This window comes from Heliomarina sp., from assembly GCF_052826185.1.
The window spans coordinates 514,654-570,966 of the sequence record NZ_JBRBUI010000045.1 but is presented as its reverse complement, the minus strand read 5'-3'; the positions used below and the strand labels follow the sequence as shown (position 1 = coordinate 570,966).

The following is a 56,313-nucleotide window of genomic DNA, read 5'->3' as shown; positions in this document are numbered from 1 at the left end:
CAGAACAGGCGATCGCGTTAACGCTTTGGCAAGGTTAATGCGGTGCACTGCCCCCTAACCAAGGTGCGGCCAGACGATCAACAGGGAAAAAGACCGCGCCAACACGATACAATGGGCCGGAATTGCAAGCTCGTGCTTGACCGTCCCCAACCGCTTGCGTAGTCAATGCGCAGTCGGGCCTGTAGCTCAATTGGTTAGAGCAGAGCGCTCATAACGCTTTGGTTGCGGGTTCAAGTCCTGCCGGGCCTACCAAATCTCCCGAAAAATCGAAAAAAAATGCCGATGTGTCGCGCGCCGACACATTTCGGGCGCGATACGTGTGAACGTGTTCTAGGAAATCTGCCACAGCGTTTCTGGATTCAACGACCTCGCGCCCCTTTCCTCCTAAAAACCGTTGCCTCATGAGAGGCATCGGCGAAATCCTGCCGAAAAGGAGGAATCATGAAAGATTACAGATACTTAGAGCTCGAAGTACGCTCACAAATTAAAAAGAAAACTCGCTTTTGGGATAAAGTTTCAAATTTAATTTTTCCTGCCAATTCCACCTGTCCAAGATGCGGCGATGCTGGTGAACTTGTACATGTGATTGAAGGGGACGGCGCGCATTGCAACACTTGCGATCTGTCTATTCACGCTCCGACGAAAGCCTTGAACGGGTGGAAGGTTCTGCTTGCGGTCATCTCTCTTATGGTTGGTTGCACATTGATGGCAGCTTGGGTGTTGTGATCCAAATAACTCTGGAAAAGCCTCAGAAGCACAACAAGAAAACCGTGCGCGTTGTCCTTGGCGGTACTTGTTCGAAAGATTGGCGACCGTACACGCCGCTAAAACCCAGGATAGAGAGAAACCCTCTAACGTTAAGCATTGTTCATTCTTTTGACTGATAGATAGCAGGCCTAAGCACAGATCCCTCCCTGACCCTCCCCCAAACGCCTCATATTCTTTTGATAGCGCCACACCCCAAAGATGCAAAACTTTGGAATCCGGTTATGATAGGTTGAAATCCTGTGGGTGGGGGAGTGGCGCATATGGCGGCGGCGCGGGCGACGTTTGCTGACGAGGTATTTGGAAGACAGCCCTTTCAACGGTCGTCCGAAACCATCGTTTTTGCAGATGTCGTGGATTCGGTCCGGCTGATCGACAGCGACGAGGAAGGATCGGTTCAGCGCTGGCTCGATTTCGTAGACAAGATCGAGCAGAGCATTGTTCAGACCGGCATGGGACGGATCGTCAAACGGTTGGGGGACGGCGTCATGCTGGAATTCGATGACCCCTCAGAAGCGGTGAAAGTGGCGCTGAAAATGCGAATGGACCTCACCGAGTTCAACAGACATGCGCCTGAAGGTCAGACCTTTGAAATCCGCATCGGCATGCACGCCGGCGAAGTGCTGCGGGGTCCTGATGCCGATCTCTACGGGCGGGAGGTCAACATCGCGGCACGTCTCGCGGCGGCGGCAAACCCGGGCGACGTCATGGCCTCGGCCAGCGTACGTGACGCGCTTGCCAGCGACGTGGACGCCGAATTCGAGGATTTCGGTCCGGTTTACCTTAAAAACGTGCCCCTGCCCGTCCATGCCTTCCGGGTCCTTGCCCCCAACGAATTCTCCCGTGTCGCGCCCTTGATGTCACCAGAAGACCTATTACCGACAATCGCCGTGCTGCCGCTGATGGTGCGCAACAGCGACAAGGCTTCGGTCTGGGGAAAGATGCTGGCCGACGACCTGATCGCGGCGCTGTCGGGATCGCACCAGATGAACGTGATTTCGCACCTGTCGACCATGACCATCTCGATCGAGAATTACACACTGACCCAGCTATCGGAATCGCTGGGCGCGGATTTCCTGCTGTCAGGCTCCTGCGCGGTGGGCGAAAGCCGCCATGTTCTCGACCTTAGCCTGACCCGCGCGCTTTCGAGTTCGGTTGTCTGGTCCAGTCGCATCGAAGTCGAAGAGACGGAGATCCTGCAAAAGAACGCGATATTCGCCGAGGTCGCCAATGAAATTCACGTGGCAATTCTCGATCTGGAAATGAAGCGCGCGATGAGCCTGCCGATCCCGACCCTGAGCAGTTACGAAATATTGATGGCATCCGTCGCCCTGATGTACCGGCTGTCGCCTGCGGATTTCAATCGCGCGGGCGATCTGCTCGACGCCCTGATCGAACGCATTCCACAGCATCCGGTCCCGCTCTCGTGGAAAGCTCGGTGGCATGTTCTCAAGGTCGTGCAGGGCTGGTCGACCGACCGGTCCGAAGAAGCGCGGCGTGCGCTCAACCATACGCACCGCGCGCTTGATCTGGATCCGACAAACAGCGTGGCGCTGATCGCCGAGGGTTTCGTGCAAACAAATCTCCTGCACGATCTGGACGAGGCCGAGGAACTCTACGACAGCGCCCTTGAATACACGCCGAACGAGCCAACCGGTCGTGCCCTGCGCGGAACGCTCTATGCGTTCAGGGGGGACGGCGCGCGGGCGGTCCGGGACGCGGAACGTTCCCTGCATCTCGCGCCGCGCGATCCGCATCGGTTTTTCTTCCAGTCGCTGGCGGGCAGTGCCAGCCTAGTGGCCGAGGATTATCCACGGGCGCTCGAACTCATCAAAAGCTCACTAAGACTCAATCGGCTCCACATGTCTTCGCTGCGCATGCTGGCGGTGACCGAATGGCGGCTTGGCAATCACGACGCCGCCCGGGCCACGCTTGATAAAATCCTGCGACTCGATCCCGGCTTTACGATCAGCAGATGGAGACGCACCACGCCCAGCGCCGACCTGCCCGTTGGTCGGGCCTTTGCCGAAACACTGAAAGACATTGGAGTACCTGACTGAAGTTTATTTGAAACAACTATATTTTGGGAGGAATAGACATGGCCAATTCATCCAACGTGGCCCCCGAAGGCGCATTCGGAGCATTTGGCGCCTTTGGAGCCTTTAACGGCAGCGGAGCCTTCGGCGCATTTGGCGCTTTCGGCGCTTTCGGGGCCTTCGGCGCACCCGGACCGGCAAACCCACCACTCATCTCTCAGGCCCTGATCACCAATCACGATGGGATCGCAGGAAACTGGCAGGCGGTCGGCGCGACCGCCGTCGATCCGAGCGTTCAGGAAAATACGGAATATCTCGGACGCCTTTCGCCCGCGGTCCGTGCCAGCATCTTCACTCTGGAACTGGGCAGCCGTATCGGCTTCGCTTTCGAACCGGACGCCGTGGCAGGTGATCCCGGTCTGGGTCGTGTCTTTCATCTTGAAACCACACCGGCCAGCCCGGTGCCCGACACGGCCTACAAACTCCTGTTTGAAATGCGCAGGCCCACACAGGACATCTTTGCCTCGCAACTGACATTGGTCGCCAATTATGCCGATCTCAGACAGGACCGGATGGCAGAAATCCTCGCGCAGCTTGGCACGCCGACGGAATTCCTGCGGGCCATTGCCTATATCGAACCGGCCCGCACGCCCTTTACGATCGAACTTCTGTCGATGGCCCATTGGCTCGCGAATTTTGTCGAGATGCGACTGAAATACGCCTTGGCCTGCAAACGACCGATAGAATATTCGCCGCAGATCCAGCCAATGATATGGACGCCCTCGCATGGCAGCCTGCCAAGCGGTCACGCGACCGAGTCTTTCACCATGGCGCGGGTGTTGTGGCTGCTGCTGCGGGCCAACAACGTCAAACCCTATTCGCAAGGCATATGGGGTGAAATGATGATGCGCCAGGCCGCGCGGATCGCGATAAACCGCACGGTGGCGGGGGTGCATTTCCCTGTGGACAGCGCCGCTGGCGCGGTTCTGGGCCTTTCGCTGGGCAAGTATTTCGTTGATCGCTGCACCCACACCGCGCCTGCCGAAAGCTGGAGTTTTGACGGCGCAGCCTATCCCGAAGAGCAGGATTTTGACTGGCGCGATTACTTCCGCCCGAACAACCCGGCGGGCGGCACAAATCCTGAACAGATCGAAACCGCATGGGCGACCGAAACCGCTATTGCCAACCCAGCCTCCAACCAGACCGTGTCGCAAGCCTTGAACTGGCTCTGGAAGCGGGCGGCGGATGAATGGATCGACCTCGCCGAAGAGCTCGACACCGACGGCGACGGAACATGAGGAGGATCGAACATGGCACTCAGTTGGACAGAACTTGCGCCGGTGGATCAGCCTCGCGATCCGCTGGCGGATTTCGCGGTCAACGCGATGGCACGCTTTACGGCCGCCGACCTTGACCTGAGCACCGAAAACCCCTCACCCGAGCGTAAATCCGAATATGACGATCAGTGGTGGCTGGCGCTGGTTACCGTCGCAAGGGGGGACGACAAGGTTTCCAGCCTGACGATCAATGAACTGGTCAGAAAGGCAAAGGACCATTACACAAAGCCGCTCGATGACGATCTTCTGATACCGGGGGAATACGACGGGGCCTTCCGCGAAAGCACCGACCTCGATGTCATAACGATCTACGCCAAGCGCGCCTATATCAACGCGGTCAACGCACAGGATGGCGAAGACAGCCTGGGGATCGCGTCCATCGAAGTCAGCTTTCCGCTGGACAGCAGGACAGTTAACCCATCGATCACCGAAATCGCCCCCATCGAACTGGATCTCGCGGTTTCCGATCAGACAGTTGTCACCGCCGTCATCGACCATGGCATCGCGATCGCCCATGACCTGTTCCGGCAAGAGGATACCACAGGCGCATTGGCGCTAAGCCGCGTGGATTTCTTTCTCGACATGGACGGCACCCCCGATCCGAACGCCCAGATACAAAGCACCGTGGGCCGGGTCTGGACCCGCGATGAAATCGAGCAGATCCTGAGTGCAAACCTGCATAGCGGCCTGCTGGACGAGGAGAAGGTCTACCGCGCACTCGGGCTGATCGACTGGCAAAGGCGGTCAATCAACAGCTGCGCGCACCGGGTGTCACACGGCACCCATGTAACAGGACTGGCAGCAGGCTATAACGCTGATGACGCCAAGGGCGTTGAGAGGCATATCATCGCCGTACAACTCCCGACGCGACTGGTTGCAAATACGATGGGCCAATGGCTGCAACAGGCGCTTGAACAGGCGCTTACCTTTATCGCGCGGCAAATGGAGCATTACACGGTCGATGGCGCTGCGCAGGCAACGCCCCTTGTCATGAACTTCAGTTTTGGGAATTTCATGGGCCCGCATGACGGGACCAGCAGGATCGACCGCGCGATAGATGGCAACCTGTCAAAGATGGCGGCAAACTCGAACCGTCCCCGCGTGCTGATGCTGCCCTCGGGGAACGGCAACCTTTCGCGCTGCCATGCAATCGTCAACCTCACGAACGCCGTGCCCGCCAAGGAACTTGCCTGGAACCTGCAACCCGCTGACCGGAGCGCCTCTATCCTGACCGCATGGTTACCGGTCATGACCCCGGTCAAGAATGGCACGGTCGAGATGCAGGTCACCGTGCCGGGTTTCAGCACGCCCCACACCATCATCGCCGGCACTGCGCCGGGCCTGACCCTTCTCAGGGATACAAACTCGTCAGGCGTTAAAGTAATCGTCGGCATGGTTGTCTACAGCCCGCCTCGTTTCCCGACCAACCGGGGCAGGTTCGAAATCTATCTCGTGCCGACAGATCACCCGGTAGACGTCCGCCCAGTGGCCCGCGCGGGCGCATGGAAGCTGCGTTTCACCAAGGCCACCTCGATCAGCGATCTATCCCTGAACATCTGGGTCCAGCGCGATGATACCCTGCCCGGTTTTCCGGAATTCGGCCGACAATCCTACCTGTCGGACGGTCTTTACGACCGTTTCAGCCGCCCGGGTGGCGCCGTGATTTCGGATGACGAAGTGGATCATGACAGTGCCATCTTCCGATCGGGAATGATCAATGGAATCGCCTGCGGCAACCTCCCTGCGGTGATCGCCGGATATGTCAGGTCAGAAAAGAAAATGGCCGATTATTCGGCCGGTGGGCCGACCCTCAATGCCTTCCGGCTACCCGGTCCCGATGCCTCGGCGACCAGCGATGACAGTGTGGTGCTGCAAGGCGTGCTGAGCGCGGGGTCAAGCAGCGGCTCACGCGTGGCGATGAACGGTACCAGCGTTTCTGCCCCGCAGGTGGCCCGCTGGGCGGCAGACCAGATCGCTCTGTCGCCTACAACCCCGTTCACGCGGGCAACCGTAACGGCCAAAGCACTCAACGACGATACAGCCGGAATGGACAAGCCCGCCCTGACCCGAACCGGCGGCGGCCGGATGAAACTGGGCAGCGTGTTCGGCGACTTGCGATGGCCTGACCAATAAAAGCCGCGGAACTGGTTGGTTCACGCCCTTAATACGAGAACGGCGCGACGGTTCTCTCCGACAGCCGCGCCAATAGTTCTGCATAACCCCAGTCGCGTCGGTCTACGCGTCACAGGCAGAGCCAGCTCGCAACAAAGTCACCCGGAAACTGACGAAACGCCGCCACCTCCACGCCGCGCCGAGGAAACGTCCAGCCAATCGCAGGCTACCGACCGATAACGATATCGGCGCGCAAACCACCAAGCCGGTCGCTTTTCCCAAGCCGCAGGACACCGCCATGCGCCCGCGCCACATCGTTCACGATGGCAAGGCCAAGACCCACGCCACCGCCCCGGTTCTGGTTGCGCGACGGATCCAGCCGCGAAAACGGTTTGACCGCATCCACACGCTTGGCTTCCGGAATGCCGGGCCCGTCATCCTCGACCCGGATGCGCATCGACTTCTCGGTCAGCACAACCGAAACCTCGGCCTTGGTGCCATATTGCGTCGCATTGCCCAAAAGATTCTCCACCGCGCGACGCATGGCGAGCGCGTTGACCATCACCCTGCCCTCGCCCTCGGTCTCGACAAGGCTCACGTCCTTGCCCGCGCGTTTCGCATCCTCGACAACCTGCGTGACCATCGCCTTGATATCCACCTTCTCCGGTTCACCCTCCGAAGCCCCCTTGGTGAAATCCAGAAACGCATCGACCAGCCGCTGCATCTCGTCGACATCGCGCAGCAGCGGCGCGGCATCCTCTTCATCCAGCAAAGCCAGCCCCAGCTTCATCCGTGTCAGCGGGGTGCGCAGGTCGTGGCTGACCCCGGAGAGCAGCATGGTCCTCTGCTCGATCTGTCGTTCGATCCGCGCCCGCATATCAAGGAAAGCGCCCCCCGCCGCCCTCACTTCGATCGCCCCGGTCGGCGAATAGGGCACGATCCGCCCGCGCCCAAAGGCTTCGGCCGCATTCGCCAGCCGCGTGATCGGGCGCAGCTGGTTGCGCATGTAAAGAAAAGCAATCGCGGTCATCAATAGCCCGAAGAAGAGCATCGTCAGGATCAACTGGTGGGGCGCGGCGGCGGTCACCCGGCGGCGATTGAAGGTGATCTCGACCGGCCCGTGCCGCGTCGCGACGTAAAGGCGGACCACGCGGTTGTCCGGCATTTCAACCGCCAGCGTCTGCGGCAAGCTATCACGCACGACTTGCCGCACCACATGCGCGGAATAGTCGAATATTCCTACATCGTCGTTGGTCGGAACCGCCGCCTCACTGACCGGGTCGAACCCGACCAGAAGCGCGGCCATCAAAAGATCGGCGCGTTCAAGAACCTCGACCGCGCTCTCCGCCTCATCCACAAGGTCAAGAACCACCGCGATCTCGCGGGTGGTGGTCAGCGTCATCTGGGTTGTGATGTCGCGCAAGTGGTTGCGCAAGAACACGAATGACGCCACCAATTGCACGACGACAACCGGCAGGATGATGATTAGTGCCGCCCTTCCGTAGAGGCTGCGCGGCATGTATCGTTTGAGCCATTTGAAAGACATGCGCCGAACCTAACCGGACGCCCAGACAAGAGGAAGTGCGATGACCGAGGCCCCCGACGATTTCAATCCGCCAGTCGGAGAACCGGTCGAGCTTGAGGCGGGGTTGCGCCGCATCCTTGCCCCGAATCCCTCGCCGATGACCTATCGCGGCACCAACACCTATCTGGTCGGCACGACCGGCCTTGCGGTAATCGACCCCGGCCCGGCGTCCGAGCCGCATCTCGACGCGATTCTCTCCGCCGTCGGTCCGGGCCAGCACGTGTCGCATATCATCGTGACCCACAGTCATCTCGACCATTCTCCGCTGGCCGCGGAACTGGCGAAACGGACCGGAGCAGAAATCTTTGCCTTCGGCGGTCCGCATGACGGGCGCAGCCCGGTAATGACCCAGCTTGCCGCAGACGGGCTTGCCGGGGGCGGCGAAGGTATCGATCTTGACTTTCGCCACGATCACCGTCTGGCCGATGGCGACGTGGTCACCGGAGACGGCTGGCAACTCGACGTGATCCACACGCCCGGTCACCTTGGCAACCATATCGCGCTTGGCTGGAACGATGCCTGTTTCACTGCCGATCACGTGATGGGCTGGGCGACGTCGCTCGTTTCGCCGCCAGACGGCGACCTGACCGATTTCATGGCCTCCTGCGCGCGGCTCGGGCAACAAGACTGGCGGATCTTCTATCCCGGCCACGGCGCTCCGATCACTTCGCCCGCTGACCGGCTCGACTGGCTGGTGAACCACCGCCTGTCCCGCGAACGGGCGATTCTGGATCAACTGGCTGCGGGCCCCGCCACCGCCGCAACCATCGCCCGCAACGTCTATACCGAGACACCGGCGGCGCTCCTCCCTGCGGCAGAGCGCAATGTTTTCGCCCACCTCGTTGATTTAAAACAGAAAGACGTCGTGAAAGCCGAACCAGCCCTGTCGGCCAAGGCCGTATTTCACCGCTTGTGAAAGCGGTTTGGATTTTTTCCGGGAAAACAGCCAAAACCCTCTGGACCTCCGAAATACCTGTTGCTATATCGCGCAAACCGTTCCGGCGTAGCTCAGCGGTAGAGCAGTTGACTGTTAATCAATTGGTCGTAGGTTCGATCCCTACCGCCGGAGCCAAAGAATTCAAGGGGTTAGCGATCAAACGCTAACCCCTTTTCTTTGCATTTCCTCACATCTGTCTCGCTGTTACCTGTTCCTTAAAGATCTGCGATGACGGCACCCTAGTTACCTGTCCCAGCAGTTTCTGGTGGTTCCTGCCCTGTCTGTCAGTGCCATGATGAGGAAAACAGGAGAGCATCATTGAAGAAATGTTATTTTGCTCGCGCTGGCTATTTCGGGGCCGACAAATGCCGCTACTTGGCTTTGCAAAGGTGAAGATGGCGCTGGCTTTCGTTGGACTGAACAAGAAAAAGGTTGGCGACCTCAAACCTTCACTGCCGATGACACGTTTATTATTCGCCCCTTCAAAGACACCGACGTTGCACCCCAGAACTTGTGCCAAGACAGGCCATCGCTCTACCTTGCACTTGAGCTAGGGGATGATGAACCCGTGGCCTACTGGTGGTATGACTTGGAAAAGGCTGAAGGCACTCAATCGCTAGTAGGACGATACGTCCTGCAATTCTTCGAAAACACCAACGAACTCCTCGTCACCTCAATTTGGTACCCGGTGTCTCGGGATGAAAGCGAACGGGCAGAAAATACGCCAAATTTTTGCTATAGGTAATTGTTCACAAATCGATATGTAACCACGCTCGCTGACTGCGACTGCCGCCGTCACTCCTGCACAGGTGGTGCCAGCTATCCCTTCACCTCTGACATCAGCGTGCATCCGCCAAATTTAGAGGTTTGAGCCAGAAAAACTTCTGGTTGTTTAAAGCCCAGAGCGCTGACCACACGCCTCGCTACCCCAGCGCCGGCTGTATTCCCTGACGGACCTGCTGCAAGGCGGGGAGGTATTCCCTCACAATCTCCTCCGCGCTTTTCTGGGCGGCGGATACGCCCACATTCAGCGCCGCCTGCACCCGTCCCTGCGGATTGACCAGCGCCACCGCGAGCGAACGCAACCCGATCTCGATCTCCTGATCCACCAGCGCATACCCGTCCCGCTGTGCCCTCTCGATTGCCTCCATGATAACGTCCGGATCAGTCAGGCTGTTCGGCGTGCGCGGCGACAGGTCCGAGCTTCGGATCAGCGCCATTGCCTGCTCCCGCCCAAGTGCGCCCAGCAGGATGCGCCCCATGGATGTGCAATGCGCAGGCAGGCGTGACCCCGGCATCAGACCGATCGACATCACCCGCCGCTGCGCCGCACGGGCGACATAGATGATCTCGGCCCCGTCAAGGATCGACACCGAAACCGACTCTCCGATCCTCTCCGACAGCTGATTCAGCCAGGGCTGCACGATCTGGGTCAGCGGCATACTGGCCAGCGCATGGCTTCCCATCCGCAGCACCCGGGGGGTGAGCGCAAAGAACTTGCCGTCATACTGCGCATAGCCCAGCTCGGTCAGCGTCAGCAGGCAGCGCCGCGCCGCCGCCCGGTCAAGGCCCGTAGCCTCTGCCGCCTGCGCCACTGACAGCCGGGGATGCCCGCCGTCAAAGGCTTCGAGAACCGCCAGCCCCTTTGCCAGCGACCCGATATAGTCGGTTGGTTTGATCGCCATACGCACAGCCCGTTACAAATATTGAACAAATATCATTATTTGCACGGAATACCTGTGCCCTCAAGCCGTTCCCCCCTATGGCTAAGCGGCCAAGATCCTTTCACGAAAGGCCAAGACCGAATGGACAAGACCCTCCCCTCGCTGGCGGCAGCCGTTGCCAACATCCCGGATGGCGCTCAGATCATGATCGGCGGTTTCGGCGGCTCCGGCGCCCCGATCGAGCTGATCCACGCGCTGATTGACCGTTACCGCGAAACCGGCAGCCCGCGCGACCTCATCGTCATCAACAATAACGCAGGCAATGGCAGCATCGGCATCGCCGCGATGATCAAGGCAGGCATGGTCGCCAAGATGATCTGCTCCTTCCCGCGTTCTTCCAATGCCGAAGCGTTCAACGAAAAATACCTCGCCGGCGAGATCGAGTTGGAACTGGTCCCGCAGGGCACGCTCGCCGAACGCATCCGCGCCGCCGGCGCTGGCATCCCGGCGTTTTACACGCCCACCTCCTACGGCACCGAACTTGCCGAGGGCAAACCGGTCGAGGAATTCGACGGCAAGATGTACGTGCAGGAACGCTGGCTGCGCGCCGATATCGCGCTGCTCAAGGCGGAAACCGGCGACACCATGGGCAACCTGACCTATCGGCTCGCCGCGCGCAATTTCAACCCGCTCATGGCGATGGCCGCCGACCGCACCATCGTGCAGGTCTCGACCCTCGGAAAACCCGGCACAATCGACCCCGAAACCGTGGTCACCCCGGGCATCTTCGTCGATGGCCTCGTCCATGTCCCCGACCCGCAACAGGAAGAAGTGCTCGTCCGCACAGAGGTGGTTTACTGATGGCCTATACCAAGCTTTCCAACGCGCAGATCGCATGGCGCGCCGCGCAGGACATCGAAGACGGCGCCTATGTGAACCTCGGCATCGGCTTTCCCGAGATGATCGCCAAGTTCCAGCCTGAAGGCCGCGATGTGACCTATCACACGGAAAACGGCGTTCTTGGCTTTGGCAAGGCCCCTGCGCCCGGCGAAGAAGACTGGGACCTGATCAATGCAGGGAAAAAGGCGATCACGCTCAACCCCGGCGCCTCCTTTTTTCATCACGCCGACAGTTTCGCGATGGTGCGCGGCGGCCATCTCGACCTTGCCGTGCTCGGGGCCTACCAGATCGCGCAGAACGGCGACCTCGCGAACTGGCGCGTCGGCACAAAGGGCGTGCCCGCCGTCGGCGGCGCGATGGACCTCGTTCACGGGGCGAAACGGGTCGCCGTCATAACGGATCACGTCACCAAGGACGGCAAGCCGAAACTGGTCGAAACCTGCACCTTCCCGCTGACCGGGCTGGGCTGCGTCACGCAGGTCTATACTTCGCTCGCGGTAGTCGATATCGAAGATGGCCATTTCGTTCTGCGCGAAAAGCTCCCCGACATGTCGTTCGACGAATTGCAGGCGCTGACCGGCGCGACCCTGCACGTCAAGGACAGCATCGGCGATCTCGTCGTTCCGGAACTCGGGTGAAAAAAGCACGCAGGGCGGAGCACTCCGCCCTGCCCGCTCTAGCCTTCGCCGCGCCGCGCGCGCGCCACCTGCACCGCCGTCCGGGTCAGGATCACCGCCGTCACGATCACGATCAGCACCACCGACACCGCCGCGATGGCCGGGTCGATATTGTCGCGCAGCCCCATCCACATCAGCCGCGGCAGCGTCGCCACATCGACCGAGGTGATAAAGATCGTCACCCCAATCTCTTCCCATGATAGCACGAAGGTCAGCAGGAACGCGGTCAGGACGCCGAACTTGATGTTGGGCAGGATCACCCGGAAAATCCGCGTGAACAGCCCCGCCCCCATGACCCGCGCGGCCAGATCGATCCGCCGGTCGATCTGCGCCAGCGACACGGTGATCAGCACCACCGCAAAGGGCGAAATCATCACCATATGCGCAAGGATCACGCCCGGCACACTGTCATAGGCGACGAAATCGTTCACCTGCCCCAGCGTGATCAGAAAGAAATAAAGCGTCAGCGCCGAAACCACCGGCGGCGCCACCATCGGCAAAAGCGCCAGCCCCATCAGCGCGCCCGCATAGCGTGGCCGCAGCATCCAGATGCCCAGCGAAAACAGAAAGGCCAGCGCCGTCGCCAGCGCCGCGCTCGCCAGTCCGATCAGCACCGAAAGCCCGGCCGCCCGCGCCCATTCCGGCTCATCAATAAGGCTCTGGTAATGGCGCAGCGACCAGACATCCTCGGGCACCGACAGGAACCGCTTCGGCGTGAAAGACACCGGGATCACCGCCAGCAGCGGCATCAAAAGGAACACCGCAACCAGCGCGGCCAATACCACGGCAACCAGACCGGGACGTGTCGGCTTCATGACTTCTCTCCCGGCCGGACCGCCTTCATCAACGCGCCCATCAGGAACGCGACCCCGATCATCAGGATCACGCTGATCGCGGCGCCCAAGCCCCAGTTCGGGCTCTGGAAAATACGCAAATAGACCAGTTCGGCCACCATCACGCTGCGCCCGCCGCCAAGGATCGCGGGCGTCACAAAGAACCCAAGCGCAAAGACAAAGACGATCAGCGCCGCACCAAGGATGCCCGGCGCGGTCATCGGCAGGAACACGGTCCAGAAAACCCGCTGCCGCCCGGCCCCCATGCCACGCGCCGCCAGCAGCACGCGTTCGTCAAGGTTGCGCATGGCCGATGCCAGCGGAAACACCGCAAAGGGGATCAGGAAATGCGCCATGCCCACCACGACGCCGAATTCGTTGCGCACCATGGTCAGCGGATCGGACGTCAGTCCGATGCCCTGCAACCAGGTATTGATCAGCCCCCGGTTCGAAAGCAACGCCAGCCAGCCAAAGGCCCGCGTCAGCACGGAAATCCAGAACGGGATGAGGATGCAAAGCTCCATCACCAGCCGCTGCACCGGCCCGCCCCGCACCCACAAGAGCGTTATGACATAGGCCGAAGCAACCGAGACCACCGTCACGATCACGCAGACCCGCAGCGTGCGCCCGAACACCGACAGAACCAGCGGATCGGTCAGCGCATCGGCATAATTGCCTAGGCCAAGCTCGGGCAGCGTAAAGCTCCAGCGCAGGATACCGAGGAAAGGAAAGACATAGGCCAGCATCAGAAAGGCCAGCAAAGGCCCCAGCAACACCAGCGCGGATTTCATCGGTTTGGACAAAAGGCTCTCCGCAAACAGGAAATCCGCCCCGGATGCTCACCGGGGCGGACAGGTCGGATGGCTTGGATCAGGCCGAGACGATCTGAAGATACGCGTCGAGCGCGGCGCCGTAATTCTCTTCGTACCATGCCATATCAAGCGGGATCTGCTTGGCGAAATTCTCGGGATCCACCGGGTTGTACCGCTTCTGATCCTCTGGGATCAGCGCATCTGCCTCGGGGTTGGCCGGACCTTGTGCCAGCATCTCGAACATGACGAGCTGCTTTTCCGGATCCTGCGCCGAGGCGATGAAATCCATCGCCGCCTTCGCGCCGCCCGGGTTGCCCTTGATCACCGCCATCGCACCGGGCGAGATCAGTCCCTGATCCCATGTAAAACCGATATCGCCTTCGCTGTCCTCTTCGATCAGCTTGGCGCGGGTCGACCAGATCAGCGCCATGGACGCATCGCCGTTCAACAGCAGCGACTGGCTTTCGGCACCGCCGCCCCAGAAGCCGCTGACATTGTCCTTGAACTCGGCCAGCTTGGCGTGGGCGCGTTCCAGATCAAGCGGATAGAGGTCTTCGGGGGCCACGCCATCGCCCAGCAGCAGCGCTTCCCACATGCCCGCGCCCCATTTGTACATCGCGCGCTTGCCGGGGAATTTTTCCGTGTCAAAGAAATCCGCCATCGAGGTCGGCGGCGTTTCGTACTTCGTGCTGTCATAAGCGATGATGTAGGAAAAGAAATAGCTAGACGCGGCGTATTCCCAGCCAAAGCCTTCGCGCATCTTCGACTTGTCGACCACGTCATAGTCGATCGGCTCCATCATGCCTTTCTTGCCCAGCGATTCAGCCGAAAACGGGTCCGCATCGACGATATCCCAGCTCGGGCTGCCACTCTGGAACTGCGCCGCAATCGCGCCTTCGGTCGGGCCGGACCCGTCCTGTTTCACGGTTATACCGGTCGCCTCGCCAAAGGGCACCCCATAGGCGGTATCATAGGCGTCCATCGCGTCGCCGCCCCAGTTCACGAACACCAGCTGACCGTCGTCGGCCAGCAAGGGCGTGCCCTTGGCCGCCACGGCGGCACCACCCATCAGGGCAATGGCAAGCTGCGTGAAACGGCGGCGCGAAATGTCGCCACGGCGGGCACGGTCGGCCAGGATTTCAACCTGATCCAGTTCAAATTTGTCGTTCATCTTCTTCTCTCCATTGGATATTTTGGTTCTTGGTAAATCCGGGCTGCTTACGTCCCGGTTATGGTTGTCTCACAGGAACACCCCGTGCTCGGGCGCCCAATTCACCCAGAACGGCGCACCGACAGCCGCCGTCGCAGGTACCTCATGGGTTGGCAGCGACATGGTCAGATCATTCCCGCCTGCCGTCTTCAGCCCAAGCCGCGTCTCAGCCCCGAGGTAGACGATATCGGTGATTTTCGCCGGGATCGAATTGGCCTGCGGCATCTCTTCGGCGCTCAGGATCATGCGCTCGGGGCGCACCGCCACCGATGAACCGCCGCCCTGATCGGCCACGGCCCTGATCGCCCGCCCCTCGAATTCAGCCACGGAGCCGGTCTCATCCGTTAATTTAGGATTAACGGGCAAAATGTTGATATCGCCGAGAAACTCCGCAACAAACCGGTTACTGGGCCGGTCGTAAATCTCACGCGGGGTGTCCAGTTGCTGCAACTGGCCATGGTCGAAAATCGCGATTCGGCTGGACAGTGCCAGCGCCTCTTCCTGATCATGTGTCACGAAAACAAAGGTCGTGCCGGTATCCTTGTGAATGCGCCGCATCTCGTCCTGCATCTGTCCCCGCAGGTTCCGGTCGAGCGCTGAAAACGGTTCGTCCAGCAACAGAATGGGCGGCTCATAGGCCAATGCCCGTGCCAGCGCGACCCGCTGCTGCTGCCCACCGGACAGGGCCGAGGGCTTTTTATGCCCATGCCCGCCAAGCCCCACCATCTCGACCATCTCCGCCACGCGGGCCTTGATCTGCCGGGCGCTGCGCTTCTGCACACGCAGCGGAAAGGCGATGTTCTGCTCGACCGTCATATGCGGAAACAGCGCATAGCCCTGAAACACCATGCCAAATCCACGGGTCTCGGCATCGGTTTCAGTCATATCCACACCATTCAGCGACAACCGTCCGGTGGTAGGTGCCTCGAACCCTGCAAGGATCATCAGGAACGTGGTCTTGCCCGATCCCGACGGCCCCAAAAGCGTCAAAAACTCACCGCGACCGACCGTCAGGCTGATGTCTTTCAGGGCAGTGAACCGACCAAAATTCTTGCCGATTCCGGCGGCTTCGATTTCACCCGCGCTGACACTGTCCAGCATTCAAATCCCCACTTCGAAACGGCTCTTTGATCCCATTGTGACGGCTGTTTCAGCCCCCTGCAATTGGCTCAAAGTGATTATCCGGAAACTTGGACCACAAGACGCAAAACTTCTCGAAACGCGCTGAAAAATAAGGCAAAACCCTAAATCCGGAAAAGCGAAATCCGCGGGGATTATCCACCGCGGACTGCAATTTTCAGACATCTCCACCAAGATCGGACCAGATCCCTTCGACGATGGATTTGAGCTTTAGCGCCTCCTCCCACCGGTTCGATAATTCGCGCCCGTCAGGCCCGGTCATGGCGTATTCCGGCGGCCCGAGTTCACAAAGGAAAACCACGTCGCCGCTCTCGTTTCGCGCCCGCCAGTCGGCCAGCCCCTCGGCCCAGAGTTCCTTGAACAGATCGACCCATTTCTGGTGCTGCGGAAAGTCGATCTGCAACTGAACCTGCTGCCGACCGCCCACGCGCCCCTGAAAACTGTCGGACCGTTGCAGACAGCGGGTCAGCCAGCCGCGTTGCTGCGCCGTCAGCGGATGCATGAATTCGCGATCCACGATGTAATGCGACAGATCCGCGCCCAGCCGCATTTCCGGAATCGCATCCAGCAGGCTGAGCGTGGTGAAAAGGTCGTTGGTGATACAGTTGCGATGGGTTTCGAACTGAACCGGCATCCCTTCCTGATCGGCCATTTCGATCCAGCGCCGGATCACCGGGATCGACCCTTCGACGGTCAACGGAAAAACCTGGCCGACCACATCTACAAAGGGCGAACCGCAATCACGCGCAAACTTCAGCGTGTCGCGAAGTTCTTCCACGGATTTCGGGAAGGCCACCGCCAGCGGGGTCAGCCCCTCGCGCTGAATATGCGGCAGCGCCGCCTTGACAGTTTCCACGTCGAACGCCCCGAAATCGAGCGCCAGCCCGTCATAGCCAGCATCACGCACCATGCCTGCCACCCGGTCGAGCGGCAGACGTTCGCCGCTCTGGTCATGCGGCTGCATGGCCCAGAGCGACTGAAATACCTTGAGTTTTCTCACGCGGCTTCGACCTTTACGCTGGCGCCGTTGCCACGAGGGACGATCCAGACCTCGTCATAAGGGTAGTCATCCTCGTTCTTGCGGCGCAGTTTGCGCCAGACTTCGACCTGAAATTCAATCCAGCCCATCCGGTGCGGCTCTGCCCCGTTTTCACGCATGGTCGCATCCAGATCGCGCAGCCGCCAGAACGGCACCGACGGGAAGGTATGGTGCGCCGTATGGTAAGGCATCTGCCAGCAGAGCCAGCGCATCAGCGCGTTGGTCTTGGTCGAGCGGGTGTTTTCGAGGATGTCGTTCTTGTGCGACAAGCCAAGGTGTTCGATGGTGTTCTGCAGCTGATGCACCGGCTTCATCACCAGCATCGGCGCAATCCAAAGGATCACCGCTGCCCAGCTCTGCGCCGCCACCGACACAACGGCGATCAGGACATACAGCGCGGCATGAATGCGGGCCTCACGGATCACCAGCGCATTTTCCTCGGCGCGGATATAGGGCTCGATCACCTCGCCCTTGCAAAAGCGGATGATACGGGTGACGCGCGACTGCCAGTAGCTCACGCCCCAGAACCACAGCTGGTAGGTCTTGAACGTATAGGGCTCGCGCACCAGCTCGCCGTCCTTTTCCCAATCCTGCGTGTGCTGATGGTGCGCCGCATGCTGGATCTTGTCGAAATCGCGCGGGTAAATCAGGAAGAACCCGAAAATGCGCCCGAACAGCACGTTGATCCACTTGGTCTCAAACACGGTGCCGTGGCTCAGCTCGTGCTGACCGGCATACAGGAAATTGATCAGCACACCCTGCACCATGAACAGCGGCACGGCCCACCACGTTCCCCAGAACTGCCAGAGCAGCACAGAGCTGACCGCCAGCGCTCCAAGATGGCTGCCCAGCTGCAAGGCGCCCCGCAGGTCAGAGCGTTGCATCAGCTCGCGCAGGCGCGGCGGGGCAATCAGACGGCGGCGGGAAAAGCTCGCTTCCATGTGGCATCCCTCTCAATGGATAAAAGTTCGGATCGATTTGATACATCCAACTTGCCGCTTAAAATTCCTCGTGTAAAACTCGAATAATTCACAGTTTCGATGAGGGATTTTTGACAAAAAATGCGTATCGGGTCCCGCCATCTGCCCCTCAATGCCCTCCAAGGCTTTGAATCTGCAGGAAGACATCTGAATATGCGCGCCGCAGGCGAAGAGCTGAACGTGACGCAAAGCGCGATCAGCCATCAGGTGCGGTCCATAGAAAAGGCGCTTGGCAAGGCACTATTTGAGCCTAACCGCCGCCGTCTTGTGCTGACCGACGATGGCAAGCGCCTGCTCTCCGCCGTGCGCGAGGCGCTGGACGGAATCACCGCCACCGCCCTGCAACTGGGTGAAGACGCCTACGCGGGCACGCTAACCGTCGCCGCGCCGCCCGCCTTTTCCACCCAATGGCTGATCCCGCGCCTGCCCCGGTTCCTTGCGCACTACCCCGACCTGTCGCTGACGCTCGAGCGGCTTTCCACCCAAGGCATCCCCCTGCCCAAGGTCGACGTGGCCGTCGCCTTCAACGCCATCGACTTCCCCGGCATGCGGGTCAAGACACTGGCCGAGCTTGAAATGTTCCCCGTTTGCGCGCCCTCGCTCCTCCCAACGCGCCAGATGCAGCCGGAACAGCTGCGCGATGCGACGCTGATCCACGAAGACGGCGGCGCGATCTGGTCGCGCTGGTTCGCCGCCACCGGCGCCGACCCGGCCGCCCCGCGCCGCAGCATCCACGTGGCCAGCACGCAGGATGCGCTAGCGCTGGCGCGCGCGGGTGCCGGTTTCGCGATCAACGATCCGTTCATGGGCGGTCATTTCCTCACCGACGGCACGCTGGTGCGCCCCTTTGGCGAGCTGAGCTTCACCTACGGGCAATACAGCCTTGTTACCCAACCCCCGGAACGCCTCGGCGCGGCGGCGGGCGGTTTCGTAGACTGGCTCGTGCGCGAGATCGAGGCGACGCCGGGACACCGGTGATGTCATCGCCAGACCGGTTCGCGAGGCGCAAAGCGGACCCCATTTGACCGGGACGAATCCCTCAATAAACTAGAAATTAAATATAGCGACCCGTTACAAATAATTCATCCGATACAATTTCCTCACACCCGCGGCACATACGAAATTGCAGCATCCCGGCAACATAAGAAATCTAACGAGGCATGACGCACCCTCCGAAGGAATTGACTAATTAAAATTTCAATGCCTGCTTCGTGTACTCAATAATAAAGGTACAGAAATGAAGAAGCTAATATCCAGCATTGCGTGCTGCGCAATTCTTGCTGCTTGCGCGGAACAACCCTCCCAGATCGATGCGCTCTACGTCAGCCCCAACGTCTATCGAGACAAATCCTGCAGCAACCTGATGATTGAACGAAACACCATTATAAACAATGTGAACCGCCTGACAGAACAACAGCAAAAGGCAGCGGACACCGACGCGGCAGCGATGGGAATTGGCATGGTCCTGTTCTGGCCCGCGCTTTTCGCGCTTGGCACGACGGATGACAAGTCCGAAGCTTTGGCAACCGCCAAGGGGAATTACGACGCCATTACGGCGCAAATGCATTCCCGCAGATGCAAAGTGCCTGCAGAAACGATTCAATCGTAAGAAAATCCTCTCATTCCGGAAACAGTCAGGAATTAAGGCACACCGAAATTAAAACGCCGGACAGCGCCATTAGGCGCTCCGGCTATTTCCACTATCAGACCTAATAAATTAGAAGCTAACTGTATTCTGAGTTCGAGAAATTTGCTGCAAAACAATAATGCCAAAAAACCCAATCATTAAGAAAAAATCCTCCATTTTCCTCAGCATGCATTGAATGCTCGAATGATACCCCTCTTCATCCTGAGCGATCTCCGCTCGGCAGACAGGTGCCATACAAAGCAGCCAATCTCACAGGGCAGACAAAACATCCCCCTTCAACTTTCAGCGAAGACAACAAGACGCCCGCGCGACCGCGCACGCAAAACCGGCTAAGGTTCAATCAAAGGCAAGGGAGAATGGTGGGTGATAAGAGATTTGAACTCCTGACATCTTCGATGTGAACGAAGCGCTCTACCACTGAGCTAATCACCCTTGGGGGCGTCTCTTAGCGCCCCTTCGCCCCTACTGCAAGAGGCTGTGCAGACGGTTTCATCGACCTCCACATAAAAAACGGGGCACCGCAGCGCCCCGTTTCCTTGTCATGTCCAACCGGCTTAGTGGGCCAGTGTCTGATCGCGCGGGCCAGCAGCGGCTGCAGCGGCAGCAGCGGCGGCGGCTTCCTCGGCGGCCTCGTCCCATTCGATGGGCTCGGGCTCGCGCACGAGGGCCAGTTTCAGCACTTCCGAGACGTGCTTGACGGGGATAATCTTCAGCCCGTCCTTCACGTTATCGGGGATCTCCGGCAGGTCTTTCTCATTCTCCTGCGGGATAAGTACCGTCTTGATCCCGCCACGTAGCGCGGCGAGCAGTTTCTCTTTCAGACCGCCAATCGGCATCGCATTACCGCGCAGCGAGACCTCGCCGGTCATGGCGATGTCACGCCGTACCGGAATCTGGGTCAGCACGCTGACGATGCTCGTCACCATGGCCAGACCAGCCGAAGGGCCGTCCTTGGGCGTTGCGCCATCGGGCACGTGAACGTGGATGTCCCAATGGTCGAACCGCGGCGGCTTGATGCCGATCTGCGGGCTGATCGAGCGCACATAGCTCGAGGCCGCGTCGATCGATTCCTTCATCACGTCGCCAAGCTTACCGGTGGTCTTCATCCGGCCCTTGCCCGGCAGGCGCAGTGCCTCGATATGCAGCAGCTCGCCCCCGACCGAGGTATAGGCCAGCCCGGTGACAACACCGATCTGATCCTCCTGCTCGGCCAGACCAAAGCGGTACTTGGGCACACCCAGGAACTCATCAAGGTTGTCCGGCGTTACGATGACCGATTCCGCCTCTTTCTTGATGATCTTGGTCACGGCCTTCCGCGCCACTTTCGCGATTTCGCGCTCAAGGTTCCGCACGCCCGCCTCGCGGGTATAGGTGCGGATGATCGCGGTCAGCGCCTCATCGGTCAGCTCGAACTCCTTGCCTTTCAGACCGTGGTTCTTGATCTGCTTGGAAATCAGGTGCTGCTTGGCGATCTCGGACTTTTCGTCCTCGGTGTAGCCAGCCAGCGGAATGATCTCCATCCGGTCAAGAAGCGGCCCGGGCATGTTGTAGCTGTTCGACGTGGTCAGGAACATCACGTTCGACAGGTCATACTCCACCTCAAGATAGTGGTCCATGAAGGTCGAGTTCTGTTCCGGATCAAGCACTTCGAGCATCGCCGACGCCGGATCACCCCGGAAATCCTGACCCATCTTGTCGATTTCATCGAGCAGGATTAAAGGGTTGGTCGTTTTGGCCTTTTTCAGCGCCTGGATGATCTTGCCGGGCATCGAGCCGATATAGGTCCGGCGGTGACCGCGGATCTCGGATTCATCGCGCACGCCGCCAAGGCTGATGCGAATGAACTCGCGCCCCGTGGCTTTGGCCACCGATTTCCCAAGCGAGGTCTTACCGACACCCGGAGGGCCGACAAGGCACATGATCGGGCCTTTCATCTTCTTGGAGCGCTGCTGCACCGCAAGATATTCGACGATCCGTTCCTTGACCTTTTCCAGACCGTAGTGGTCGTTATCAAGGATCTCTTCGGCGCGGCCCAGATCCTTCTTGACGCGCGACTTCACGCCCCACGGGATCGACAGCATCCAGTCGAGATAGTTGCGCACAACGGTCGCCTCGGCGCTCATCGGGCTCATGTTCTTGAGCTTTTTCAGCTCTGCATCGGCCTTTTCGCGCGCTTCCTTGGACAGCTTGGTTTCCTGAATCTTCTGTTCCAGTTCGGCAACCTCGTTGCTGCCATCCTCGCCATCGCCCAGCTCTTTCTGAATGGCCTTCATCTGCTCATTCAGGTAGTATTCGCGCTGGGTTTTCTCCATCTGCGACTTGACGCGCGTCTTGATCTTTTTCTCGACCTGCAGAACGCTCATCTCGCCTTCCATCAGGCCATAGACCTTCTCAAGGCGCTCGCTCACGCTCAGCGTCTCAAGCAGTTCCTGCTTCTGCTCGACCTCAATGCCCAGATGCCCGGCCACAAGGTCGGCCAGCTTGGCAGGCTCGGTCGATTCATCGACAGCGGCCAGCGCTTCTTCGGGGATGTTCTTGCGGACCTTGGCGTAACGGGTGAATTCCTCGCTCACCGTGCGGATCAGCGCCTCGGTGGTCGACGGGTCGCCCGGCATCTCGGTCAGGTACTCGGCCCGCGCTTCAAAGAATTCCTCATTGTCGAGGTATTCGGTGATACGCACCCGCGCCTGCCCCTCGACCAGCACCTTCACGGTGCCATCGGGCAGCTTCAGCAGTTGCAGCACATTTGCCAGCACGCCGGCCTTGTAGATCCCGTCGCTGGTCGGATCGTCGACCGAAGGGTCGATCTGCGACGACAGCAGGATCTGCTTGTCATCGGCCATCACCTCTTCGAGGGCCCGCACCGATTTCTCGCGTCCGACGAAAAGCGGAACGATCATATGCGGAAAAACCACGATATCCCGAAGAGGCAGGACCGGATAGGAGGAATTGAGGGGTTCTTGCATGCTCTTTCCTTATAATTGGCAAGACGACGCTTGTCCCTGACATCAGGCAACGTATCGGCCGTCTCCACGCTCGGATGTTTTAGTTGGGGTCAGGAGGTCATCTTTTCAACCGGCCCAATGGAATGTTGGCCCCGAGGATGACGCCGTGAGCTCATGAGAGCAAGCGCAGAAATGGAGATTTTTGCTGCAAAGGGACGATATCTCCTGCTGTTGGATTTCGGGTTTCTGAACGGCCTGCAAACGGCGCTCCCCGGGCGGGTGGGCCGCAGATTCCGATGCGACGCCCAAGCGAGTGGTTTTGACGAACCTTGGAAAGCCTTGCCGCCCAATTCAAGCTCAGATTGTTTAACCTTGGGTTAAATTAACCCTCTGATCCCCTCAGAGGGAGACACTGACCGGAATTTCGTCACCACGGCGCTCATCCGCCCGTTTCGGGCAGGGCCGCCACCCCGAAAGGCGGCGGCCCACACCTGCCGATCAGGCGTTTTCTTCATCCATGAAGGGATAATCGGTAAACCCTTCGCGACCGCCGCCGTAATAGGTCTTTTGGTTACCTTCATTCAGCGGTGCATCCTTTTCCAGCCGCTTGGCGAGATCCGGGTTCGCGATATAGGGTCGGCCAAAGGCGACCAGCTCGGCCGCGCCGCTTTCCACCGCTTCAATGGCCATCGCCCGGTCATACCCGTTATTGGCCATGTAAACGCCGTCGAACGTCTCGCGCAGCGCCTTCAGGCTTTGGCCCTCGGCCAGCTCACGCGACCCGCCCGTGGCGCCTTCGATCATGTGCAGATAGGCAAGCCCGAACTTGTTCAACTCCTTGACCACATAGTCAAAAGTCTCCTGCGGATTTGCATCTTCGATCCCGTTGGCGGGCGAGAATGGCGAAAGGCGCAGACCGACATGATCGCCGTCCCATGCTTCGGTCACTGCCGCAAGCACTTCCAGCAGCAGCCGGGCGCGGTTTTCGACACTGCCGCCATAGGCATCCTCGCGCTTGTTCGCCCCGGTCTTGAGGAACTGGTCCAGCAGGTAGCCATTCGCGCCATGCACCTCGACCCCGTCAAAGCCCGCCTTGCGCGCCATCTCGGTTGCGTGGGCGTAATCGGCCACCACGCGGGGCAGTTCTTTCAGTTCCAGCGCGCGCGGCTCCGACACCTGTTCAAACCCATTCTCGGTAAAGGTCTTCACATTCGCCGCAATTGCCGAGGGCGCCACCGGCGGCTGCCCATCCTGCTGCAGCGACACATGGCTGATCCGGCCCACGTGCCAAAGCTGAACGACAATCTTGCCGCCCGCCTCATGCACCGCGGCCGTCACCTTTTTCCACGCGGCCACCTGCGCATCGGAATGGATGCCCGGCGTCCCCAGGTACCCCTTGCCTTCCGGGCTGATCTGCGTGGCCTCGGTAATGATGATCCCGGCTCCCGCGCGCTGGCGGTAATAGTCAACGTGCATGTCATTAACTTCGCCGGTGTCGTTGTCAGCCCGGTTGCGGGTCAGCGGCGCCATGACGACGCGATTCTTCGCCTCGATCGCCCCGACCTTCAGCGGGGTGAATAATTTCTCGGTCATCTCGTTTTCCTTCGGATTGTGAGAATATCTTGTGCGATGGATCTATGCGCCATGCAAAGCGAGGCAAGGTGCACAAAGGCACATCCCTGCTATGCAAAAACTAACGGAACAGGCCGCGCGCCGATGTCGTTCTAAAGCGGCTCGATATCACCCTGGGCGCGGCCTGCATGGAAATCCGCTTCCCATGCCGCGAAACGACCCTCGGAAATCGCGCCGCGCATACCCGCCATAAGATCCTGATAGTAATGGAGGTTATGCCACGTCAGCAACATGCCCGAGATCATTTCCTGCGCCCGGAAGACGTGATGCAGATAGGCGCGCGAATAGTTCCGGCAAGCCGGACAACCGCATTCCTCGTCCAGCGGGCGCGGGTCATCCGCATGGCGCGCGTTCTTGATATTGACCACACCACGCCGGGTGAAAACCTGCCCTGTGCGCCCTGAGCGGGACGGCAGAACGCAGTCCATCATGTCGATCCCGCGCTTGACCGCGCCGACGATATCGTCGGGTTTGCCAACCCCCATGAGGTAGCGCGGCGTGTCCTCGGGCAGCATCTCGGGCGCGTAATCCAGCACCTCGAACATGGTCTCCTGCCCCTCGCCCACGGCCAGACCGCCCACCGCGTAACCATCGAACCCGATCTCGCGCAGCTTTTCCGCACTTTCCGCGCGCAGCTCCTGCGTCACGCCACCCTGCTGAATGCCAAAGAGCGCATGCCCCGGCCGGTCGCCAAAGGCATCGCGTGACCGCTCCGCCCAGCGCATCGACAGCCGCATCGACTCGGCCACCCGCTTTTCATCGGCAGGCAAGGCCGGACATTCGTCGAAACACATCACGATGTCCGAGCCCAGCAACCGCTGGATCTCCATCGAGCGTTCCGGGGTCAGCTCATGCTTGGACCCGTCAACGTGGCTTTTGAATGTCACGCCCTGCTCCGTCAGCTTGCGCAGCCCGGCAAGGCTCATCACCTGAAAGCCGCCGGAATCCGTCAGGATCGGCTTTTCCCAATTCATGAACTTGTGCAAGCCGCCAAGCCGGTCGACCCGCTCGGCCCCGGGGCGCAGCATCAGGTGGTAGGTATTGCCCAGCAGGATATCGGCCCCCGTCGCCGCGACGCTTTCGGGCATCATCGCCTTGACGGTAGCCGCCGTGCCGACGGGCATGAAGGCCGGCGTGCGGATTTCGCCGCGCGGCGTGGAAATGACCCCGGTCCGCGCCCGGCCATCCGTTGCATTCAACTGGTAGGAAAATCTGCTCATGCCCGCCGCTATAAGCGCCAAGCAGCCCCTAGGCAACGGCAAGGCAACCAAACCCGCCGTCGTGCGTTATGAGATATCGCAAAGACGCAGGAACCAGCAGGAAAATACAACGCTATTCATGACGAAATCATTTGCCGCCGCCTTTATTACCCCGCTCATTCTTCTCCTTTGCGCCTTCCTTCTCAGCATCGCTCTACCCGGTCGTCTTGCCGCGCAGGAACCCTATTTCGAGACCGACACCCTGAATGAAGGTCTCGGTGACCTGCCTGACGATATCTCGCGCGATACCCCGATGAGCAGCGTCGAAAGCCTGCTTTACGCGACCGGGCGCAGTGAATTCGAAAAAGCCGCGCATTTGCTGGATCTGAGCGGCATTGACCCGGCCGAACAGGCGGCCCGCGGCGCCGAACTCGCGCAAATGTTGTCCATCCTGATCGACCGCAAGGTGATGATCCGCTGGGGGGCGCTGGCCGATCGGCCCGATGGCTGGCTCGAAGGCGGCGCGGACACCACCACCACCGGACGGGTCCGCCGCTCCATCCGCATCGACGTCTTCGAACTCGACGACCATAACGTGCCCCTGCGGCTGAACCGGATCAAACCTGCGAACGGCGATCCCGCTTGGGTGATTTCGCGCCAGTCCGTCGCCAATCTGCCGCAGCTTTACGAGATTTACGGGCCTACCCCCATCGAAAAATCGCTGCCCTCCTGGGCGCGCGAAAAGGCGCTCTGGGGTATGTACCTGTGGGAAATCATCTTTGTTCCGGTCATGCTGATCATCGCCCTGCTGCTGGGACGGCTCACCTATCGCGGCGTGACTCTCTTGGGACGGCGGGCCAACACGCCGCTTGGCCATTCCATCGTACGCGCCCTGCGTTGGCCTGCCACCATCGCCATCACCGCAATGCTTGTCGGCATCTCGACCCGGCACGTCCTTGTGGTTTCCGGCGTCGTCGATACCTTCATCAGCCCTGCGGTGCTCTTTGGCTATATTGTCGCTATTACACTGGCCGCGGTGCTTATCATCGACGAGCTCTTCGATTGGTTTACGCTGCAGAACGCGGCCGAGCTCGCCGACCCCGACAATGCCCATCTGCGCAACATCGCGACGACCATCTCTGCCGCGCGCAAATTCATCGTGGTGATCGCGGTGCTGGTGGCCATGGGCGTTCTGCTCAGCTCCGCCACCACCTTCCAGTCGCTTGGACTCTCGCTTCTGGCGTCTGCTGGTGCCTTGACCATCGTCCTTGGTTTTGCCGCCCGCGAAGTGCTCGGCAATATCCTCGCCTCGGTCCAGATCGCCCTGAACCGCTCTGCCCGCATCGGCGACCAGCTCATCTTCGAAGGCCGGTACTGCACGGTCGAACGCATCGCTTTCACCTATGTCCAGTTGCTGATCTGGAACGGCAACCGCTATATCGTACCGGTCAGCCATTTCGTGAAAGACGCCTTCGAGAACTGGTCGATCGAGGATGTGGCGATGATCCGCCCGATCATCCTCACGCTCACGCAAGAGGCCGACGTGGATCGGCTTCGCCAGTTCTTCCTCGATTCCGTCCGCAATGATGATGGCGAAGACACCGGCCCCATCGAAGAGGCGGGTGTCAGCGTGATCGAGCAGGACGTATTCGGCAAAAAGGTCCGCTTCGAACTGCCCACTCCACATCAGAACACCGGCTGGGACATGCAGTGCCGGATGCGCGAACGCCTGCTGGCAGAGGCATGGCGGCTGCAATCCGAAGAGGGCCTGCCAATGCTGCCCTCGGCGCAGTTGCGAGACCTGCCCGACAGCTGACCCGCGACCCGGTCGACACGGCCCCGCCCCCAACGGGATTTAGCGGCTGGATTAATCCGCCGCACTGGCGGACTATTGCCGCAACCGCGCCTGATCCCCATTTAGGTGCTGACATCTAACGGGAAAACGACATGAACGAAGAACAGATCTTTGCGCTTTTGACGGGGAACGTGGTATACCTGCTGGGCGCCCTGCTGCTGATCGTCATCATCTTCAAGGGCGTACGCATCGTGCCGCAGTCGGAAAAGCACGTGGTCGAGCGCTTTGGGCGTCTGCACTCCGTGCTCGGGCCCGGCATCAACTTTGTCATCCCCTTCCTCGACGTGATCGCGCATAAGATATCGATCCTCGAACGTCAGCTTCCCACCGCCAGTCAGGATGCCATCACCCGTGACAACGTGCTGGTCGAGGTCGAAACATCCGTCTTCTACCGCATCGTCCAACCGGAAAAGACCGTTTACCGAATCCGTGACGTGGACGCCGCTATCGCCACCACCGTCGCCGGGATCGTGCGCGCCGAGATCGGCAAGATGGACCTTGACGACGTTCAGTCCAACCGCAACCAGCTGATCGCGACCATAAAGGCCAGTGTCGAAGATGCCGTCGACAACTGGGGGATCGAGGTGACACGTGCCGAGATCCTCGACGTCAATCTCGATCAGGCCACCCGCGACGCGATGCTCCAACAGTTGAACGCGGAACGCGAACGCCGCGCGCAGGTCACCCGCGCCGAGGGTCAGAAACGCGCCGTCGAACTCTCCGCCGATGCCGAACTCTACGCCGCTGAGCAGGTCGCCAAGGCACGCCGTATCCAAGCCGATGCCGAAGCCTATGCCACCGAGGTCGTGGCCGCCGCGATCAAGGAAAACGGGCTTGAGGCGGCGCAATACCAGGTCGCGCTGAAACAGGTCGAAGCGCTCAACGCACTTGGCAACGGCGAAGGCAAACAGACGATCCTCCTCCCCGCGAACGCGCTCGAAGCTTTTGGCGACGCCTTCAAGATGTTGAAAGGAGGCAAGTAATGGCCTTCTGGACGATCTGGTGGGCATGGCTGGCGCTTGCCCTGATCCTGGGGATTGCCGAAATCGTGATCCCCGGTTTCATCTTCCTCGGCTTTGCCATCGGTGCGCTAGCTGTCGCCATGCTGCTGCTGAACACCGGCATCAGCCTGTCGCTGCCTCTGCTCCTGCTGCTCTTTGCAGCCCTGTCCCTGATCGCATGGCTGGCCCTGCGGCATTTCTTTTCCCGCCCACAGGGTCAGGTCAAATATTTCGACAAGGATATCAACGACTAAGACGTCGGCGTACGCCCTCGTGATCGCGCGCTACAACCCTCCCCTCAAAAGCGATAATACCACGTTCTCGGGGCCGCCCGCAGAGGTGCCGATGCTGCTTTGCACAAGATAGCGTCGGCGCAACTCTTCCATCCGGTCGCTTTCGATGAAATCGGCCACCTCCGAGGTGCCGAAATAGCTCTCGGCCCGCGCTTTGAAATCCGCCAATTGACGATCAAGGTCCAGCGCGCCAAAGCTCTCAGGCAGTTGGAAAACCGTCTCGAAAATGGTGCGCAGCGGTTTCGAGGACATCACCCCGAACCATCGCGCGTCGTTGCTCAGCGCATTTTCCACCACATCGTTCAGGTCGCGCTCCATCGCCAGCGCCACCCGCATCGAGGCATCGGACTCTCCGATCCGGATCTCGAACTGGCGATCAAGATAATTTTGCACGATGGCATCAGCAAACCCCGGTGGATAGACACGCCCCTCGGGCGGGGTCTTGAGATTGAAGGCATCCGCAAAGGCGTGGTAGCGCTGATCCAGTTGAAGATTGAGATAGGACAGCGGGTTGTCGCGGTCCGAGGTCAGGATCTTGTTGGCGAATTGCGCGACATCCGGTCGCGACGGCAGATCGAAGAACTCGAACGTATCCAGCATCAGGCCGATATCGCTGAACAGGTCCTGCGGCGTTTCCACCTGCACGCTGCGAGACGACACGCTTTCGACGAATTTCTCCAGCGTGCTCGTGAACGGATCGCCATTCGCCGTGGCCTCGGCGCGGGCGTTGAAATCAAAGGCTTTGGCAAGCGCCAGATAGCGCCGGTCGTATTCGGTATTCGCCACCGAAGCGGGATCGCCAATGTCCGATTCAAGAACCGACCGGAGAAATTCCTTGTTGTCGAGATCGCCCTCCAGCCCGAAAATGCCAAGCGCGGCCCGCAGCAGATCAGGCTCCTGAAACAGGTCATCCACCGTTTCTATCCCGGCGGCCTTCCCTTCAAACGTCGAGGCGAAAGCATAGATGCTTTCCTGATCGCGCGCCTTGTCGGCAAGGTCAAAGACCCGCGCCAGATCCGCGTAGGCCGGGTTGGTCAGGCGTCGCGCAAAGGATGTTGCGTCATCCGGGTTGGATTCCAGTACCTGTTTGAGGAAGAACCGGTTACCCGCATCGCTTTCAAGCCCGAACCGCGCAAGAGTCGATTGCAACAGCCGCGGATTGTTCAGCAGGTCATCGGCGCTGCGGATATTGGCAAGGTCGGCGCGCACCTTATCCGCCGTCTTGCCCGCATCCATCCGCGGCCCGTCCTCCCCCTTGAAATTGAACGCCTTGGCAAAGGCGAGATAGCGCTTGTCGGCCAGCCGGTTCGCCAGCGACTTGTCATCGCTCAGGTCGGAATCGAGGATTTTTTTCAGGAACGCCCGGTTGTTGATGTCCTCATCCAGCCCAAAGGCGCCAAGCGCCACGCGGAGCAGCGCCCGGTCATTCAACAGGTCATCCGAGCTCTGGACGTCCTTCATCCGTTCCATCGTCGCCGAGGTATCGCGCGCGATCTGCGGCGAATTCGCCAGCATCCCCTGCTGCTGATTACGCGTGCGCGTCAGGAAACCATAGCCCGCCAGACCTGACCCGATAACCGTGGGTGTGAACATGACAACCGACTCCTCAAAGGCCCGCCAGACCTTTTGTTAAGACGGCTGTGTTAACAATTGGTGGTTATGCGGATGTCATGCCGGATTCCCGCGCAAAACGGCGATGCTGCGCTGCGGCGGTGTACAGGGGGTGTACAGGTGCTGTACGGGTCGTGCACCGCCTGTGCCGCCCATTTCGGCCGCCCTGCCCGCAGTCGCAAAACCCGCGCGCCCCCTTTACGCTTTGGCGCGGAAATCCTATATAAACTATCAGAAACAGACCGAGGCCTAGATGACCCAGACGCCAGAACCTCTTGAAGGTGCGCCGCTGATCGCGCCCTCCTCGACAGACCACCCTCTGTATGAGCAGATCGTTGATGCGTGCCGAACGGTTTACGACCCCGAGATTCCGGTTAACATTTATGAACTCGGCTTGATCTACACGATTGATATCAATGATCAAAACGAGGTTAACATCGCGATGTCCCTGACCGCGCCCGGCTGCCCCGTGGCCGGTGAGATGCCGGGCTGGGTCGCCGATGCGGTCGAACCGATCCCGGGCGTAAAACAGGTCGATGTGGCGCTGGTCTGGGAACCGCCCTGGGGCATGGACATGATGAGCGACGAGGCACGGCTCGAACTCGGCTTCATGTAATCCGCCCGTTAAGATGGCAACCAGTCCGTTCGGACCCGCCTCTTGAGATCGTGCCGCACCGGGACTACCTTGGGACGGCAAAGGAGTATGAAAGATGTTTTCCATTCCGGGCAAACAGGCGGTCACCCTGACCCCTGCCGCGACCACCCAGATCACCAAGCTGATGGCCAAGGGCGGCCACAGCGGGCTGCGCATTGGCGTCAAAAAGGGCGGCTGCGCAGGCATGGAATACACGATGGACTATGTCTCGGAGGTTGACCCCAACGATGAGGTCATCGACCAGGACGGTGCCCGGGTGATGATTGCCCCGATGGCGCAGATGTTCCTCTTTGGCACTGAAATTGATTACGAAACCAGCCTGCTGGAATCCGGTTTCAAGTTCAACAACCCCAACGTGGCCGAAGCCTGCGGCTGCGGGGAATCGATCAAGTTCAACGAAGTCCCCGGCACGAACTGAACCGATGGCGCTGGGCGATAGCGATATCGCCTTCGCGCTGGAGCTGTTCGAACCGCTAGGAGATCTGACCACCCGCCGCATGTTCGGCGGGATGGCGATCTATCATCATGGCGTGATCTTTGCCCTGTTGCGCAGCGACGCCACGCTGCTGCTCAAGGCCGAGGGCGACTTTCGCGCGCGCCTTGAGGCCGAGGGATGGGACCGCTGGACCCATACCCGCAAGAACGGCACAGAGACCAGCATGCCCTATTATATCGTCCCCGGTGATGTGCTCGACGAGCCGGATACGGCAAGCGACCTCGCCCGCGCTTCGCTTAAGTCGCGTTAGCCCTTACGCAGGTGCAGGTAGGTCTCGTTGAACCGGCGCGACAGATGATCGCCCGCCGAGATAACCTGTCCTGAACCCGGAGGCGCTACGTTCGTGTCATAGCTCGGGTTAAAGAACAGCGGGACCGAAATCCGCTCCTCCGGGCTGCCGATCACCCGGTGTAGCGTCGCCTTGGCTCGCCCGCCGGTCCAGAATTCCAGCATTTCGCCAAAGTTGATGACAAACCGCCCCGGCTCGGCCACGACAGGTTGCCAGCGCCCGTCGGCCAGACGCACCTCCAGCCCCGGCACCCCGTCCGTTGCCAAAAGCGTCAAGCAGCCGTAATCCGTATGGGGGGCGATGCCGAAATCCTTGTCGCCTGCCCAATCGGGCCGTTCGGGATAATAATTGCCGCGCAAAAGCGCCATGGGCGCATCGAACGCCTTATCGAAACTCGTCTCGTCCTCGCCAATCGCCACCGCCATCGCCCGCAGCAGTTCCAGCGCGACGCTATGCGCCTTGTCGTAATAAGCCTCGACCGCGGTGCGGAACCCCTCCTGTCCTTCGGGCCAGAGGTTGGGCGCATAGACCGACAGCCCGACTTCGGCCAAGGGATGACCTTCGGGCAATTCGTGACCGCAATCAAAGACTTCCTTGAAATCCGGGTTGGCCGTCGGGTCGACCTGTTCCGATTTCGGCGCACCCCAGCCCCGGTTCGATCCGGTGCGGCTCATGTCGACGGCGGATTTCTCGGCGGCCGAACACTGGAAGAACCCGCGATAGGCTTCGATCACGCGCGACACCTCATCGGCACTCAGACCGGTGTTGTGCAGGGTCAGAAACCCGACCTCGCTCAGCGCATGGGTCAACCGGGCCATTTCGACGGGATCCCTTGCCCTCAGCAGGGCCATGTCTAGATCAGGTATCAAGGCAGCGCCTCCCTTTGGTTGGACCTGCTTGCATTTGTCCCGCCAAACCGCCGATGGTAGCAGCGAGACTTCAGGAACAGGGTAGAAAAACGATGCGACGGAAATTGGCGGCAGGCAACTGGAAGATGAACGGCACCTCGGAGTCGCTTGCGGAAATCGACACCCTGATCAAGGAACATGCCGAAGCGGGCTGCGACATGCTGATCTGCCCGCCCGCGACGCTGATCCATCGCATGGCCGACGCCGCAAAGGACACCAACCTCGCGGTTGGCGGGCAGGATTGCCATGCCGAAACCAGCGGCGCGCATACCGGCGACATCAGCGCGGTCATGTTGCGCGATGCCGGTGCATCGCATGTCATTACCGGCCATTCCGAACGCCGCGTCGATCATGGTGAGCGGGATGAAACCGTGCGCGCCAAGACCTTGGCCGCCATCGAGGCCGGTCTGACCGCCATCGTCTGCGTTGGCGAAAGCCTCAAGGAACGCGAGGCCTCCAATACGCTCGACATCATCGCAGGTCAGCTTTCGGGCTCGATCCCGGACACGGTGACCGGGCAGAACCTTGTCGTCGCCTATGAACCGATCTGGGCCATCGGCACCGGCAAGGTCCCGACGCTCGACCAGATCGGCGAGGTGCATGACTACATGCGCTCCCGGCTCGAACGCCGCTTTGGCGCAGGTGTCGCCCGCTCGGTCCGCCTGCTTTACGGCGGCTCGGTCAAGGCGGGCAATGCCGCCGAGATTTTTGGCGTCTCCAACGTGGACGGCGCGCTTGTCGGTGGTGCCAGCCTCAAGGCCGCCGACTTCGGCCCCATCGTGGCTGCCCTGTCCGCAAGCAGCTGAAATGAAAACGGATCACCGGATGATCTCCGGTGATCCGCATTACCTACCCGATCAGGGCGACGGGTTTACCACCCGCTAACCCTAGTTCGTAATGATCTCTGGCCCCATCAGGCTTGTCGGCAGGTAGGTCGACAGCCACGGCACATAGGTCACGAGGATCAGGAACACGAAGAGCACGGCGAGGAAGGGCAGCGCGGCCCGCACCACCTTCATCATCGGCATCCCGGCCACGCCCGAGGTTACAAAGAGGTTGAGACCAACAGGCGGCGTGATCATCCCGATTTCCATGTTCACCACCATGATGATGCCAAGGTGGATCGGGTCGATCCCCAGCTCAATGGCAATCGGAAAGACCAGCGGCGCGACGATCACGATAAGCCCCGAGGGCTCCATGAACTGACCGCCGATCAGCAGGATGATGTTCACAACTATCAGGAACATGATCGGCCCGAACCCCGCGCTCAGCATCGCCCCGGCGATCTGCTGCGGGATCTGCTCGTCAGTCAGAACATGCTTTAGGATCAGCGCATTGGCGATGATGAACATCAGCATGATCGTCAGCTTGCCCGCATCAAGCAGCGTGTCGCGGGTGTCGCGGTGAAAGAACGCCGTGACAATGGCCCAGGGCTTGTCCAGCAGGGTGAGCGGACGCGGCGGCGCACCCGTCACGGCAGCGGCCGACAGGCTCTGTGCCTCGCGCGGCTTGAGCGGTCCCATGTCGCGATAGACAAAGAGCGCCACGATGGCCGCATAGACCGAGGCGACGGCGGCGGCTTCGGTCGGCGTGAACAGCGCCGCAGTGACACCGGGGATACCGTAGATCCCGACCATGATGATCACGATCAGCATCAGCCCCCAGAAGGCGTCGCGGAAACTGGCGCCGATTTCGCCCCAGCCCTGCCATTCGCCCTTGGGCATGCCACGGATGACCGCCATGATATAGATAGTCACCATCAGCATGACACCGGCCATGAGGCCCGGAATGACGCCCGCAAGGAACATCCGACCGACCGAGACATCGGTTGCCGAGGCATAGACCACCATCACGATGGACGGCGGGATCAGGATGCCCAGCGTGCCCGCGTTACAGATCACACCGGCGGCGAATTCCTTGGTATAGCCCGCCTGCTTCATCGCCGCGATGACGATTGTCCCGATGGCCACCACAGTTGCCGGGGACGACCCCGACAGCGCGGCAAAGATCATACAGGCGAAAACCCCCGAGATCGCCAGCCCGCCGCGCAGGTGCCCGACGCAGGCGATGGAAAAGCGGATGATCCGTTTCGCCACGCCACCGGTCGACATGAAAGACGACGCGAGGATGAAAAATGGGATCGCCAGCAGCGTATAGTGCCCCGCCATCGCCTGATAGAGCGACTGGGCAATCGAGGCGAGCGAGGTGTCGGAGAACATCAACAGGAAAAGGATCGAGCTGAACCCGAGCGACACCGCGATCGGCACGCCCACCAGCAACAAGCCGACGATCAGAACAAAAAGGAGAACGACTTCCATGTGAGATTACTCCTGACGGGCGGCGGCGACATCGGCGACCGCGTCTTCGGCTTCGTGGCTGACGATCAGGCTGATCCGCTCGCCCTTGATGACGGCGATAAAGGCCTGCACCACGCGCAGCAGGATCAGCGCAGTGGCAAAGGGCAGGATCGCATAAGGCACGACCCGGGGGAGCTTTTCATATTCCTCGCCGTAATTGATCGCTTCTTCGAGCCAGCGAAAGATGCCCAGCATCGGCACCTGGTCGGTGACGTAAAAGGCCCGGTCCCGCACGCCCTCGGTAAAGCCCATGGGGAACCAGCGGCCCTCGGTCGGCTGAAGCGCCGCGAATGGCGCCCAGTAATCCCACGCGCCCTTCACCAAAAGCGCCGCATAGGCCAGACAGATCAGCGCCGAAATAATGGCAAGCACCCGTTTTCCCGGGCTTTCGAACAGGTTGATCACCGCGTCCACACCAAGGTGCGAGCCGATCTTGAACCCGTAGGAGATGCCCAGCAGCACCAGCCAGGCGAACAGGATCAGGACGACTTCGAGCCCCCAGATGAGCGAGGCGTTGAACACGTACCTCAGCAGGACATTGATAAAGGTAACCAGCGTCATGAGGCCAAGGATGACCGCAATGGCTGTCTCTTCGAGTGAATTTATGAAACGTCCAACCGCCGATTGCGGCCGATACGGCGCATGACCAGCCATCGCGCGTCCCCCCGATTGCAAGAGATAAATCCGGCGCGGCAGAGGCGCGCCGGACAGGTGGCGCCAGCCGGTTCCGGCTGGCGCTGTGGCCGATTACATCGACTCGTTGATGGATTGCGCGGCGGCGATATTGTCTTCGCCCACGTCGCCTTCGAACTTCTCCCAGACCGGCTTCATCGCGTTGACCCAGTGGGCGCGCTGCTCGGGGGTCAGCTCACGCACGACGCCGCCCGCTTCGATGATCGCCGCCTTGGCTTCCTCGTTGACCTTGAAGGACTCGCCGTTACGGGTCTCGGTCACTTCGCGCAGGATGGTCTGCATCTGGTCGCGCACATCCGCGTCCAGCGATTCCCACCAGTCGACGCTGGTCACGACCAGATAGTCGAGAACACCGTGATTGGTTTCGGTCACACCGTCCTGAACTTCAAAGAACTTCTGGCCGTAGATGTTCGACCATGTGTTCTCCTGCCCGTCGACAACGCCGGTCTGCAGGGCGCCGTAAACCTCGGAAAAGGCCATCGGCTGCGGGCTGGCATCCAGCGCTTCCATCTGAGCGACCAGCACGTCGCTCGGCTGGACGCGGAACTTGAGCCCGGCTGCATCGCCCGGCTCAAGCAGCGGTTTCTTGGCCGAGAACTGCTTCATGCCGTTGTGCCAGAATTCCAGTCCCAGAAGGCCACGGCGCGCCATGGATTCCTTCATCGCCTGACCGGTTTCAGAGGCCTGGAAGGCATCGACCGCTTCAATGTTCTTGAACATGAAAGGCAGGTCGAAAATGCGGAACTGCTTGGTGAAGGTTTCGAATTTCGAAAGGCTGGGCGCGGCCATCTGTACGTCGCCCTGAAGCATCGCTTCAAGAACCTGGTCATCGTTGTAGAGTGTCGAGTTCGGGTAGACCTCGACACAGGCTTTGCCGTTCATCTCTTCGTTCACGCGTTCCTGGAACAGCGAGGCCGCGATCCCCTTGGGGTGACGGTCGGTGTTTGTGACATGCGCGAACTTGACGACAACTTCGCCGTCGTCACATTGCGCGAAACCGGCGGTTGCCGAAACGCTCAGCGTCAGGGCCGCCACAGCAGCGGTTGCAAACTTCATTGGATACTCCTCCCGAGCTATGTCTTCCGGATTGCTCCGGTGGCATCGTGATTCGATGCGCTGAGGTCAGTGAACAGAATCAGCATCAACCGCTCAAGAACGCAGCGCGGCGATGGCGCGGTTGGAAAAATTATTAATTTTTTCATCGTGTTACGGAACGCTTTGCACGGAAAGCGCCGATTGAGTCAGCTCGCGAGTGCGAAAATCCACACAAGCCCGGCGGCACACTGTGCGGGAATCCGCACATTTCCACTTGCCCTATCGGCGGAAGTCTTCCGGGCGAATCCCGTATTTCGTCAATTTGTCGTAGAAGGTCTTTCGCGGCAGTTTCAGCGCCTTAGCTGCTTCCGAGGCATGGCCGTTCTGCCGCCCGAGCGCCGCGACGAGCAGGGCGCGCTCGACCCGCGCCATCTGCTCGACAAGGCCAAGACCGGCGGCCTCGCTAACCTCCTCGGGCATGCCCAGTACGAAGCGCATCGCGGCACTCATCAGGGAACGCGCATTGCCCGGCCAGTCCTGCGCCATGAGCGAGGCGAGGTGTTCAGGCGAAATTTCGGGCGGACGGACCCCGGATTGCTCGGCCGCCTGTGCCACGTAGCGGCGGAACAGCACCGGGATATCGTCGGGCCGCTCGGCAAGCGACGGAATGCGCACCCGGCTCACGTCCAACCGGTAAAAAAGGTCAGCGTTCAGCGTCTTCTCATTCGGCTCGACAGTGCTGCCTGCCATGACACGGGTGGCGTGGCGTTGCTCCAATGCTTCGATCAGCGCGATCTGCGTGTCCGCCGGGAGGCGTGTGATCTCGTCCAGGAACAGCGCCCCGCCCCGGCTTGCCTCGAGCGCCTCGTGCAGCCCGGAGCGGTCCAGCCCGTCGGCCGCGCGTTTCTCGAACGGCGCCTGAGCCCGTGGCGAGCACATATGGATCACTTCGGCGATCTTCGAAATGCCGCTGCCCGGAGGGCCGCTGACCAGCACCTCGCTGTCAGTCTGTGCCACGCGACGCACCCGCGCCCGCAGCCCTTCGGCCAGCGCCGAGACTCCGAATATCAGCCGCGCCGCAGGGTCGCCCGCCTCGCTCATCGCCTGTTCGGCCCGCGCCTCAAGCACTTTGCGTCGCAGGGCCAGCGCCCGGTTCATCACGTCGACCAGATCGGCGGGCGCGCAGGGCTTTTCAAGGAAATCAAAGGCCCCCTGCTCCATCGCGGCGACCGCCATCGGGATATCCGCCTCGCCGGTCAAAAGCACCACGGGCAGGTCCTCATCCACCGCGCGGGCATGGCCCAAAAGGTGAAACCCGTCGCGCCCGGGCATGCGGATATCCGAAAGGATCACGCCCGGAAAATCGCGGGTGATGTGATCCTTGGCCGCGACGAATGACCCGGCGACGATGGGTGTCAGGGCGGCGAGTTCCAGCGTCTGCGCCAGCGCCTCGCGCACGGCGCTATCGTCTTCGACCAGAAGCACCATATCGCTCATGCGGCCTGTTCCTCTTGCCAGGGTTCAAGATGCACGGTGAATTCCGCGCCGCCAGCCTCGCTGTTGCGGCCACGGATATCGCCGCCGAAACTCTGCACGAGACCGTATGAGATCGAAAGTCCCAGACCCATGCCCTCGGAAAGACCCACGGCTTTCGTGGTGTAAAACGGGTCGAAAATCTTTTCCGGATCGTCGATGCCGGGGCCGGTGTCGCGCAGCAGCACGGTCAACGGCGGCCCCTGATCTATCGCGACAGTGAGGCTCTTGTCGCTCTGGTTCTGCATCGCGTCGATTGCGTTGGTCACGAGGTTGAGGAACACCTGCCCCAGACGCACCTCGCCGCCCCGCGCCCAGACCGGGCCCGAGGGACGGTCGTAGTGTAGTGTGACGCCTTCCTGTTCCAGCCGCGCCGAGACCATTTCCAGCACGCTGTCGAAAGCCGCCACCACGTCGACCCGGCGCGGTGTTTCGCTTTCCTGCCGCGAGAAGGTGCGCAGGTTCTGGATGATCCGGCCCATACGCCGCGCCAGTTCGGAGATCCGGCCAAGGTTGGCGGCGGCCACATCATCACGGCCACGCTCAAGATATTGCGCCCCGTTCTCGGCGAAGGAACGGATTGCCATGAGCGGCTGGTTCAGCTCGTGGCTTATGCCCGCGCTCATCTGGCCCAGTGCCGAGAGTTTGCCCGCCTGCACGAGATCCGCCTGCGCGCGGGTCAGCGCGGCCTCGGCCTCTTGCCGCTCGGCGATTTCGCGGCGCAACCGGGTGTTGGTGGTCGATAGAGCGCGGGTGCGTTGCGCCACCCGGGCCTCGAGCACGGCATTGGCCTCGGCCAGAGTGCGCCGCCGGATCGTTGCCACGAAAAGCGTCGCGCCAAAGGCAAGGCAGATTGCCGCCACCGCCGCGGCCTGCAACCCTGCCAGCCGCCGCGCCGGGGCGATATCGACAAGCACCTCGCCGGTCAGACCCACCGTGGGCATGGACTGCGCCAGATGCAGCGCCCTTGCAGGCAGATACGGACCCCAGCCCATCTCCCATATCTCGTGGCCCGAAAACGTCCATGTCCGAAACGCGCCCGCCGTGCCATCGGGTGCCACAAGTCCGATGCCCCCTTCGGGACGGTCCCATCCCAGCAGTTCCGAGCGGTTGGTGACAAAAACATCGCCGCTGACATCAGTGAAAAGGACCGCCGGGTTGTCGCCGCGCCATGCCTGTTCGATCAGCTCGATATCGGCCACGAAAACCAATGCCCCACGCACCGCGCCGTCCGGTGCGAAAATGGGCGCGGCAAAGAAATAGGCGCGCTCTCCCCCGGCCTGCCCATGCCCGCGCCCAAGGGCACCCTGCGTCGCCCGCCGGAAATAGGGCGTGCCGCTGATGTCTTCGGGGCTGTCCACTTCGGCGCTGGCAATGACCCGGCCATCGCGATCCGCATAGATGATGTCCATCGCACCAGTCTTGTCGGCCACCTCGCGCAAAAGTCCGTTGGCGGCCCCTACCCGTTCCGGCAGATCAAGCCGCTCTAGCTCTGGATGGTCTGCCATCAGCACGGCAAGTTCCTGATATGTCTGCAGTTGCGTCGCCAGACGATCACTCGCCAGCGCCAGATCAGATTCCGCGCGTCGGGCAAGCTGGTCGAGCGCCTGATCGTAGCCATAGCGCCAGACCACACCGGTCAGCGCTGCGACGGCCAGCAGAAAGACCGGCACGACTAGGTTGAAAGGTTTCATCCAGCTTTTCATCGCGCACAGACTATCAGGCGCGGGCTTGCATTGACCAGTGTCGCCTGACAAAGCTCTGCCGCATGAAGCAGTTGCGCCAATCCCCGGGTGATCCCGCGTTCGTCCAGAACCCCTATCCGTTCTACGCGGCAGCGCGCGCAGAGGGGCATCTGCATCATTGGACCGATTATGGGATGGTCGCCGCCTTTTCACACGAAGCGGTCAGTTTACTGCTGCGCGACAAGCGGATGGGTCGCGAGGTGCCGCCCGAAATGGCGCAGCCGCCACGCCCCGAGCTGGCCGCCTTTGACGCGATCGAGGCGCATTCCATGCTGGAAATCGAAGCGCCGCGCCACACAAGGCTGCGCGGGCTGGTGCTGCGCGCCTTTACCTCGCGCGCCATCGCCGCGTTGGCCGGCGATATCGAAACTCTCTGTCATGAGCTGATCGATGGTTTCCCGCCGGAGCCTTTCGATCTGCTCCCCACCTATTGCACCGAGATCCCGCTGCGCACCATCGCGCGGCTGCTTGGTGTGCCCGAGGATATGTGCCCGAACCTGCTCGCGTGGTCGCATGCGATGGTCGCGATGTATCAGGCCGAAACGCCCCCCGGCACCGCGGAGGCCGCCAACCGCGCGAGCGCCGAGTTCACCGCCTATCTGACCGATTTCATCGAACACCGCCGGCAAGCGATGCAGGATTCGCCGCCCGATGACCTGATCACGCGGCTGATCACGGTGCAGCAATCCGATGGCGACCGGCTGAGCATGGAGGAGTTGATCGCGACCTGCGTTCTCTTGCTGAACGCCGGGCACGAAGCAACGGTGCACAGCCTTGGCAACGGCATCAAGGCGCTGGTAGAGCATGGGTTTGTCGTGGAGTGCCTGACCGATGAAACCGTGGCGGGCACGGTAGAAGAGATCCTGCGCTATGACCCGCCGCTGCATATGTTCCAGCGTTATGCCTACGAGGATTTCGAGGCTTTCGGACATGCTTTCAAACGTGGCAATCAGGTCGCGCTCTTGCTGGGGGCGGCCAATCGTGACCCGGCCATCTGGCCCGATCCGGACCGGTTCGACCCGACGCGCAAACCTCTGACCCATTCCGCATTCGGGGGCGGTGCGCATTTCTGCGTTGGCGCGCCGCTGGCGCGGCTGGAAATGCAAATCGCGCTGCAGGTACTGTTCCGGCGCTGCCCGGATCTGTCACTGGCACAGGCTCCTGCATACGCCGACAGCTACCATTTCCACGGGCTGTCGGCGCTGATGATCAGGGCCTGATCAGGCGAAACGCCCGCTGCGCTGAAGCACTTCGATCTGGTAGCCATCGGGATCGGCCACAAAGAAGAACCGTGCAATCAGCACACCGTCGCGCTCGAATTCCACGATTTTGCGCGGGGCGTAACCCGCCGCCTCGAACCTTGCGTGTTCGGCGTCCAGATCATCGACGCTGAATGCCATGTGGCCATAGCCATCGCCAAGGTCGTAAGGCTCGGTGCGGGCCTTGTTGATGGTCAGCTCAAGCTCATGCCCCGCCTCTTCGTTCCAGAGATAGACCAGCGTGAAATCGTCGAAATCCAGACGGTCGCTCTGCGTCAGCCCGAAAGCGTCGCGGTAAAAGGCGACCGAAAGATCTTCGTCCAAGACGCGGATCATCGTGTGAATGGCTTTGGCCATGGGCGGTCCTTTCCTTAAGGTCTGGCCCCGCTATAGGCCTCTCGCTCGCGGCTTTCCACCCCGCCCAGTTATATTGAAATCAGGTGGAAATCTGGTCGATCGGCAGCATCGTGGTCGATTTGATTTCCTCCATCGACAGGAGGGCTGTTACGTTATGCACCCGCACTTCCGATATCAGCGCCTGATAAAACTGGTCATAGGCGCGGGCGTTCTTGACGCGCACCTTCAGGATATAGTCGATGTCGCCCGCCAGCCGGTGGGCCTCTTGTACCTCGGGGCGGTCGCGCAGCGCCTTGAGGAAGGTCGCCTGCCATTCCGCCTCATGCTCGGAGGTGCGGATCAGCACGAAAAAGCAGGCCTCGAAACCCAGCGCCTCGGCATCCAGAACCACGGTCTGCTGACCCATGATCCCAGCCTCGCGCAGCTTGCGGATACGATTCCAGACCGGGGTCTTGGAAGACCCGACAGCCTTAGCGATATCGTCAAGCGACTGGCTGGCGTCGCGCTGCACTTCGGCCAGAATTTTCCGATCCACGTCGTCGATGCGAACTGACATTCCTGTTTCTTTCCTTGTTTGGGTCGATTGTCCCGACTTGGCGCCTGATTGGAACGAACGTCCTTATTTGACAACCCCCGTAGCAGTATGGAGGGAATATTTCCTATATTGCAGGTCAAGTCAAACAAACGGGTGGAGCCTGCGCGATGCAACATTTCCCGATCTTCCTCGCTGTCCAGGGCCAGCGCATCACCCTTTCGGGCGGTGGTGAGGCCGCGCTTGCCAAGCTGCGCCTGCTGACGAAGACAGAGGCGCGGATCGACGTCTATGCCGCCGCTCCTGCCCCGGAGATCGAGACATGGGCAAGCGAGGGCAAGCTAACGCTGACCCGCCGCGCGCTTGCCGAGGGCGATGTGGACGGCTCGGCGCTGTTCTATGCCGCTGACGAGGATGAGGTCGAAGACGCCCGCACCGCAGAGCTTGCCCGCGCTGCCGGTGTGCTGGTCAACGTGGTCGACAACCTGCACGACAGTCAGTTCATTACGCCCGCCATCGTCGATCGTGACCCTGTCACAGTCGCCATCGGCACCGAGGGCGCGGCCCCCGTGCTGGCCCGTGCGATCAAGGCCGATCTCGAGGCGCGTCTGCCGGTGACGCTCGGTCCGCTGGCGCGGATCGGCAAAGGATTTCGCAAACTGGCCGAGGCACTGCCCTTTGGCCGTCCGCGCCGCGATTTCTGGGCCGATTACTATTTCAATGCCGGCCCCCGCGCGATGGATGAGGGCGGCGAAACCGCCGTTCGCCCGGCGCTTCAATCGCTGCTGAACGATCACCTGACGCGTCCGCAGCGCGACGGCCACGTCGCCTTTGTCGGCGCCGGTCCGGGCGATCCGGAACTGCTGACGCTCAAGGCCCGCCGTGCGCTGGACGAGGCCGACGTGGTGATCTACGACCGCCTGATCTCCAAGGAAATCCTTGAACTTGCCCGCCGCGAGGCGCTGATGCTCGATGTTGGCAAGGAAGGCTTTGGCCCCTCGACCCCGCAGGAGGTCATCAACGACCTTTTGGTTGAGCACGCCCGCAAAGGCGCGCAGGTCGTGCGGCTGAAATCCGGCGACAGCACCGTGTTCGGACGGCTGGATGAGGAAATCGATGCCTGCGACACGGCGGGTGTCACCTGGCATATCGTGCCGGGCATCACCGCTGCTTCGGCTGCCGTGGCCGGGATTGGCCAGAGCCTGACGAAACGGGGCCGCAACGCGTCCGTGAGGTTCCTGACCGGCCATGACATGAGAGGTTTTGCCGATCACGACTGGGCCACGCTCGCGCGCCCGGGCGAGGTTGCCGCGATCTACATGGGTAAGAAATCCGCCCGTTTCATCCAGGGCCGCCTGATCATGCACGGGGCCGACCGCGCCACGCCGATCACCGTGATCGAAAACGCCTCGCGCCCCGATCAGCGCATTCTTTCGACAACGCTCGACACCCTGCCGACCGATCTGGCCGAGGCCGAAATGACCGGCCCTGCCCTTACATTTTACGGCCTCGCCCCGCGCGCGGCTGCCCTTGCCCTGCCAGAGATGCAAAAGGAACTCGCCTGATGGCCCGCCCCTTTACCCCCAAAGTCGTCACCGCAAATGCCCTTCTTGAAGGCGACGTGATCTACCAGACCGCCGATGACCGTTGGTCGCGCTCGCTGTCCGAGGCCGAGGTGCTGCGCGACGAGGCACTGGCCAAGCAACGGCTCGATTTCGCCGCGCAACAGGCGGGCGAAGTGGTTGGTGCCTATCTGGCCGAGGTCAAGATCGGTGCGAACGGTCCCGAGCCCACACATTTCCGCGAGGAATTCCGCCTCACCGGCCCGTCGAATTATTTCCACGGCAAACAGGCCGAAACCGCCTCCTGATCCGAACAAGACCCATCCGACGCCCCGCGCGGGGCTGGCGAAAGGAACGACCATGTATCAATACACCGATTTCGACCGTGATTTCCTTGCGGAACGCAACGCCCAATTCCGCGCGCAGGTCGAGCGCCGCATCGACGGCTCGCTGACCGAGGACGAATTCAAGCCGCTGCGCCTGATGAACGGCGTCTACCTGCAATTGCACGCCTATATGCTGCGCGTGGCGATCCCCTATGGCACGCTGAACTCGGCGCAGATGCGCCAGCTCGCGCTGCTGGCGGAGAAGTGGGACAAGGGTTATGGCCACTTCACCACCCGCCAGAACATCCAGTATAACTGGCCGCAGCTGCGCGACATTCCAGATATGCTCGACGCGCTCGCCGAGGTTGGCCTGCACGCGATCCAGACCAGCGGCAACACGATCCGCAACGTGACGGCGGACCATTTCGCCGGGGCCGTGGGCGATGAAATCGCCGACCCGCGCCCGGTGGCCGAGCTGATCCGCCAATGGTCGACCGATCACCCGGAATTCCAGTTCCTGGGCCGCAAGTTCAAGATCGCCGTGACCGGGGCCGAGCATGACCGCGCCGTGACCCGCGCCCATGACATCGGGCTGCGCATGGTGCGCCGAAACGGTCAGCCGGGTTATGAAGTGATCGTCGGTGGCGGTCTGGGCCGGACGCCGATGATCGGCAAGGTGATCCGCGAATTCCTCTCGCAAGAGGATCTGCTGCCCTACCTGGAATCCGTGCTTGCGGTTTATAACCAGCTTGGCCGCCGCGATAACAAGTACAAGGCGCGCATCAAGATCACCGTGCATGAAAACGGGATCGAAAAGATCCGCGAACTGGTCGAGGCCGAATTCCCCGCCCGTCGCGCGCGCTTCAGCGGTATCGATCAGGTGTTGCTTGCCAAGTTCGAGGCGGCCTTTGCCAATCCGGATTTCCGCACCGCCTCGACCGATGTCTACGACGTCGCGCACGGTTCCGACCCCGTGTTTCGTGCCTGGGCCGATACCAACCTTTTCGCGCACAAGGCGCCGGGCTATGCGATTGTTTCGATCAGCCTCAAGGCGCACGGCAAGACCCCCGGCGACGCGACGGCCGAGCAGATGCGCGTGATGGCGGATCTGGCCGAGCAATACGGCCATGACGAGCTGCGCATCAGCCATGAGCAGAACGTGATCCTGCCGCATGTCCACAAATCGGATCTGCCCGCTCTGCACGCGACGCTGAAAAAGCACGGGCTGGCGACTGCGAATATCGGGCTGATCTCGGATATCATCGCCTGCCCCGGCATGGACTACTGCGCGCTGGCCACGGCCCGGTCGATCCCGATCGCGCAGGAAATCGCAACCCGTTTCGACGAACTCAAGCTGGAGCACGATGTCGGCCCGCTCAAGATCAAGATCTCGGGCTGCATCAATGCCTGCGGCCACCACCACGTGGGCCATATCGGCATTCTCGGGCTCGACCGCGCGGGCGTGGAAAACTACCAGATCACGCTGGGCGGTGACGGCACCGAGGACGCGACCATCGGCGAACGCGCCGGTCCGGGTTTTTCGGCCGACGAGATCGTGCCTGCCATCGAACGGCTGGTGCTTGGCTATCTCGACCTGCGCGACAGCCGCGAGGAAACCTTTCTCGACGCCTACCGCCGGTTGGGGGCCGCGCCCTTCAAGGCCGCGCTCTACCCCGAGGCCCGGGCCGATGCCGCTTGATCGCCCGATGATCCCCCCCTTGGACAAGTCGTCCGACGCACCGGTCGATCCCGCACTGGCCGAGCGCGTCGCGGCGCTGAACGCCCGGTTCCGCCATCACAGCGCGACCGAGGTGATGAAGGGTGCCATGCGCGATGCTGGCCATATCGCGCTGGTGTCGAGCTTTGGCGCGGAATCCGTCGTGCTGTTGCACATGGCCGCCGTGATCGACCGCAAAGTGCCGGTGCTGTTCATCGACACCGAGATGCTGTTTACCGAAACGCTGGTCTACCAGTCCGAGGTGAGCGAGCGTCTGGGGCTGAAAAACGTGCGCATCATCCGTGCGGCGGATATTGCAAAGCATGACCCGGACAACACGTTGCACCAGCGCGATACGGATGCCTGCTGCGCCCTGCGGAAAACCGTGCCGCTGAACAACGCGCTCGCGGAATTCGACGGCTGGATCACCGGGCGCAAACGGTTCCAGTCCGGCACCCGCGCCGCGCTCGATTTTTTCGAGATCGAGGAGGGCACGGGCCGGATCAAGGTCAACCCGCTGGCGCACTGGGCGCCCGAGGACGTGCGAAACTACATGGAAGAAAACCGCCTGCCGCGTCACCCGCTGGTGGCCAAGGGCTATCCCTCAATCGGCTGCGCACCCTGCACCTCGCCGGTGAAGCCCGGCGAAGACCCGCGTGCCGGGCGCTGGCGCGATCAGGACAAGGAAGAATGCGGCATCCATTTTGTGAATGGCAAGATGGTGCGAACAGGAGCGACATCATGAGCTTTATCGTAAAAGACACCGGATTCACGTCCGACGATTGGAAGGGCGGCTTTGCCACCGCCGAGGAACGCCCGAACGAGGCGCGCGGGCTCGACCTGCCCTCGGATGCGGATGTGACGGAGCTAGGCCCCCTGCTGGATCACGTCGAGATGATCCGCGTGGATTTCCCGAGCTTTGCCGACGGACGCGGGTTCACCATCGCCCGTCGGCTGCGGCTGATGGGTTTTACCGGGCGGCTGCGGGCCAAGGGCCACGTGATCGCCGATCAATACGCAATGGCGCGCCGGTCCGGTTTCGACGAGGTCGAGATCGACGAAGCCCTGGCTGCCCGTCAACCGGAAGATCAGTGGCTCGCCCGCGCAAATTGGAAGCAACACGACTATCAGGCAAGGCTGCGCGGCTAAACGCCCCTTTCCTTCCCCCCTTTCAACGCTTACTGGAAAAAGGAGCCGGTCCCCGGGGCCGGTATTCGCCTATGACCGAAATGAGACCTGTGACCGATACCGTGACCGAAGCCACTCCCGTCAAGACGCCCACCCTCCCCGACGCCCAGACCGTAACTTCGGTCAAGCACTGGACCGACCGGCTCTTTTCGTTCCGCGTGACGCGCCCGGCCTCGTTGCGCTTTCGCTCGGGCGAATTCGTGATGATCGGGTTGATGGGCGATCCGGATCCCAAGTCCGGCAAGCAGAAGCCACTGCTGCGCGCCTATTCCATCGCCTCTCCCGCCTGGGACGACGAGCTGGAGTTTTATTCGATCAAGGTGCAGGACGGCCCGTTGACCTCCAAGCTTCAGCACATCCAGCCCGGCGACCAGATCATCCTGCGTCCGAAACCCGTGGGCACGCTGGTGCATGACGCGCTGCTGCCCGGCAAGAGGCTTTGGTTCTTTGCCACCGGCACCGGTTTCGCGCCCTTCGCCTCGCTCCTGCGCGAGCCGGAAACCTATGAGAAATACGACCAGATCATCATGACCCATACCTGCCGCGACGTGGCAGAGCTCGACTATGGCCGTGAATTGGTCGAAAGCCTCAAGAAAGATCCGCTGATCGGCGAGCTGGTCGGCGACAAGGTCAAGTACTACCCGACTACCACCCGCGAGCAGAGCCCCAAGATGGGCCGCATCACCAATCTGCTGCGCGATGGCACCGTGTTTACGGATCTGGGAATCGACCCCATCAACCCCGAAACCGATCGGGGCATGGTTTGCGGCAGCCTCGATTTCAACAAGGATATGAAGGACGTGCTCGAAGGTTTTGGCCTGCGTGAAGGCGCCAATTCCGATCCCAAGGAATACGTTGTCGAAAAGGCCTTTGTCGGGTAATTCCTGCGCTCATTTCCGAACGAAAAAGGCGACCCCCTGGGTCGCCTTTTTCGTGTCTAATTCGGTCAGTTAAAGCCGCTCAGGCGGACCAGTCCCGATATCCCGGTCCCAGCGTTCCGATGAAAACCAGCGTAAAGAAGAACAAGGTCGGAAGGGAGGTTTCACGGAACAGCGGCAGCGTGTCAAAGGCGCGCGCATCCGCGAGCAGCAGAAAGAAGAGGCCCCCTGAAACAATCACACCCAAGATTGCGGCGACAAAGCTGAAATCCGATCCGCTCTGCCATGTCGCCAGCCGAAAACACAGCAGAAGAAAGCCAAGCGAGGTGCCTATGGCCATCCGGTCATCAAGACCGACATTCACGCCGAACAACTCTTCGAGCTTCACGCCATGCAATAAGGTGCCCAGAAGGATATTCATCCCGACAATGGCCGCCACCGCGCCCAGCAGGAACATGCCCAGCACCCGGCGGTACGCGGCTTTTCCCGAAAGCAGGTACGCCGCACCGCAGGCGATAATGAAACAGACACTCGTACTTGGGACCATCGCATGCGCATCCGAGCGCAACCGCACCAGCCAGTCGATATCCATTCCCCATCCGACCAGAAGGACAAGAAAGGCCAGCGCCCCGACGACTCCAAGCGCCTTTTCTGAAACATCGCGGAAAAGACTTATCCCTAGCATCCTCGAACACCCGCACTCTTGAACTCTTGAAATGAAATGCACCGAATCTTTTCCAGACTCCGGCACGTCATGTAAAATACCCGGAAACGCGGCAGGTTCAAAATAAAATGGAACCTAGTCGCACCGAAATGCGTTAGGTGACGCGGATGCGCGAATTCTGGGAGTGATGCGGGTTTAACCTGCAAGATTTGCATCTCCGCAGGCTTTTCACCGGATTTGCGACTTGAACCGGAACACGCCTAAGATTAGGTTTGCACTTCATTAATTACAACGATCAAAGGACCGATTCCATAGCCCGCAGACCTCATAACGCGCCCCCGACCAGAGAAACCGGCCCGCGCGTCAACGAAAAGATCCGTGCAAACGAAATCCGCCTGATCGGCGCTGATGGCGACAATGTAGGCGTCGTGACCCCCGAACGTGCGATGCAGATGGCCGAAGAAGCCGGCCTCGACCTTGTCGAGATCTCGCCGAACGCGACCCCGCCCGTCTGCAAGATCATGGATTTCGGCAAGTTCAAGTACGAGACCCAGAAACGCGAGGCCGAGGCCCGCAAGAAGCAGAAGATCATCGAGGTCAAAGAGGTCAAGTTCCGTCCCAACACCGATACGCATGACTACGAAGTTAAAATGCGCAACGTGTTCAAGTTTCTGGAAAACGGTGACAAGGTAAAGATCACCCTGCGTTTCCGAGGCCGCGAGATGGCGCACCAGAACCTTGGCCGCGAGCTGCTGGAACGCGTCGCCGAAGACACCAAGGAAATCGGCAAGGTGGAAAACTTCCCAAAGATGGAAGGCCGCCAGATGATCATGCTGATCGGCCCGATGCCCAATAAGGGCTGAACCGGATACCCATTCAAAGAAAAAGCCCCGTTTTCACGGGGCTTTTTTTATTGTCTCGGGAAACCGGGGCCCTGTGCCCCGCCCCCTCAGGCCGCAGCCGTCACCGCGCGCTTGGTCATCACACCGATCAGATGGGCCCGGTATTCGGACGATCCGTGAATGTCCGAAATCATCCCCTCTGCCGAGGCGCTCAAGCCCTCCAGCGCCGATGCCGAGAAATCGCCCGACAGCGCCTCTTCCGCCTCCGTCCAGCGAAAGACGCCTTCATTCGAGGCCCCGGTCACAGCGACCCGCACGCCACCGGCGTATTTCGCGACAAACACCCCGACCAGCGGGAAACGCGACGCGGGCTGCTCGAACTTCTGATAATTTGACTTCTCCGGGATCGGGAGCTTCACCGCCGTGATGATCTCGCCCTCTTCCAGCGCCGTGGTGAACATGCCCTGGAAATAGTCATCCGCCGCGATCTCGCGCCGGTCGGTCACCACCGTCCCGCCAGACGCCAGCAATGCCGCCGGGTAACATGCCGAAGGGTCATTATTGGCAAGGCTTCCGCCCATGGTGCCGCGATTGCGCACCGCCGGGTCACCGATCTTCGACGCAAGTCCGGCCAAGCCCGGGTAATCCGCCGATGCCTCGCGTGCCACCGTCCCATGGGTGGTGCCGCCGCCGATGACCAGCTGATCGCCATCCTTCTTCACGCCCTTGATCTCGTCGATCGCCGTCAGGCTCACCAGCTTCGACGGCATCGCAAGGCGCTGCTTCATCGTCGGCAGCAGTGTCTGACCGCCGCCCAGCGCCTGCGCATCCTCTTCGGACAGCGCCTTGACCGCATCCGCGACCGTCGTGGGCTGCTCAAACTCGAAATTATACATCCGTTCGCTCCTTGAAAAACCGGGATCTTTCCCGTTTTCCTCTTGCTCCAAATACTCCGGGGGTCCGGGGGCTGGCCCCCGGCTCCGCCGCTTTCCCTCAGCTCGACGCCCCGCCGAGCGAACGCCCCTCTGCCGTTCCGTGCCCCGTCGCGGCCGCGCCGTTCATCGCGGCCCAGACCCGGGCGGGCGACATGGGCATGTCGATATGAGGCACATCCTTACCGCCCGAGTTCAGCGCGTCAATCACCGCGTTGACGACTGACGGGGGTGACCCGATGGCCCCGGCCTCGCCGCAGCCTTTCACCCCCAGCGGGTTATGGGTACAGGGCGTGGCGCAGGAATGATCCACCTCGAAATTCGGCAGGTCCGCCGCACGCGGCATGGCGTAATCCATATAGCTCGCCGAGAGCAGCTGCCCGTTTTCGTCATAGACGCAGTTCTCAAGCAGCGCCTGCCCGATTCCCTGCGCGAGACCCCCATGGACCTGTCCCGACACGATCATCGGATTGACCACGTTTCCGAAATCATCTGCCGCCATCATCCGCTCGATGGTCACCTTGCCGGTGTCCGGATCGACCTCGACCTCGCAGGCATAGGCGCCCGAGGGGTAGGTAAAGTTGCTCGGATCGTAAAAGGCGGTTTCCTCCAGCCCCGGCTCGAGATCTTCAAGCGGGTAGTTATGCGGAACATAGGCCGCGAGGCACACATCGCCCCAGGCCACGGATTTATCCGTGCCCGCCACGCTGAACGCCCCGTCTTTCAGCTCGATATCCGCGTCCGAGGCTTCCATCAGGTGGGCCGCGATCTTCTTGGCCTTGTTGATGACCTTTTCTGCGGCGCGCACCATGGCCGACCCGCCAACGGCGAGCGAACGCGAGCCATAAGTGCCCATGCCCATCGGCGTATTGGCCGTATCGCCATGCACGATCTCGACCATGCTTTCATCGATACCGATCATATCGGCGATCACCTGCGGAAAGGCCGTCTCATGCCCTTGTCCGTGGCTGTGCGAGCCGGTCATCACCACAAGCCCGCCGGTCGCGTTCACCCGAACGGTGGCCGATTCATACAAGCCCGCGCGCGCGCCAAGCTGCCCGACAAGGTTCGACGGCGCGATGCCGCAGGCCTCGATATAGCAGTTGATGCCCAGACCGCGCAGCTTGCCCTTGGCTTCGCTTTGCTTGCGCCGCTCGGCAAAGCCCGCGATGTCAGCCATCTCTTCGAGCTTGTCCATCGTCGCGCCGTAGTCGCCAGTGTCGTAGGTCACTGCGACAGGCGTGTCATACGGGAACTCGGTGATGAAATTCTGCCGACGCAGCGCGATTGGATCGACCCCAAGCTCGCGCGCCGCCTTGTCGATCACACGTTCCAGCTGATAGGTCGCCTCGGGCCGTCCGGCGCCGCGATAGGCATCCACCGGCACCGTGTTCGTGAACACCGCTTTCACGTTCACATAGATGTTCGGCGTCTTGTAATTCCCCGCCATCAGCACCCCGTGCAGCCATGTGGGCACGCTTGGCGCAAAGGTCGACAGATACGCGCCCATGTTGGCGTGGGTCTCGGTCCGGATGGCGGTAAAGTTGTTATCCGCATCCAGCGCCAGTTCAATCTTGGTCACGTGATCGCGCCCATGCGCATCCGAGATGAACGCCTCGGACCGCGAGCTTGTCCATTTCACGGGTCGGTTGATCGCCTTGGCGGCAAAGGTACAGAACGCCTCTTCGGCATAGTGGAAAATCTTGGTGCCGAAACCGCCGCCCACATCGGGGGCGACTACGCGCAGCTTGTGCTCGGGGATGCCCAGCACGAAAGCGCCCATGAGCAGGCGGATCACATGCGGGTTCTGCGAGGTGGTATAAAGCGTCGAATTGCCGGTGCCGCGTTCGAAATCGCCCACGGCGACGCGCGGCTCCATTGGGTTGGCCACCAGCCGGTTGTTGACCAGTTCAAGCGTGGTCACATGGGCCGCGTTCTGGATGGCTTCCTCGACCGCGACCTTGTTTTCCTCGACGAAACCCCAGTCATAGCAAAGGTTCGACGTCAGGTCGTCATGCACCTTGGTGGCGCCTTCCTTGAGCGCCTCTTTCATGTTGATGACGGCGGGCAGTTCCTCGAGATCGACCTCGATCGCCTCGGCCGCGTCGCGGGCCTGCTCGGCGGTGTCGGCCACCACGGCGGCAATCGGATCGCCCACATGGCGCACCTTGCCCTGTGCCAGCACCGGGTGCGGCGGCTCCTGCATGACTTCACCGTGACGGTCGGTCACCTGCCAGCCGCAGGGCAAACCGCCAATACCTTCGAAATCCTTGCCGGTAAAGATCCGCACCACGCCGGGCATGGCCTCGGCGGCGCTGGTATCTATGCCGTTGATCTTTCCATGCGCCACGTCCGAGCGCAGAAAGTAGACATGGGCCTGCCCACGAATGTTGATGTCGTCAGTATAGTTCCCGGCTCCGGTCAAAAACCGCACGTCTTCGCGCCGCTTGCTGCTGGCGCCGATGCCGCTGTCCTTTGGCATGGGTAAACTCCTCCCTGGATGGTGCACATCTTTGGCGCACCGATGATTGCTGCCCCGCCTTCCCTTCCACCTCTTGTCAGGTGTCCTCCAAAGGGGTCGGCAGGTCTGTTGGCGGTCAGCCCCTCAGGGCAAGACTGCGATCTTATTCCGCGGCAATGGCGCCGACATCCTGACCGGACGCCGCGAGGACTGCCTTGACGATGTTGTGATAGCCGGTGCAGCGGCAGATATTGCCCTGCAGGTACTCACGGATCTCGGTTTCGCTTGGCTTGGGGTTTTCCTTGAGCAGCGCCGCCGCGCTCATCACCATGCCCGGCGTGCAGAATCCGCATTGCAGCCCGTGATGATCCTGAAACGCCTGCTGGATCACGTTGAGCGAGCCATCCGCATTGGCCTGACCTTCGATGGTGGCCACCTCGGCCCCTTCCGCTTCGAGCGCGAGCATGGTGCAGGATTTCACCGCGTCGCCATTCACATGCACAAGACAGGCACCACATTGCGAGGTGTCGCAGCCCACATGGGTTCCGGTCAGACCGGCCTGTTCGCGCAGGAAGCTGACCAGCAGAGTGCGGCCCTCGACCTCGCCGGAAACGGATTTTCCGTTCACCGTCATTTTCACAGATGTCATTCAGATCCTCCCTCGGGATTAAGTGCTTATCAATTAGTTAAACACGAGGCCAAAGGATTGAGAACCGAAATTTTCTGCGCCTTTGGTCTAATGGCGGTTCGCGGTCGGTGCTGACCGACCTGGCATCACCCTTGGGTCTTGCCCGACCTCGGCTGGGGACGGGTCGGGATTTCCTTGAGCAGGCCGCCTACCCCCATCGCCGCGATTCCGGCGCTGGTGACCTCCAGCCCGCAGAGCGTTCGCTCAATCACCCAGTCGATGCCGCTCAGCGCCGGCGAGCGTGCGCTGCCCGGCAGGCCGATCACCGGGCGTTCGCCGCTGTCGGCACCGAGATGCCCCAGAAACAACAGGTTGCCGGGATCGACGGGCATGCCGAACCGGGTCATCGTGCCACCGGCGGCGCGCAGCGCCTCGGGCGCGATGTCATGCGGGTCGGAGGTGGCCGAACCGGTGAGGATCAGAACAAGGTCTTCGGTGGTTTCGGCAATCGCCGCCGCAAGGGCATCGGTCGCATGGGGCACAGTGCGGCGCGGTGACAGGGTCACGCCCATCCGCTCCATACGCGCCTGCATCATCCGCCAACCCTTGTCGCCCGCATCGCGCGAGACCAGCGTTTCAATCAGCACGGCCGTTTTCAAGGCCACCGGCGCAATGTGCACCGCGCCCAGCGCCTCGGCGCAGGCAGCTTGCAGATCGCTTTCAGGAACGGCGTAAGAGATGATCTTGACCGTCGCCACCATACCGCCCGCGTCCATACGTTGCCAGCGCGGGACCGTGGCAAGCGTGATCATCGGCTGCACCGCGTTGACCGCATTCACCCGCGCCGCGTCGATCACTGCCACGCCGGGGTGGTTGGCCAGCAGGTTGACCCGCCCGGTGAAAGGTTCGCTCAGATGCACCCCGGCCCCTGCCGGGTCGGGCACCAGCGCATGCGCCAGCCGCAGGGCCGAAGCATCCTCGCCGATATCGCCGGGTTCAAGCTGCGCGACAGTGATTTCGTACCAGCCCTCGGCCAGCAGCGCCGCCAAATCCTGCTTAGCTAGCAGCTTGCCTTTGCGCAGCCGCCCGCTGGCCAGTTGCACAGAATGCGCAAGGACGTGACCCTGCGCCTTTTCGGTGGGGATCACACCGAATTTCATCCCTTGCGCAGCACCTGTGTCATCTGAGCCAGCACCGCAACTGCGATTTCCGACGGGCCGGCCGCCCCGATATCAAGCCCGATGGGGCCGTGTATGCGGGCGATGTGCTCATCCGTCATCCCCTCGGCCTTCATCCGTTCTACCCGCTTGGCATGTGTGCGGGTCGAACCGAGCGCGCCGATGTAGAATACGTCCGAACGCAGCGCCGCGATCAGCGCCGGGTCATCAAGTTTCGGGTCATGGGTCAGCAGAACAAGCGCGGTGCGGGCGTCGAGCCCCAGTTCGGCCAACGCTTCGTCCGGCCAGTCGCGGCGCAGGGTCACACCCGGAAAGCGCGCTTCGGAGGCGAAGGTTTCACGCGGGTCGATCACCGCCGGGTCATAGCCCGCGATCTGAGCCATCGGCACCAGCGCCTGCGCGATATGCACAGCCCCGACCACGATCAGCCGCAGCGGCGGGTTGTGAACGGCGACGAAAGTCTCGCCATCTTCCTCGAAACCGGATCGGTCCATGCGCAGCCGGTTCGCATAGCCGTCGCGGACGATGCGGCGAGCGCCACTGTTGATGTTCACCTCGTAGGCAAGACTTTCCCGCCCCGACCGCGCCTCGACCAGTTCGGCCAAAATCGACTCGGGCAACGCCGCGCCGACGGGTTCGACCAGTACGCGGATCGTGCCGCCACAGGCAAGTCCGACGGCAAAGGCATCGTCATCGCTCACCCCGAATTCTAGCACGCGATGCTTGCCGTCCTCGATCGCCTCGAGCGCCTCGACGATCACCGCGCCTTCGACACAGCCGCCCGAGACCGAACCTTCGATCTGCCCGCCGCCGCCGACCACAAGCTGTGCGCCAACGCGGCGCGGGGCGCTGCCCCAGGTCTCGACCACGGTCGCCAGCGCCGCGCCGGAGCCGTCGCGAAACCAGTTCAGGGCGGTTTCCGGAATATTGTCGAAACGATCCATCGGTGTCTCCTTCTGGGCAGGTGATATCCGTACACCACCTGTACACCCCCTGTGCAGCACGCGTCGGACAAATCCGATATGGGTGCGCAGGGACTAGAAAGCAAAATGGCCGACCGCTGGCAACAGCGATCGGCCCTGATCACGCGCTAAGGCGCGAATGCTTAGTTCAGCAGCGGGGTGATCCGACGCACCGCAACCCGGCGGTTGGCGCTTTCGGCGGTTGCCGTTGGCACCTTGAGGTCGGATTCACCATAGCCCTGCACCACGAGGTTTTCCGGCGGCACGTCGAAATACTCGGTGAGTGCCAGCGCGACGGTTTCCGCGCGACGGTCGGACAGCGCAAGGTTCAACCCGGCAGTGCCGACCGCGTCGGTATGGCCTTCGATCAGGAAGACGTCAGCAGGGTTCTTCTGGATCGCATCACGCATGGCGGCGCCCAGCGCGGCGAGGTCCTGCGCCTGATCCGGGCGGATCACCGACGAGCCGGTTTCAAAGTTCACATTATCGACTTCGATCTCGGGTACCAGACGACGCACCGCATCAATGTTCCGGATCTGCGACAGTGAAAAGCGGCGCTCGATTTGGTCGCTCTGCGTGGCCTGCATCGCAAGTTGCAGGTCGTTGCGGCTTACGTTGTTGTTGTAATAGACGGAATCGCCGCGATAGGTCGGCAGTTCGCTGACCTGAACCGACTCCACTTGGCGGGTGTCGTCGAAGAGCGTGACTTCGCGCCCATCGGGCAGGATACGCGTGCGGCGCAGCACACGCCCGTCTGCGGCACGGATCGTCACAACCTGGCTGCCATCCGCGTTCGTCACGTAGTTGCGGGTGGAGCCATCGTTGAAGGTCTCGGTGCGCAGTTCGCTGCCGGGACGCTGCAAGAGAACGTCATCGTCCTTGATGACGCGCAGGCCGTTGTCGCC

General features: G+C 61.1%; 51 protein-coding genes, 3 tRNA genes and 1 pseudogene (1 of these 55 only partly in view). 27 read left to right on the top strand and 28 right to left on the bottom strand.

The features are described from left to right. Window positions 1-175 precede the first annotated feature (175 nt). The 5 genes from ACU0FH_RS15015 (at window position 176) to ACU0FH_RS14995 (ending at window position 6,271) form a co-directional block, all read left to right on the top strand. Window positions 176-252: transfer RNA gene (locus ACU0FH_RS15015), tRNA-Ile, on the top strand. Between the two features lie 189 nt (window positions 253-441). Further along, a complete protein-coding gene (locus ACU0FH_RS15010; RefSeq protein ID WP_446195458.1) occupies window positions 442-726 on the top strand; it encodes a hypothetical protein in 285 nt (94 codons plus the stop codon). 302 nt (window positions 727-1,028) lie between these two features. After that, window positions 1,029-2,825, top strand: a complete 1,797-nt coding sequence (locus ACU0FH_RS15005) for an adenylate/guanylate cyclase domain-containing protein (RefSeq protein WP_446195456.1) — start codon at window positions 1,029-1,031, stop codon at window positions 2,823-2,825. Between the two features lie 38 nt (window positions 2,826-2,863). Next, window positions 2,864-4,099 (top strand): phosphatase PAP2 family protein, encoded by a 1,236-nt coding sequence (locus ACU0FH_RS15000; RefSeq protein ID WP_446195455.1) that lies wholly within the window; start codon window positions 2,864-2,866, stop codon window positions 4,097-4,099. Window positions 4,100-4,111: 12 nt separating this feature from the next. Continuing rightward, the gene (locus tag ACU0FH_RS14995; RefSeq protein ID WP_446195454.1) at window positions 4,112-6,271 is read left to right on the top strand and encodes a S8 family serine peptidase; all 2,160 of its coding nucleotides are present in this window, start codon (window positions 4,112-4,114) and stop codon (window positions 6,269-6,271) included. Between the two features lie 205 nt (window positions 6,272-6,476). Here ACU0FH_RS14995 and ACU0FH_RS14990 read toward each other — a convergent pair whose 3' ends face one another. Then, the gene (locus tag ACU0FH_RS14990; protein WP_446195453.1) at window positions 6,477-7,796 is read right to left on the bottom strand and encodes an ATP-binding protein; all 1,320 of its coding nucleotides are present in this window, start codon (window positions 7,794-7,796) and stop codon (window positions 6,477-6,479) included. A 40-nt stretch (window positions 7,797-7,836) separates the two neighbouring features. Between ACU0FH_RS14990 and ACU0FH_RS14985 the strand changes: the two genes are divergently transcribed. The 3 genes from ACU0FH_RS14985 (at window position 7,837) to ACU0FH_RS14975 (ending at window position 9,517) form a co-directional block, all read left to right on the top strand. After that, on the top strand, window positions 7,837-8,751 hold the full coding sequence (locus ACU0FH_RS14985; RefSeq protein WP_446195452.1) for an MBL fold metallo-hydrolase: 915 nt from the start codon (window positions 7,837-7,839) through the stop codon (window positions 8,749-8,751). 81 nt (window positions 8,752-8,832) lie between these two features. Continuing rightward, a tRNA-Asn gene (locus ACU0FH_RS14980) sits at window positions 8,833-8,907 on the top strand. Between the two features lie 199 nt (window positions 8,908-9,106). After that, window positions 9,107-9,517 carry a hypothetical protein gene (locus ACU0FH_RS14975; RefSeq protein WP_446195451.1) on the top strand — a complete coding sequence of 137 codons (411 nt, stop codon included), beginning with the start codon at window positions 9,107-9,109 and terminating at the stop codon, window positions 9,515-9,517. Window positions 9,518-9,695: 178 nt separating this feature from the next. On the opposite strand, the gene ACU0FH_RS14970 is transcribed toward ACU0FH_RS14975, so the two are convergent. After that, window positions 9,696-10,457, bottom strand: a complete 762-nt coding sequence (locus tag ACU0FH_RS14970; RefSeq protein WP_446195450.1) for an IclR family transcriptional regulator domain-containing protein — start codon at window positions 10,455-10,457, stop codon at window positions 9,696-9,698. A 120-nt stretch (window positions 10,458-10,577) separates the two neighbouring features. Between ACU0FH_RS14970 and ACU0FH_RS14965 the strand changes: the two genes are divergently transcribed. Together ACU0FH_RS14965 and ACU0FH_RS14960 are read left to right on the top strand one after the other, a co-directional pair. Further along, the gene (locus tag ACU0FH_RS14965) at window positions 10,578-11,297 is read left to right on the top strand and encodes a 3-oxoacid CoA-transferase subunit A (protein ID WP_446195449.1); all 720 of its coding nucleotides are present in this window, start codon (window positions 10,578-10,580) and stop codon (window positions 11,295-11,297) included. Next, window positions 11,297-11,974 (top strand): 3-oxoacid CoA-transferase subunit B, encoded by a 678-nt coding sequence (locus ACU0FH_RS14960; protein WP_446195448.1) that lies wholly within the window; start codon window positions 11,297-11,299, stop codon window positions 11,972-11,974. The genes ACU0FH_RS14965 and ACU0FH_RS14960 overlap by 1 nt, the downstream gene beginning before the upstream one ends. 38 nt (window positions 11,975-12,012) lie before the next feature. Here ACU0FH_RS14960 and ACU0FH_RS14955 read toward each other — a convergent pair whose 3' ends face one another. The 6 genes from ACU0FH_RS14955 to ACU0FH_RS14930 all read right to left on the bottom strand — a co-directional run bounded on the left by ACU0FH_RS14955 (window position 12,013) and on the right by ACU0FH_RS14930 (window position 17,988). Then, window positions 12,013-12,828, bottom strand: a complete 816-nt coding sequence (locus ACU0FH_RS14955) for an ABC transporter permease (protein ID WP_446195447.1) — start codon at window positions 12,826-12,828, stop codon at window positions 12,013-12,015. Then, window positions 12,825-13,649, bottom strand: coding sequence for an ABC transporter permease (locus tag ACU0FH_RS14950; RefSeq protein ID WP_446195446.1), 825 nt, complete (start codon window positions 13,647-13,649; stop codon window positions 12,825-12,827). Before ACU0FH_RS14950 ends, ACU0FH_RS14955 begins: the two co-directional genes overlap by 4 nt. 67 nt (window positions 13,650-13,716) lie before the next feature. Further along, entirely contained in the window at window positions 13,717-14,829 is a 1,113-nt protein-coding gene (locus ACU0FH_RS14945) for an ABC transporter substrate-binding protein (RefSeq protein ID WP_446195445.1), read from the bottom strand. A 69-nt stretch (window positions 14,830-14,898) separates the two neighbouring features. Next, on the bottom strand, window positions 14,899-15,969 hold the full coding sequence (locus ACU0FH_RS14940; protein WP_446195444.1) for an ABC transporter ATP-binding protein: 1,071 nt from the start codon (window positions 15,967-15,969) through the stop codon (window positions 14,899-14,901). Window positions 15,970-16,165: 196 nt separating this feature from the next. Then, on the bottom strand, window positions 16,166-17,008 hold the full coding sequence (locus ACU0FH_RS14935; RefSeq protein WP_446195443.1) for a sugar phosphate isomerase/epimerase family protein: 843 nt from the start codon (window positions 17,006-17,008) through the stop codon (window positions 16,166-16,168). Further along, window positions 17,005-17,988, bottom strand: a complete 984-nt coding sequence (locus ACU0FH_RS14930; RefSeq protein ID WP_446195442.1) for a fatty acid desaturase — start codon at window positions 17,986-17,988, stop codon at window positions 17,005-17,007. The genes ACU0FH_RS14935 and ACU0FH_RS14930 overlap by 4 nt, the downstream gene beginning before the upstream one ends. 120 nt (window positions 17,989-18,108) lie before the next feature. Here ACU0FH_RS14930 and ACU0FH_RS14925 point away from each other — a divergent pair, with 120 nt between their 5' ends. Together ACU0FH_RS14925 and ACU0FH_RS14920 are read left to right on the top strand one after the other, a co-directional pair. Then, a complete protein-coding gene (locus ACU0FH_RS14925; RefSeq protein WP_446195441.1) occupies window positions 18,109-19,005 on the top strand; it encodes a LysR substrate-binding domain-containing protein in 897 nt (298 codons plus the stop codon). Window positions 19,006-19,264: 259 nt separating this feature from the next. Then, entirely contained in the window at window positions 19,265-19,636 is a 372-nt protein-coding gene (locus tag ACU0FH_RS14920) for a hypothetical protein (protein WP_446195440.1), read from the top strand. A 396-nt stretch (window positions 19,637-20,032) separates the two neighbouring features. On the opposite strand, the gene ACU0FH_RS14915 is transcribed toward ACU0FH_RS14920, so the two are convergent. The 4 genes from ACU0FH_RS14915 to tgt all read right to left on the bottom strand — a co-directional run bounded on the left by ACU0FH_RS14915 (window position 20,033) and on the right by tgt (window position 25,472). Continuing rightward, window positions 20,033-20,107, bottom strand: a tRNA-Val gene (locus tag ACU0FH_RS14915). A gap of 122 nt (window positions 20,108-20,229) precedes the next feature. Next, entirely contained in the window at window positions 20,230-22,641 is a 2,412-nt protein-coding gene (lon, locus tag ACU0FH_RS14910) for an endopeptidase La (RefSeq protein ID WP_446195439.1), read from the bottom strand. 477 nt (window positions 22,642-23,118) lie between these two features. Continuing rightward, window positions 23,119-24,213: an alkene reductase gene (locus tag ACU0FH_RS14905; RefSeq protein WP_446195438.1), complete on the bottom strand. Its 1,095-nt coding sequence runs from the start codon at window positions 24,211-24,213 to the stop codon at window positions 23,119-23,121. A 131-nt stretch (window positions 24,214-24,344) separates the two neighbouring features. After that, window positions 24,345-25,472 carry a tRNA guanosine(34) transglycosylase Tgt gene (gene tgt / locus ACU0FH_RS14900; RefSeq protein WP_446195437.1) on the bottom strand — a complete coding sequence of 376 codons (1,128 nt, stop codon included), beginning with the start codon at window positions 25,470-25,472 and terminating at the stop codon, window positions 24,345-24,347. A 118-nt stretch (window positions 25,473-25,590) separates the two neighbouring features. On the opposite strand from tgt, the gene ACU0FH_RS14895 reads away from it, so the two are divergent. The 3 genes from ACU0FH_RS14895 (at window position 25,591) to ACU0FH_RS14885 (ending at window position 28,561) form a co-directional block, all read left to right on the top strand. Continuing rightward, window positions 25,591-27,267, top strand: a complete 1,677-nt coding sequence (locus ACU0FH_RS14895) for a mechanosensitive ion channel family protein (protein ID WP_446195436.1) — start codon at window positions 25,591-25,593, stop codon at window positions 27,265-27,267. Window positions 27,268-27,398: 131 nt separating this feature from the next. After that, the gene (locus tag ACU0FH_RS14890; RefSeq protein WP_238369042.1) at window positions 27,399-28,289 is read left to right on the top strand and encodes an SPFH domain-containing protein; all 891 of its coding nucleotides are present in this window, start codon (window positions 27,399-27,401) and stop codon (window positions 28,287-28,289) included. Further along, window positions 28,289-28,561: an NfeD family protein gene (locus tag ACU0FH_RS14885; RefSeq protein WP_446195435.1), complete on the top strand. Its 273-nt coding sequence runs from the start codon at window positions 28,289-28,291 to the stop codon at window positions 28,559-28,561. The genes ACU0FH_RS14890 and ACU0FH_RS14885 overlap by 1 nt, the downstream gene beginning before the upstream one ends. A gap of 30 nt (window positions 28,562-28,591) precedes the next feature. On the opposite strand, the gene ACU0FH_RS14880 is transcribed toward ACU0FH_RS14885, so the two are convergent. Continuing rightward, on the bottom strand, window positions 28,592-30,193 hold the full coding sequence (locus tag ACU0FH_RS14880) for a DUF1217 domain-containing protein (protein WP_446195434.1): 1,602 nt from the start codon (window positions 30,191-30,193) through the stop codon (window positions 28,592-28,594). A 271-nt stretch (window positions 30,194-30,464) separates the two neighbouring features. On the opposite strand from ACU0FH_RS14880, the gene ACU0FH_RS14875 reads away from it, so the two are divergent. The 3 genes from ACU0FH_RS14875 (at window position 30,465) to ACU0FH_RS14865 (ending at window position 31,612) form a co-directional block, all read left to right on the top strand. Continuing rightward, entirely contained in the window at window positions 30,465-30,827 is a 363-nt protein-coding gene (locus ACU0FH_RS14875; RefSeq protein WP_446195433.1) for an SUF system Fe-S cluster assembly protein, read from the top strand. 94 nt (window positions 30,828-30,921) lie between these two features. Further along, complete coding sequence (locus tag ACU0FH_RS14870; RefSeq protein ID WP_446195432.1) at window positions 30,922-31,284, top strand: HesB/IscA family protein; 363 nt, start codon at window positions 30,922-30,924, stop codon at window positions 31,282-31,284. A 4-nt stretch (window positions 31,285-31,288) separates the two neighbouring features. Further along, window positions 31,289-31,612: a TfoX/Sxy family protein gene (locus ACU0FH_RS14865; RefSeq protein ID WP_446195430.1), complete on the top strand. Its 324-nt coding sequence runs from the start codon at window positions 31,289-31,291 to the stop codon at window positions 31,610-31,612. On the opposite strand, the gene ACU0FH_RS14860 is transcribed toward ACU0FH_RS14865, so the two are convergent. After that, window positions 31,609-32,520 (bottom strand): isopenicillin N synthase family dioxygenase, encoded by a 912-nt coding sequence (locus ACU0FH_RS14860; protein ID WP_446195428.1) that lies wholly within the window; start codon window positions 32,518-32,520, stop codon window positions 31,609-31,611. The two genes, ACU0FH_RS14865 and ACU0FH_RS14860, sit on opposite strands and share 4 nt — an antisense overlap. A gap of 92 nt (window positions 32,521-32,612) precedes the next feature. Between ACU0FH_RS14860 and tpiA the strand changes: the two genes are divergently transcribed. Continuing rightward, window positions 32,613-33,365, top strand: coding sequence for a triose-phosphate isomerase (gene tpiA, locus ACU0FH_RS14855; protein WP_446195427.1), 753 nt, complete (start codon window positions 32,613-32,615; stop codon window positions 33,363-33,365). A gap of 81 nt (window positions 33,366-33,446) precedes the next feature. Here the strand turns inward: tpiA and ACU0FH_RS14850 are convergent, their stop codons facing one another. From ACU0FH_RS14850 to ACU0FH_RS14830, 5 genes are all read right to left on the bottom strand, one after another. Beyond that, window positions 33,447-34,877: a TRAP transporter large permease gene (locus tag ACU0FH_RS14850; RefSeq protein WP_446195426.1), complete on the bottom strand. Its 1,431-nt coding sequence runs from the start codon at window positions 34,875-34,877 to the stop codon at window positions 33,447-33,449. A 6-nt stretch (window positions 34,878-34,883) separates the two neighbouring features. Beyond that, entirely contained in the window at window positions 34,884-35,570 is a 687-nt protein-coding gene (locus tag ACU0FH_RS14845; RefSeq protein ID WP_446195425.1) for a TRAP transporter small permease, read from the bottom strand. A 93-nt stretch (window positions 35,571-35,663) separates the two neighbouring features. After that, entirely contained in the window at window positions 35,664-36,665 is a 1,002-nt protein-coding gene (locus ACU0FH_RS14840) for a DctP family TRAP transporter solute-binding subunit (protein ID WP_446195424.1), read from the bottom strand. Between the two features lie 258 nt (window positions 36,666-36,923). Continuing rightward, window positions 36,924-38,141 (bottom strand): sigma-54-dependent transcriptional regulator, encoded by a 1,218-nt coding sequence (locus tag ACU0FH_RS14835; RefSeq protein ID WP_446195423.1) that lies wholly within the window; start codon window positions 38,139-38,141, stop codon window positions 36,924-36,926. Then, window positions 38,138-39,871, bottom strand: a complete 1,734-nt coding sequence (locus ACU0FH_RS14830; protein WP_446195421.1) for an ATP-binding protein — start codon at window positions 39,869-39,871, stop codon at window positions 38,138-38,140. The genes ACU0FH_RS14835 and ACU0FH_RS14830 overlap by 4 nt, the downstream gene beginning before the upstream one ends. A gap of 74 nt (window positions 39,872-39,945) precedes the next feature. On the opposite strand from ACU0FH_RS14830, the gene ACU0FH_RS14825 reads away from it, so the two are divergent. Beyond that, the gene (locus ACU0FH_RS14825; protein WP_446195420.1) at window positions 39,946-41,142 is read left to right on the top strand and encodes a cytochrome P450; all 1,197 of its coding nucleotides are present in this window, start codon (window positions 39,946-39,948) and stop codon (window positions 41,140-41,142) included. Here the strand turns inward: ACU0FH_RS14825 and ACU0FH_RS14820 are convergent, their stop codons facing one another. Next, on the bottom strand, window positions 41,143-41,538 hold the full coding sequence (locus ACU0FH_RS14820) for a VOC family protein (RefSeq protein ID WP_446195419.1): 396 nt from the start codon (window positions 41,536-41,538) through the stop codon (window positions 41,143-41,145). Window positions 41,539-41,617: 79 nt separating this feature from the next. Beyond that, window positions 41,618-42,094, bottom strand: a complete 477-nt coding sequence (locus ACU0FH_RS14815; protein ID WP_446195418.1) for an Lrp/AsnC family transcriptional regulator — start codon at window positions 42,092-42,094, stop codon at window positions 41,618-41,620. Window positions 42,095-42,240: 146 nt separating this feature from the next. Between ACU0FH_RS14815 and cysG the strand changes: the two genes are divergently transcribed. From cysG to ACU0FH_RS14785, 6 genes are all read left to right on the top strand, one after another. Then, window positions 42,241-43,635, top strand: coding sequence for a siroheme synthase CysG (cysG, locus tag ACU0FH_RS14810; RefSeq protein WP_446195417.1), 1,395 nt, complete (start codon window positions 42,241-42,243; stop codon window positions 43,633-43,635). Beyond that, window positions 43,635-43,940 (top strand): DUF2849 domain-containing protein, encoded by a 306-nt coding sequence (locus ACU0FH_RS14805; RefSeq protein WP_446195416.1) that lies wholly within the window; start codon window positions 43,635-43,637, stop codon window positions 43,938-43,940. Before cysG ends, ACU0FH_RS14805 begins: the two co-directional genes overlap by 1 nt. Window positions 43,941-43,992: 52 nt before the next feature. Continuing rightward, window positions 43,993-45,657: a nitrite/sulfite reductase gene (locus tag ACU0FH_RS14800; RefSeq protein WP_446195415.1), complete on the top strand. Its 1,665-nt coding sequence runs from the start codon at window positions 43,993-43,995 to the stop codon at window positions 45,655-45,657. A 7-nt stretch (window positions 45,658-45,664) separates the two neighbouring features. Further along, window positions 45,665-46,420, top strand: coding sequence for a phosphoadenylyl-sulfate reductase (locus ACU0FH_RS14795; protein WP_446195618.1), 756 nt, complete (start codon window positions 45,665-45,667; stop codon window positions 46,418-46,420). Continuing rightward, on the top strand, window positions 46,417-46,824 hold the full coding sequence (locus ACU0FH_RS14790) for a DUF934 domain-containing protein (RefSeq protein ID WP_446195414.1): 408 nt from the start codon (window positions 46,417-46,419) through the stop codon (window positions 46,822-46,824). The genes ACU0FH_RS14795 and ACU0FH_RS14790 overlap by 4 nt, the downstream gene beginning before the upstream one ends. A gap of 71 nt (window positions 46,825-46,895) precedes the next feature. Next, a complete protein-coding gene (locus ACU0FH_RS14785) occupies window positions 46,896-47,744 on the top strand; it encodes a ferredoxin--NADP reductase (RefSeq protein WP_446195413.1) in 849 nt (282 codons plus the stop codon). Window positions 47,745-47,823: 79 nt separating this feature from the next. Here ACU0FH_RS14785 and ACU0FH_RS14780 read toward each other — a convergent pair whose 3' ends face one another. Further along, window positions 47,824-48,426, bottom strand: coding sequence for a hypothetical protein (locus ACU0FH_RS14780; RefSeq protein WP_446195412.1), 603 nt, complete (start codon window positions 48,424-48,426; stop codon window positions 47,824-47,826). 251 nt (window positions 48,427-48,677) lie between these two features. Between ACU0FH_RS14780 and infC the strand changes: the two genes are divergently transcribed. After that, entirely contained in the window at window positions 48,678-49,268 is a 591-nt protein-coding gene (gene infC, locus ACU0FH_RS14775) for a translation initiation factor IF-3 (RefSeq protein ID WP_238369063.1), read from the top strand. Between the two features lie 86 nt (window positions 49,269-49,354). On the opposite strand, the gene ACU0FH_RS14770 is transcribed toward infC, so the two are convergent. The 6 genes and pseudogenes from ACU0FH_RS14770 to ACU0FH_RS14745 all read right to left on the bottom strand — a co-directional run. After that, the gene (locus ACU0FH_RS14770) at window positions 49,355-50,143 is read right to left on the bottom strand and encodes an FAD binding domain-containing protein (RefSeq protein ID WP_238369064.1); all 789 of its coding nucleotides are present in this window, start codon (window positions 50,141-50,143) and stop codon (window positions 49,355-49,357) included. A 157-nt stretch (window positions 50,144-50,300) separates the two neighbouring features. Next, a pseudogene (locus tag ACU0FH_RS14765) lies at window positions 50,301-52,661 on the bottom strand (xanthine dehydrogenase family protein molybdopterin-binding subunit); the annotation flags it as partial. A 142-nt stretch (window positions 52,662-52,803) separates the two neighbouring features. Next, window positions 52,804-53,289: a (2Fe-2S)-binding protein gene (locus tag ACU0FH_RS14760; RefSeq protein WP_088635132.1), complete on the bottom strand. Its 486-nt coding sequence runs from the start codon at window positions 53,287-53,289 to the stop codon at window positions 52,804-52,806. 125 nt (window positions 53,290-53,414) lie between these two features. After that, the gene (locus ACU0FH_RS14755) at window positions 53,415-54,428 is read right to left on the bottom strand and encodes a molybdopterin-binding protein (RefSeq protein ID WP_446195411.1); all 1,014 of its coding nucleotides are present in this window, start codon (window positions 54,426-54,428) and stop codon (window positions 53,415-53,417) included. Next, entirely contained in the window at window positions 54,425-55,390 is a 966-nt protein-coding gene (locus ACU0FH_RS14750) for an XdhC family protein (protein ID WP_446195410.1), read from the bottom strand. The genes ACU0FH_RS14755 and ACU0FH_RS14750 overlap by 4 nt, the downstream gene beginning before the upstream one ends. Before the next feature lie 161 nt (window positions 55,391-55,551). Further along, a protein-coding gene (locus ACU0FH_RS14745) for an OmpA family protein (RefSeq protein ID WP_446195408.1) crosses the window boundary here: on the bottom strand, window positions 55,552-56,313 show its 3' portion. It continues 771 nt past the right edge of the window; the window shows 762 of its 1,533 coding nt (coding positions 772-1,533); its start codon lies beyond the right edge, outside the window; its stop codon occupies window positions 55,552-55,554.

What these genes read in the sequence shown, in the direction of transcription:
- ACU0FH_RS15010 (WP_446195458.1), top strand. Translation starts at nt 442, where the DNA reads ATGAAAGATTACAGATACTTAGAGCTCGAAGTACGCTCACAAATTAAA.
- ACU0FH_RS15005 (WP_446195456.1), top strand. Translation starts at nt 1,029, where the DNA reads ATGGCGGCGGCGCGGGCGACGTTTGCTGACGAGGTATTTGGAAGACAG.
- ACU0FH_RS15000 (WP_446195455.1), top strand. Translation starts at nt 2,864, where the DNA reads ATGGCCAATTCATCCAACGTGGCCCCCGAAGGCGCATTCGGAGCATTT.
- ACU0FH_RS14995 (WP_446195454.1), top strand. Translation starts at nt 4,112, where the DNA reads ATGGCACTCAGTTGGACAGAACTTGCGCCGGTGGATCAGCCTCGCGAT.
- ACU0FH_RS14990 (WP_446195453.1), bottom strand. Translation starts at nt 7,796, where the DNA reads ATGTCTTTCAAATGGCTCAAACGATACATGCCGCGCAGCCTCTACGGA.
- ACU0FH_RS14985 (WP_446195452.1), top strand. Translation starts at nt 7,837, where the DNA reads ATGACCGAGGCCCCCGACGATTTCAATCCGCCAGTCGGAGAACCGGTC.
- ACU0FH_RS14970 (WP_446195450.1), bottom strand. Translation starts at nt 10,457, where the DNA reads ATGGCGATCAAACCAACCGACTATATCGGGTCGCTGGCAAAGGGGCTG.
- ACU0FH_RS14965 (WP_446195449.1), top strand. Translation starts at nt 10,578, where the DNA reads ATGGACAAGACCCTCCCCTCGCTGGCGGCAGCCGTTGCCAACATCCCG.
- ACU0FH_RS14960 (WP_446195448.1), top strand. Translation starts at nt 11,297, where the DNA reads ATGGCCTATACCAAGCTTTCCAACGCGCAGATCGCATGGCGCGCCGCG.
- ACU0FH_RS14955 (WP_446195447.1), bottom strand. Translation starts at nt 12,828, where the DNA reads ATGAAGCCGACACGTCCCGGTCTGGTTGCCGTGGTATTGGCCGCGCTG.
- ACU0FH_RS14945 (WP_446195445.1), bottom strand. Translation starts at nt 14,829, where the DNA reads ATGAACGACAAATTTGAACTGGATCAGGTTGAAATCCTGGCCGACCGT.
- ACU0FH_RS14940 (WP_446195444.1), bottom strand. Translation starts at nt 15,969, where the DNA reads ATGCTGGACAGTGTCAGCGCGGGTGAAATCGAAGCCGCCGGAATCGGC.
- ACU0FH_RS14930 (WP_446195442.1), bottom strand. Translation starts at nt 17,988, where the DNA reads ATGGAAGCGAGCTTTTCCCGCCGCCGTCTGATTGCCCCGCCGCGCCTG.
- ACU0FH_RS14925 (WP_446195441.1), top strand. Translation starts at nt 18,109, where the DNA reads ATGCGTATCGGGTCCCGCCATCTGCCCCTCAATGCCCTCCAAGGCTTT.
- ACU0FH_RS14920 (WP_446195440.1), top strand. Translation starts at nt 19,265, where the DNA reads ATGAAGAAGCTAATATCCAGCATTGCGTGCTGCGCAATTCTTGCTGCT.
- lon (WP_446195439.1), bottom strand. Translation starts at nt 22,641, where the DNA reads ATGCAAGAACCCCTCAATTCCTCCTATCCGGTCCTGCCTCTTCGGGAT.
- ACU0FH_RS14905 (WP_446195438.1), bottom strand. Translation starts at nt 24,213, where the DNA reads ATGACCGAGAAATTATTCACCCCGCTGAAGGTCGGGGCGATCGAGGCG.
- tgt (WP_446195437.1), bottom strand. Translation starts at nt 25,472, where the DNA reads ATGAGCAGATTTTCCTACCAGTTGAATGCAACGGATGGCCGGGCGCGG.
- ACU0FH_RS14895 (WP_446195436.1), top strand. Translation starts at nt 25,591, where the DNA reads ATGACGAAATCATTTGCCGCCGCCTTTATTACCCCGCTCATTCTTCTC.
- ACU0FH_RS14890 (WP_238369042.1), top strand. Translation starts at nt 27,399, where the DNA reads ATGAACGAAGAACAGATCTTTGCGCTTTTGACGGGGAACGTGGTATAC.
- ACU0FH_RS14885 (WP_446195435.1), top strand. Translation starts at nt 28,289, where the DNA reads ATGGCCTTCTGGACGATCTGGTGGGCATGGCTGGCGCTTGCCCTGATC.
- ACU0FH_RS14880 (WP_446195434.1), bottom strand. Translation starts at nt 30,193, where the DNA reads ATGTTCACACCCACGGTTATCGGGTCAGGTCTGGCGGGCTATGGTTTC.
- ACU0FH_RS14875 (WP_446195433.1), top strand. Translation starts at nt 30,465, where the DNA reads ATGACCCAGACGCCAGAACCTCTTGAAGGTGCGCCGCTGATCGCGCCC.
- ACU0FH_RS14870 (WP_446195432.1), top strand. Translation starts at nt 30,922, where the DNA reads ATGTTTTCCATTCCGGGCAAACAGGCGGTCACCCTGACCCCTGCCGCG.
- ACU0FH_RS14865 (WP_446195430.1), top strand. Translation starts at nt 31,289, where the DNA reads ATGGCGCTGGGCGATAGCGATATCGCCTTCGCGCTGGAGCTGTTCGAA.
- tpiA (WP_446195427.1), top strand. Translation starts at nt 32,613, where the DNA reads ATGCGACGGAAATTGGCGGCAGGCAACTGGAAGATGAACGGCACCTCG.
- ACU0FH_RS14850 (WP_446195426.1), bottom strand. Translation starts at nt 34,877, where the DNA reads ATGGAAGTCGTTCTCCTTTTTGTTCTGATCGTCGGCTTGTTGCTGGTG.
- ACU0FH_RS14845 (WP_446195425.1), bottom strand. Translation starts at nt 35,570, where the DNA reads ATGGCTGGTCATGCGCCGTATCGGCCGCAATCGGCGGTTGGACGTTTC.
- ACU0FH_RS14840 (WP_446195424.1), bottom strand. Translation starts at nt 36,665, where the DNA reads ATGAAGTTTGCAACCGCTGCTGTGGCGGCCCTGACGCTGAGCGTTTCG.
- ACU0FH_RS14835 (WP_446195423.1), bottom strand. Translation starts at nt 38,141, where the DNA reads ATGAGCGATATGGTGCTTCTGGTCGAAGACGATAGCGCCGTGCGCGAG.
- ACU0FH_RS14830 (WP_446195421.1), bottom strand. Translation starts at nt 39,871, where the DNA reads ATGAAACCTTTCAACCTAGTCGTGCCGGTCTTTCTGCTGGCCGTCGCA.
- ACU0FH_RS14825 (WP_446195420.1), top strand. Translation starts at nt 39,946, where the DNA reads ATGAAGCAGTTGCGCCAATCCCCGGGTGATCCCGCGTTCGTCCAGAAC.
- ACU0FH_RS14820 (WP_446195419.1), bottom strand. Translation starts at nt 41,538, where the DNA reads ATGGCCAAAGCCATTCACACGATGATCCGCGTCTTGGACGAAGATCTT.
- ACU0FH_RS14815 (WP_446195418.1), bottom strand. Translation starts at nt 42,094, where the DNA reads ATGTCAGTTCGCATCGACGACGTGGATCGGAAAATTCTGGCCGAAGTG.
- cysG (WP_446195417.1), top strand. Translation starts at nt 42,241, where the DNA reads ATGCAACATTTCCCGATCTTCCTCGCTGTCCAGGGCCAGCGCATCACC.
- ACU0FH_RS14805 (WP_446195416.1), top strand. Translation starts at nt 43,635, where the DNA reads ATGGCCCGCCCCTTTACCCCCAAAGTCGTCACCGCAAATGCCCTTCTT.
- ACU0FH_RS14800 (WP_446195415.1), top strand. Translation starts at nt 43,993, where the DNA reads ATGTATCAATACACCGATTTCGACCGTGATTTCCTTGCGGAACGCAAC.
- ACU0FH_RS14795 (WP_446195618.1), top strand. Translation starts at nt 45,665, where the DNA reads ATGATCCCCCCCTTGGACAAGTCGTCCGACGCACCGGTCGATCCCGCA.
- ACU0FH_RS14790 (WP_446195414.1), top strand. Translation starts at nt 46,417, where the DNA reads ATGAGCTTTATCGTAAAAGACACCGGATTCACGTCCGACGATTGGAAG.
- ACU0FH_RS14785 (WP_446195413.1), top strand. Translation starts at nt 46,896, where the DNA reads ATGACCGAAATGAGACCTGTGACCGATACCGTGACCGAAGCCACTCCC.
- ACU0FH_RS14780 (WP_446195412.1), bottom strand. Translation starts at nt 48,426, where the DNA reads ATGCTAGGGATAAGTCTTTTCCGCGATGTTTCAGAAAAGGCGCTTGGA.
- ACU0FH_RS14770 (WP_238369064.1), bottom strand. Translation starts at nt 50,143, where the DNA reads ATGTATAATTTCGAGTTTGAGCAGCCCACGACGGTCGCGGATGCGGTC.
- ACU0FH_RS14760 (WP_088635132.1), bottom strand. Translation starts at nt 53,289, where the DNA reads ATGACATCTGTGAAAATGACGGTGAACGGAAAATCCGTTTCCGGCGAG.
- ACU0FH_RS14755 (WP_446195411.1), bottom strand. Translation starts at nt 54,428, where the DNA reads ATGAAATTCGGTGTGATCCCCACCGAAAAGGCGCAGGGTCACGTCCTT.
- ACU0FH_RS14750 (WP_446195410.1), bottom strand. Translation starts at nt 55,390, where the DNA reads ATGGATCGTTTCGACAATATTCCGGAAACCGCCCTGAACTGGTTTCGC.